The sequence below is a fragment of the Foetidibacter luteolus genome (genome assembly GCF_009650435.1).
Classification (GTDB): domain Bacteria; phylum Bacteroidota; class Bacteroidia; order Chitinophagales; family Chitinophagaceae; genus Foetidibacter; species Foetidibacter luteolus.
In genome coordinates, this window is the sequence record NZ_VVIP01000057.1 from 1 (window position 1) to 57,671 (window position 57,671).

General features: G+C 43.3%; 52 protein-coding genes and 1 pseudogene. 31 read left to right on the top strand and 22 right to left on the bottom strand.

Going from position 1 to position 57,671, the window contains the following annotated elements; translation table 11 throughout:
- Positions 1 to 657 precede the first annotated feature (657 nt).
- From F0364_RS17610 to F0364_RS17625, 4 genes are all read left to right on the top strand, one after another.
- On the top strand, positions 658 to 1,173 hold the full coding sequence (locus F0364_RS17610; protein ID WP_153799121.1) for a hypothetical protein: 516 nt from the start codon (positions 658 to 660) through the stop codon (positions 1,171 to 1,173).
- 102 nt (positions 1,174 to 1,275) lie between these two features.
- Complete coding sequence (locus F0364_RS17615; protein ID WP_153799122.1) at positions 1,276 to 2,253, top strand: D-alanine--D-alanine ligase; 978 nt, start codon at positions 1,276 to 1,278, stop codon at positions 2,251 to 2,253.
- Positions 2,254 to 2,570: 317 nt separating this feature from the next.
- Positions 2,571 to 3,416, top strand: a complete 846-nt coding sequence (locus tag F0364_RS17620; RefSeq protein WP_153799123.1) for a PASTA domain-containing protein — start codon at positions 2,571 to 2,573, stop codon at positions 3,414 to 3,416.
- Positions 3,417 to 3,430: 14 nt separating this feature from the next.
- Positions 3,431 to 3,739, top strand: a complete 309-nt coding sequence (locus tag F0364_RS17625; RefSeq protein ID WP_153799124.1) for a rhodanese-like domain-containing protein — start codon at positions 3,431 to 3,433, stop codon at positions 3,737 to 3,739.
- A 227-nt stretch (positions 3,740 to 3,966) separates the two neighbouring features.
- On the opposite strand, the gene F0364_RS17630 is transcribed toward F0364_RS17625, so the two are convergent.
- The 3 genes from F0364_RS17630 to F0364_RS17640 form a co-directional block, all read right to left on the bottom strand.
- Positions 3,967 to 4,530, bottom strand: coding sequence for an NUDIX domain-containing protein (locus tag F0364_RS17630; protein ID WP_153799125.1), 564 nt, complete (start codon positions 4,528 to 4,530; stop codon positions 3,967 to 3,969).
- Positions 4,531 to 4,780: 250 nt separating this feature from the next.
- Positions 4,781 to 4,996, bottom strand: a complete 216-nt coding sequence (locus tag F0364_RS17635) for a hypothetical protein (RefSeq protein WP_153799126.1) — start codon at positions 4,994 to 4,996, stop codon at positions 4,781 to 4,783.
- Positions 4,997 to 5,275: 279 nt separating this feature from the next.
- Positions 5,276 to 6,007, bottom strand: coding sequence for a ThuA domain-containing protein (locus F0364_RS17640; RefSeq protein WP_153799127.1), 732 nt, complete (start codon positions 6,005 to 6,007; stop codon positions 5,276 to 5,278).
- A gap of 210 nt (positions 6,008 to 6,217) precedes the next feature.
- Between F0364_RS17640 and F0364_RS17645 the strand changes: the two genes are divergently transcribed.
- Positions 6,218 to 7,534 (top strand): Gfo/Idh/MocA family protein, encoded by a 1,317-nt coding sequence (locus F0364_RS17645; RefSeq protein ID WP_153799128.1) that lies wholly within the window; start codon positions 6,218 to 6,220, stop codon positions 7,532 to 7,534.
- Between the two features lie 166 nt (positions 7,535 to 7,700).
- Positions 7,701 to 8,471, top strand: coding sequence for a 3-keto-disaccharide hydrolase (locus F0364_RS17650; protein ID WP_153799129.1), 771 nt, complete (start codon positions 7,701 to 7,703; stop codon positions 8,469 to 8,471).
- A 104-nt stretch (positions 8,472 to 8,575) separates the two neighbouring features.
- Here F0364_RS17650 and F0364_RS17655 read toward each other — a convergent pair whose 3' ends face one another.
- Both F0364_RS17655 and F0364_RS29000 read right to left on the bottom strand, forming a co-directional pair.
- Positions 8,576 to 9,637 carry a toll/interleukin-1 receptor domain-containing protein gene (locus F0364_RS17655; protein ID WP_153799130.1) on the bottom strand — a complete coding sequence of 354 codons (1,062 nt, stop codon included), beginning with the start codon at positions 9,635 to 9,637 and terminating at the stop codon, positions 8,576 to 8,578.
- 67 nt (positions 9,638 to 9,704) lie between these two features.
- Positions 9,705 to 10,481 (bottom strand): bacteriocin immunity protein, encoded by a 777-nt coding sequence (locus F0364_RS29000; protein WP_207632740.1) that lies wholly within the window; start codon positions 10,479 to 10,481, stop codon positions 9,705 to 9,707.
- 243 nt (positions 10,482 to 10,724) lie between these two features.
- Between F0364_RS29000 and F0364_RS17665 the strand changes: the two genes are divergently transcribed.
- The 13 genes from F0364_RS17665 to F0364_RS17725 all read left to right on the top strand — a co-directional run bounded on the left by F0364_RS17665 (position 10,725) and on the right by F0364_RS17725 (position 26,458).
- On the top strand, positions 10,725 to 13,985 hold the full coding sequence (locus tag F0364_RS17665; protein WP_207632741.1) for a S41 family peptidase: 3,261 nt from the start codon (positions 10,725 to 10,727) through the stop codon (positions 13,983 to 13,985).
- A gap of 311 nt (positions 13,986 to 14,296) precedes the next feature.
- Entirely contained in the window at positions 14,297 to 14,947 is a 651-nt protein-coding gene (locus F0364_RS17670; protein ID WP_153799131.1) for a hypothetical protein, read from the top strand.
- Between the two features lie 769 nt (positions 14,948 to 15,716).
- The gene (locus F0364_RS17675; RefSeq protein ID WP_153799132.1) at positions 15,717 to 16,454 is read left to right on the top strand and encodes a hypothetical protein; all 738 of its coding nucleotides are present in this window, start codon (positions 15,717 to 15,719) and stop codon (positions 16,452 to 16,454) included.
- A gap of 548 nt (positions 16,455 to 17,002) precedes the next feature.
- Positions 17,003 to 18,526, top strand: a complete 1,524-nt coding sequence (locus tag F0364_RS17680) for a serine hydrolase domain-containing protein (protein WP_153799133.1) — start codon at positions 17,003 to 17,005, stop codon at positions 18,524 to 18,526.
- Between the two features lie 242 nt (positions 18,527 to 18,768).
- Positions 18,769 to 19,470 carry a BatD family protein gene (locus F0364_RS17685; RefSeq protein WP_153799134.1) on the top strand — a complete coding sequence of 234 codons (702 nt, stop codon included), beginning with the start codon at positions 18,769 to 18,771 and terminating at the stop codon, positions 19,468 to 19,470.
- Between the two features lie 367 nt (positions 19,471 to 19,837).
- On the top strand, positions 19,838 to 20,389 hold the full coding sequence (locus tag F0364_RS17690; protein ID WP_153799135.1) for a hypothetical protein: 552 nt from the start codon (positions 19,838 to 19,840) through the stop codon (positions 20,387 to 20,389).
- 258 nt (positions 20,390 to 20,647) lie between these two features.
- Positions 20,648 to 21,535 (top strand): restriction endonuclease, encoded by an 888-nt coding sequence (locus F0364_RS17695; RefSeq protein WP_153799136.1) that lies wholly within the window; start codon positions 20,648 to 20,650, stop codon positions 21,533 to 21,535.
- 224 nt (positions 21,536 to 21,759) lie between these two features.
- Entirely contained in the window at positions 21,760 to 22,275 is a 516-nt protein-coding gene (locus tag F0364_RS17700) for a hypothetical protein (protein ID WP_153799137.1), read from the top strand.
- 235 nt (positions 22,276 to 22,510) lie between these two features.
- On the top strand, positions 22,511 to 23,089 hold the full coding sequence (locus F0364_RS17705; RefSeq protein WP_153799138.1) for a Crp/Fnr family transcriptional regulator: 579 nt from the start codon (positions 22,511 to 22,513) through the stop codon (positions 23,087 to 23,089).
- An 83-nt stretch (positions 23,090 to 23,172) separates the two neighbouring features.
- Positions 23,173 to 23,793, top strand: a complete 621-nt coding sequence (locus F0364_RS17710; protein ID WP_153799139.1) for a hypothetical protein — start codon at positions 23,173 to 23,175, stop codon at positions 23,791 to 23,793.
- 703 nt (positions 23,794 to 24,496) lie between these two features.
- Positions 24,497 to 25,126 (top strand): hypothetical protein, encoded by a 630-nt coding sequence (locus F0364_RS17715; protein ID WP_153799140.1) that lies wholly within the window; start codon positions 24,497 to 24,499, stop codon positions 25,124 to 25,126.
- A gap of 123 nt (positions 25,127 to 25,249) precedes the next feature.
- Positions 25,250 to 25,534: a hypothetical protein gene (locus F0364_RS17720; protein ID WP_153799141.1), complete on the top strand. Its 285-nt coding sequence runs from the start codon at positions 25,250 to 25,252 to the stop codon at positions 25,532 to 25,534.
- Between the two features lie 486 nt (positions 25,535 to 26,020).
- Positions 26,021 to 26,458: a lysozyme inhibitor LprI family protein gene (locus tag F0364_RS17725; protein WP_207632742.1), complete on the top strand. Its 438-nt coding sequence runs from the start codon at positions 26,021 to 26,023 to the stop codon at positions 26,456 to 26,458.
- A 114-nt stretch (positions 26,459 to 26,572) separates the two neighbouring features.
- On the opposite strand, the gene F0364_RS17730 is transcribed toward F0364_RS17725, so the two are convergent.
- From F0364_RS17730 to F0364_RS17740, 3 genes are all read right to left on the bottom strand, one after another.
- A complete protein-coding gene (locus tag F0364_RS17730) occupies positions 26,573 to 27,544 on the bottom strand; it encodes an SRPBCC family protein (protein WP_153799143.1) in 972 nt (323 codons plus the stop codon).
- A 204-nt stretch (positions 27,545 to 27,748) separates the two neighbouring features.
- On the bottom strand, positions 27,749 to 28,279 hold the full coding sequence (locus tag F0364_RS17735; protein WP_153799144.1) for a hypothetical protein: 531 nt from the start codon (positions 28,277 to 28,279) through the stop codon (positions 27,749 to 27,751).
- On the bottom strand, positions 28,279 to 28,788 hold the full coding sequence (locus F0364_RS17740) for a hypothetical protein (protein WP_153799145.1): 510 nt from the start codon (positions 28,786 to 28,788) through the stop codon (positions 28,279 to 28,281). Before F0364_RS17740 ends, F0364_RS17735 begins: the two co-directional genes overlap by 1 nt.
- Positions 28,789 to 28,978: 190 nt before the next feature.
- On the opposite strand from F0364_RS17740, the gene F0364_RS17745 reads away from it, so the two are divergent.
- Both F0364_RS17745 and F0364_RS17750 read left to right on the top strand, forming a co-directional pair.
- Positions 28,979 to 29,380, top strand: a complete 402-nt coding sequence (locus F0364_RS17745) for a hypothetical protein (RefSeq protein ID WP_153799146.1) — start codon at positions 28,979 to 28,981, stop codon at positions 29,378 to 29,380.
- Positions 29,381 to 29,720: 340 nt separating this feature from the next.
- Positions 29,721 to 30,194 carry a nuclear transport factor 2 family protein gene (locus tag F0364_RS17750; protein ID WP_153799147.1) on the top strand — a complete coding sequence of 158 codons (474 nt, stop codon included), beginning with the start codon at positions 29,721 to 29,723 and terminating at the stop codon, positions 30,192 to 30,194.
- 42 nt (positions 30,195 to 30,236) lie between these two features.
- Here F0364_RS17750 and F0364_RS17755 read toward each other — a convergent pair whose 3' ends face one another.
- Positions 30,237 to 30,647, bottom strand: coding sequence for a VOC family protein (locus F0364_RS17755; RefSeq protein WP_153799148.1), 411 nt, complete (start codon positions 30,645 to 30,647; stop codon positions 30,237 to 30,239).
- Positions 30,648 to 31,385: 738 nt separating this feature from the next.
- Between F0364_RS17755 and F0364_RS17760 the strand changes: the two genes are divergently transcribed.
- Positions 31,386 to 32,516, top strand: a complete 1,131-nt coding sequence (locus F0364_RS17760) for a glycoside hydrolase family 43 protein (protein WP_153799149.1) — start codon at positions 31,386 to 31,388, stop codon at positions 32,514 to 32,516.
- Positions 32,517 to 32,564: 48 nt separating this feature from the next.
- The gene (locus F0364_RS17765) at positions 32,565 to 33,404 is read left to right on the top strand and encodes a metallophosphoesterase family protein (protein ID WP_153799150.1); all 840 of its coding nucleotides are present in this window, start codon (positions 32,565 to 32,567) and stop codon (positions 33,402 to 33,404) included.
- Between the two features lie 12 nt (positions 33,405 to 33,416).
- Here F0364_RS17765 and F0364_RS17770 read toward each other — a convergent pair whose 3' ends face one another.
- A complete protein-coding gene (locus tag F0364_RS17770) occupies positions 33,417 to 34,511 on the bottom strand; it encodes a BamA/TamA family outer membrane protein (protein ID WP_207632743.1) in 1,095 nt (364 codons plus the stop codon).
- A gap of 115 nt (positions 34,512 to 34,626) precedes the next feature.
- On the opposite strand from F0364_RS17770, the gene F0364_RS17775 reads away from it, so the two are divergent.
- The gene (locus tag F0364_RS17775; RefSeq protein WP_153799151.1) at positions 34,627 to 35,187 is read left to right on the top strand and encodes a sugar O-acetyltransferase; all 561 of its coding nucleotides are present in this window, start codon (positions 34,627 to 34,629) and stop codon (positions 35,185 to 35,187) included.
- Positions 35,188 to 35,207: 20 nt separating this feature from the next.
- Here F0364_RS17775 and F0364_RS17780 read toward each other — a convergent pair whose 3' ends face one another.
- The 5 genes from F0364_RS17780 to dtd form a co-directional block, all read right to left on the bottom strand.
- Positions 35,208 to 37,823, bottom strand: coding sequence for an MGH1-like glycoside hydrolase domain-containing protein (locus tag F0364_RS17780; protein ID WP_153799152.1), 2,616 nt, complete (start codon positions 37,821 to 37,823; stop codon positions 35,208 to 35,210).
- Between the two features lie 236 nt (positions 37,824 to 38,059).
- Entirely contained in the window at positions 38,060 to 38,869 is an 810-nt protein-coding gene (locus F0364_RS17785) for an SDR family oxidoreductase (protein ID WP_153799153.1), read from the bottom strand.
- A gap of 213 nt (positions 38,870 to 39,082) precedes the next feature.
- Positions 39,083 to 39,574, bottom strand: coding sequence for a hypothetical protein (locus tag F0364_RS17790; protein ID WP_153799154.1), 492 nt, complete (start codon positions 39,572 to 39,574; stop codon positions 39,083 to 39,085).
- A gap of 172 nt (positions 39,575 to 39,746) precedes the next feature.
- Entirely contained in the window at positions 39,747 to 40,073 is a 327-nt protein-coding gene (locus F0364_RS17795; protein WP_153799155.1) for a nucleotide pyrophosphohydrolase, read from the bottom strand.
- A 334-nt stretch (positions 40,074 to 40,407) separates the two neighbouring features.
- Entirely contained in the window at positions 40,408 to 40,860 is a 453-nt protein-coding gene (gene dtd / locus F0364_RS17800; protein WP_153799156.1) for a D-aminoacyl-tRNA deacylase, read from the bottom strand.
- A gap of 43 nt (positions 40,861 to 40,903) precedes the next feature.
- Here dtd and arfB point away from each other — a divergent pair.
- Positions 40,904 to 41,290: pseudogene (gene arfB / locus F0364_RS17805) on the top strand (alternative ribosome rescue aminoacyl-tRNA hydrolase ArfB); the annotation flags it as partial.
- A gap of 70 nt (positions 41,291 to 41,360) precedes the next feature.
- Here the strand turns inward: arfB and F0364_RS17810 are convergent.
- Entirely contained in the window at positions 41,361 to 41,981 is a 621-nt protein-coding gene (locus F0364_RS17810) for a hypothetical protein (protein WP_153799158.1), read from the bottom strand.
- Between the two features lie 144 nt (positions 41,982 to 42,125).
- On the opposite strand from F0364_RS17810, the gene F0364_RS17815 reads away from it, so the two are divergent.
- The 4 genes from F0364_RS17815 to F0364_RS17830 all read left to right on the top strand — a co-directional run bounded on the left by F0364_RS17815 (position 42,126) and on the right by F0364_RS17830 (position 48,373).
- Positions 42,126 to 43,631, top strand: a complete 1,506-nt coding sequence (locus F0364_RS17815; protein ID WP_235921138.1) for a lipopolysaccharide biosynthesis protein — start codon at positions 42,126 to 42,128, stop codon at positions 43,629 to 43,631.
- Between the two features lie 524 nt (positions 43,632 to 44,155).
- Positions 44,156 to 44,845, top strand: a complete 690-nt coding sequence (gene trmD / locus F0364_RS17820; RefSeq protein ID WP_153799159.1) for a tRNA (guanosine(37)-N1)-methyltransferase TrmD — start codon at positions 44,156 to 44,158, stop codon at positions 44,843 to 44,845.
- 502 nt (positions 44,846 to 45,347) lie between these two features.
- Complete coding sequence (gene ade, locus F0364_RS17825) at positions 45,348 to 46,997, top strand: adenine deaminase (protein ID WP_153799160.1); 1,650 nt, start codon at positions 45,348 to 45,350, stop codon at positions 46,995 to 46,997.
- Positions 46,998 to 47,179: 182 nt separating this feature from the next.
- Complete coding sequence (locus F0364_RS17830) at positions 47,180 to 48,373, top strand: PAS domain-containing protein (RefSeq protein WP_153799161.1); 1,194 nt, start codon at positions 47,180 to 47,182, stop codon at positions 48,371 to 48,373.
- A gap of 3 nt (positions 48,374 to 48,376) precedes the next feature.
- Here F0364_RS17830 and F0364_RS17835 read toward each other — a convergent pair whose 3' ends face one another.
- Positions 48,377 to 48,796, bottom strand: coding sequence for an FxLYD domain-containing protein (locus F0364_RS17835; protein WP_153799162.1), 420 nt, complete (start codon positions 48,794 to 48,796; stop codon positions 48,377 to 48,379).
- Between the two features lie 413 nt (positions 48,797 to 49,209).
- On the opposite strand from F0364_RS17835, the gene F0364_RS17840 reads away from it, so the two are divergent.
- The gene (locus F0364_RS17840) at positions 49,210 to 49,875 is read left to right on the top strand and encodes an O-methyltransferase (protein ID WP_153799163.1); all 666 of its coding nucleotides are present in this window, start codon (positions 49,210 to 49,212) and stop codon (positions 49,873 to 49,875) included.
- Positions 49,876 to 49,925: 50 nt separating this feature from the next.
- On the opposite strand, the gene F0364_RS17845 is transcribed toward F0364_RS17840, so the two are convergent.
- The gene (locus tag F0364_RS17845) at positions 49,926 to 50,636 is read right to left on the bottom strand and encodes a LytR/AlgR family response regulator transcription factor (RefSeq protein WP_153799164.1); all 711 of its coding nucleotides are present in this window, start codon (positions 50,634 to 50,636) and stop codon (positions 49,926 to 49,928) included.
- A complete protein-coding gene (locus tag F0364_RS17850; RefSeq protein WP_153799165.1) occupies positions 50,633 to 51,685 on the bottom strand; it encodes a sensor histidine kinase in 1,053 nt (350 codons plus the stop codon). The genes F0364_RS17845 and F0364_RS17850 overlap by 4 nt, the downstream gene beginning before the upstream one ends.
- Positions 51,686 to 51,901: 216 nt before the next feature.
- On the opposite strand from F0364_RS17850, the gene F0364_RS17855 reads away from it, so the two are divergent.
- Entirely contained in the window at positions 51,902 to 52,432 is a 531-nt protein-coding gene (locus F0364_RS17855; RefSeq protein ID WP_153799166.1) for a hypothetical protein, read from the top strand.
- A gap of 9 nt (positions 52,433 to 52,441) precedes the next feature.
- On the opposite strand, the gene F0364_RS17860 is transcribed toward F0364_RS17855, so the two are convergent.
- The 3 genes from F0364_RS17860 to F0364_RS17870 all read right to left on the bottom strand — a co-directional run bounded on the left by F0364_RS17860 (position 52,442) and on the right by F0364_RS17870 (position 57,590).
- Entirely contained in the window at positions 52,442 to 53,542 is a 1,101-nt protein-coding gene (locus F0364_RS17860) for an aminotransferase class I/II-fold pyridoxal phosphate-dependent enzyme (RefSeq protein WP_153799167.1), read from the bottom strand.
- 325 nt (positions 53,543 to 53,867) lie between these two features.
- Positions 53,868 to 56,447, bottom strand: a complete 2,580-nt coding sequence (locus tag F0364_RS17865) for a phosphoenolpyruvate carboxylase (protein ID WP_153799168.1) — start codon at positions 56,445 to 56,447, stop codon at positions 53,868 to 53,870.
- Positions 56,448 to 57,083: 636 nt separating this feature from the next.
- Entirely contained in the window at positions 57,084 to 57,590 is a 507-nt protein-coding gene (locus tag F0364_RS17870) for a hypothetical protein (RefSeq protein WP_153799169.1), read from the bottom strand.
- Between the last annotated feature and the right edge of the window lie 81 nt (positions 57,591 to 57,671).

The window sequence follows — 57,671 nt, forward strand, 5'->3', positions numbered from 1 at the left end:
ATTGATGATGTTCAAAAGCAGGTATTAAAACTCAATGTCCGAAGGACAGTTGCCGGTTACCGGATGCCGGTCTGTTGATGGGTAAAATGCAGGCATTGGTTGGTAATTGATGATGTTCAAAAGCAGGTATTAAAACTCAATGTCCGAAGGACAGTTGCCGGTTACCGGTTACAGGATGCCGGTCTGTCGATGGGTAAAATGCAGGCATTGGTCGGTAATTGATGATGTTCAATAGCAAGTATTAAAACCAAATGCCCGAGAGCCGGTTGCCGGTTACCGGTTGCAGGATGCCGGTCTGTTGATGGGTAAGATGCAGGCATTGTTTGGGAATTGATGATGTTCAAAAGCAGGTATTAAAACTTAATGCCCGAGAGACAGTTGCCGGTTACCGGTTGCCGGTCTGGTTATTTTTGCATACTTGATGGGCCGGGCAGAAGCAGATGCCGCGCTGTGGGAAAAGCCGCATAGCGAATCCAACCGCCGAACTGTGCGACGCAAGTAAAGCCTCATATTTGCATTGTCGCTGGGCCCATAAGAATAAAAAAATGGCGAAGCCATTTACACACTACGCAAGCTTTAACAACTCCGGCAGCCGATTTACACCGCTGCTGCATAATAAACCGGCCGCCAATCCGTTATCCAGCAAACTTACTATCCATGCGCCTGACCATTTTACTTGCCGCCGTGCTCATTAGCAGTATTTCTTTTGGCCAGAAAAAATTTTCGTTCCAGGTAACAGGCCTGCCTGTAAGGCAGGGTATTATTTATAAACCTGTTACCAAACTGGACGGCAATATTGTTGCACCGGTAAACGGAGCCCAGATTGAAACCGGGCAGGACTCCTGCTTTTCCTTAACTGACGGTGAAGTAACAGCGGTGTTTGACCTGGGCGATGAATATGCCTGTGTGGTGCGCTACGCTAACAATATGCGCATGACTTATGCTGGCCTTAAGGATGTGGATGGGGAAATAAGCCGGGGGCAACTGATACGCAAAGGCACCTTTATTGGTCTGCTGAACAAGCAGGAAAAAGTGGGATCGCTTACGTTTATGCTTACCAACCAAAAAGGCGCTAACCTGGCCTTTGACAAAATAATCGCGTTTATTAAAAAGAACATGAAAGGCAGTTACCAGTACCGGGCAACGCCGGTTTTAACGGCAGCAGTACGTTGACTACTCTAAGAGTTTATTAAATATCTCCCGTCGGCATTTTGCCCCGTTCTTTAGTTGCAATCCTCTTTATCTTTGGCGGCAACAAACAATTTTATATATCTGATGAAAAAAAAGATAGCCCTTGTTACCGGCGGGTATAGCGGCGAAGCTGAGATTAGTTATTTAAGCGCCATTACAGTTGGCAATAATATTGACACTGAAAAGTTTGACTACTACAAAATTGACATACACCCGGATGGATGGAATTATGTTGATGCGGCAGGCAATAAAACCGCTGTTGACAAAAGTGATTTTACCATTAACCTTGCCGGCGAAAAAATAAAGTTTGACGCGGCACTGATGTGCATTCACGGAACGCCGGGCGAAGATGGAAAACTACAGGGCTATTTCGATATGCTTAACCTGCCCTATACAAGTTGCGACGCAGCTACATCCGCACTTACCTTCAATAAAAGATATACAGTGGCCGTGGCCGCTTTTGGCGGTATCAATGTGGCAAAATCATTGCATATTTTTAAGTATGCACCGGTTTCTGCAGAGGCCATTTTGCAACAATTGACGTTGCCGGTGTTTGTTAAGCCCAATAACGGCGGCAGCAGCATTGGTATGAGCAAGGTTACCGAAGCCACCGCCCTGGAAGCGGCACTGGAAAAAGCCTTTAAGGAAGACAACCAGGTGCTGGTGGAGGAGTTTATTGCCGGACGGGAGTTTACCATTGGCGTATTTAAAACCAAAGGCGAAATAATTCCGCTGCCAATTACCGAAATAATTACAAAAAAGGATTTCTTTGACTATGAAGCCAAATACCTGGGCGCCAGTGAAGAAATAACACCCGCCAAAGTAGAGGAAGCCATAGCCGAAAAAGTAAGGGCCGCCGCCAGGAAAGTATATGAATTACTAAACTGCAGGGGTATTGTGCGCATTGATTTTATTTACAACGAGGCCAAAGGCGAACCCTTTATGCTGGAAGTGAACACGGTACCGGGCCAAAGTGAAGCCAGCATTGTGCCGCAACAGGTAAAGGCCAAAGGATGGGCATTGAAGGAGTTTTATACCGCCGTTATTGAAGAAGCGGTGTAAAAAATAGTCATAAAGACAGGGAAGTCATAGAAGGCAGGAAGTCATGGAAGGCAGGAAGTCATGGAGTCATAAAGCCAGGAAAAGTCATAGACGTCCGCAGAACAACATAAGGATTAAGAAAAGCCGTATAGTAAATGGCTTCACACTTATTGACTTTTTTGACTTATCGGCTTAAACTTATTGACTTTATGACCTATTGACTTTTTGACTTCATGACCTGTTGACTTTAGTGACTTTATTAAAATATTTAACAACCAACGTGTATCTTTCATTCTGCATATTATTCTGAAACTGGTACTCGTTTAAAAAATCAGCTCTTGTTTAAATTCATTACGCAAAAATCTTTTTTGATAAACCTTTTGGTGGTACTTGTGCTTGCCGTTGTTGCTGTATTGCTGTTTTTTGGCTCGCTGGGCTGGCTTACCAACCATAATTCCATTGAAAAAGTACCGTCTGTTATCGGCAAAAATGTGGAAGAAGCGAAGAAGATACTGGAAGCCCGTGGGTTTGATGTAGAAGTGCAGGATTCAGTTTACATAGATACAACCGCCAAGCTGGCCGTTGTTAAGCAATCCCCCGAGCCTGATGCTTCTGTTAAAGAGCACCGCACCATTTACCTTACCATTAACAGGGATGTAGCGCCTGAAGTGGAGATGCCCGATCTTCGCGGTTTTTCTTTTAAAAGCGCCCAATTGTACCTGCAGAGCCTGGGCTTAAAAATGGGCGACACTACCTATAAGCCGGATATTGCTAAAAATTCTGTTCTGGACCAGCAGTACAATGGCAAATCCATAGCGCCGGGCACTAAAATAAGTATGGGCAGTCCCATCGGGTTGGTGATAGGCAGCGGTGTAGGCAGCACTTTCATTAACGTACCTGATTTAACGGGTATGACGGTTAAAGATGCTCGTAACTTTTTAAGCGCCATGAGCATTGGCATCAGCACCATTAACCCCGAAAGCGGCGAGAATATTGAAAGCCAGGAAAATGCCTATATTGTGCGCCAAAGCCCGGAGCCATATAATATGCTGGATGAGGGGCAGATGGTGACCAACAAAATTAGGGCCGGGCAGTTAATTGACATCTGGATAAGCAATACAAAACCTGTGGTTGATTCAGCCGGCATTATTAGTCAGCCGCCCGCAGAACCGCAGGAAAACTAATAAAGAACGTAATTATGCAAAACATAACCGTAGAAGAATTAAAAGCCAGGCTTGATGCAGGGGAAAAAGTGAACCTGCTGGATGTACGTGAAGAGTATGAAAGGGCAGAATTTAACATTGGTGGCACCCATGTGCCATTGGGCAAAGTGCAAAGCATGCAGCTTGACGAGGTTGAACCCTGGAAAGATGAAGAAGTAGTGCTTTATTGCCGCAGCGGCAACCGCAGCGGTATTGCAGCGCTGTTTTTAGAACAACTGGGTTATAAAAACACCAAAAACCTGGTAGGCGGTATGCTTGCCTGGAAAGATAAGTTTGGCGGGTAATATATTCGTCTGATTGAATTTTTTTGGGGCTTTGAGCAGCAGGAATACAATGCAGCTTTTGTCCCGGCTGTCCGTTGCAACTCCGCCACAGGGCCGGAGCACAGCGCCTTCAGCGGGGTTTTCACTTCCATCCGGCAGCCCGTCATCAACATATCGTTGACCCGGGCCTGTAGATACACCAAAAAGAATGATCAACATTTGAAAGCCCCTTTCCGGGCTTTTGTTTTTTAAACAACCAGCCCGCCTTCCTGCAGCAAAAGCCTGGTTTTAAGGATAGCGATAACCGATACTGAATCTGTAATTGTACCGTTGTTTACCATTTGGCAGGCATCCTCAAAAGGTAATTTTTTTACTGTTAATTGTTCTGTTTCTTCAGGCATCGCTTCATGCTGAGAAAGACCGGTTGCCACATATACGTGGCCAAATTCATCGCTTACAGAATTGGAGAGGTGCATATCCGCAATCTTTACCCAGTTTTTTGCTTTAAGACCGGTTTCTTCCAACAACTCCCTTTTGGCAGTATCGAGCGGGTCCTCCCCCAGCGGGCAACCGCCTTCCGGTATTTCCCAACTGTATTGGCCAAGCGCAAAACGAAACTGCCCCACCAGGTAGGTATTCATCTCCGCATCCAGGGGCACAACCCCTATGGCAAGCGTTTTAAAATGCACTTTTCCATATATCCCTTTTCCGCCGGATGGGTTGATAACATCATACTCTGTTACACTAATCCAGTTGTTGTCGTACACCGGTTTTTCATTAAGAACAGTCCAGGGGTTGTGTTGCTCATTCATAGAAAGTAGTTAAGTCATAAAGTCATTTAGCCAGAAAAGTCGGTAAGTAACAAAGCCAGTAAGTTGTTGCCAGGGCTAAAGATAAGAGCAACACGCCAATGGATGATTTGAATGGTAAAGAAATCATCACAAGATAACAGCGGTGGGCATGAAAATACCATACTGCCTATAACTGCTTGCTTACAGCAGTTAACCGGCCAAGAACAAAGCAGGTCTTTTGCACCCCACAGTTTTCATCCTGTGCTTTGATTTAAATTTTATAATTACCCTTCTTCAAAAGATAACGCTGAATAAATGAACCTATAAAAGCAAAAAGCACCCCATTCAATATTGCGGCAATAACAACTATACCGGGCGCAAGCTCATCTGATGGTGGAATATTGGGAAGGAAAAATATTTTAAATACTAAAAGAAAACCAGTTAGCCCCAGGATAAAACCGCTGATTTTGCCTGTTTTGTTTTTCATAATTGATAAGTTTAAAGGTTTTGAAATATAGTCGTACAAATGTATCCAAAGCACTTTGAAAAACAAAGTATCTTTTAAAAAAATATTTCCCGGATTTTCGGTCATCCAGGCTGGGGCAAATAGCATTAGATAAAGAACCCGCAATGTTGTGGGATGCTGGCTCTTTTGCTGCGTAAAGCGTTGGAGTAAAAGAGTGCGACGCAAGCAAAGCCTCATAGCAGCTATACTGCCGGGCCCATAAAAATTTCCAACGTAATGATGAATACTGTCAATACCCGGTTATGGATTGGTATCGCCCATGGCATATTGTATTCCGCCCAGTAAATGCTGCAGGTACAGCGGGTCTTTATAAGATTCTTTGGTATGGCCAAGTTCTGTATAGAAAGCCCTGCCGCCATCAAAATCATGGTACCAGCTCATGGGGTGGTAGTTGCCGTTTTCACCGCCCTGGTAACTGCTTTCATCAATGGTTATCAAAACATGCACATCGTTATCCAGTTGCAGAGATTTGAAATTGTACCATTCATCCCAACGCTTCCAGGTGGCAGGTAAATGTTTGGTGGCAATAAAATTTTTATCTACCACGTTTAGTACAGCTTCCTGCTGCTTTGGGTGGCTTTTAAACTGAGCGCCCACCAGCTTATTGTACCAGGGCCAGTCGTACTCGGTATCTGTAGCGGAATGCACACCTGCAAAGCCCCCTCCATCCTGGATATACTTTTCAAAAGCTACCTGCTCAGCCTGGCCCAGTACATTCATGGTGGTATTCAGAAAAATAACCGCGTTGTATTGCTTAAGGTTATCGCTGTTAAATTTAGTGCTGTCTGTAGTAGTGTCAACAGCAAAACCGTGCAGGCTGCCCAGTTGCTGAATAGCGGCAATGCCTTCCGGTATAGCATCGTGGTGAAAGCCGGCTGTTTTACTAAACACCAAAACCTTTTTGGCAGGCTGGGCGGCAAGCATAGTAACAGATGATACCAGCAAAAGGCAAAGCAATAGTTGTTTGTTCATAAGTTGAATAATTTGAGTGGCGTAAACTTAGTAAAACTCCGTTAACAAAACTTACAGCCGGCAAATGAAACAGGCACGTCTGCCGAAATTTTAGGGATTGTGATTGCTGCACTTCATTTTGCCTTAAATTAGTGCGTTCATTAACGCTGCAGCTACAGTTAAACCTAAGAGAGTAATAACATTTCACGCTAACTAAAACAAACCTTGTCAATGAAACGAAGGGATTTTCTGCAATCATCCTCCACGCTGTTAGCTGGTGCGGGGCTTGCTTCTTTTTTACCAATCGATGTGTTGGCCAAAAAGGCCATATCTGCCAACGACAAAATTAACGTTGCCGCCATAGGCATTAAGGGTATGGGCTGGGCCGACTTAACAGCCCTGCTGAAACTGCCCGAAGTGCAGTGTATTGCCCTTTGCGATGTAGATAAGAATGTGCTGGACAGCCGCGTTGCCGAGCTGGCCAAACAAAACATTAAAGTAGCCGCCTACAGCGATTACCGCCAGGTACTGGCCAACAAAGATGTTGACGTAGTGGTAATAGGAACGCCCGACCACTGGCATTGCCTTATTATGAACGAAGCCTGCGAAGCCGGCAAAGATGTTTATGTGGAAAAACCTGCAGGTAATTCCATTATAGAATGCAGGGCCATGGTGGCGGCGCAAAAAAAATACAACCGCGCCGTACAGGTAGGCCAGTGGCAGCATAGCAACAAGCACTACCAGGATGCCATGGACTTTGTGCACTCCGGCCAACTGGGCCAGGTACGCCTTGTTAAAGCCTGGGCTTACCAGGGCTGGATGAAATCTGTACCTGTACAACCGGATAGCGCACCACCCGCAGGAGTAGATTATAAAATGTGGCTGGGCCCTGCCAAAACAAGGCCTTTTAACCCCAACCGCTTTCACTTTAATTTTCGCTGGTACTGGGATTATGCCGGCGGCCTGATGACAGACTGGGGCGTTCACATGATTGACTATGCACTGGCAGGTATGAAAGCAGAATTGCCCAACAGCATTATGGCAAGCGGCGGCAAATTTGCCTACCCCGACGATGCCGAGGAAACACCAGACACACTTACCACGGTTTATGAATTTAATGGCTTTAATATGCTATGGGAGCATGCTACCGGCATTAACGATGGCCCTTACCTTCGCGACCACGGCGTTGCATTTATAGGAAATAACGGAACGCTGGTGGTTGACCGTGGCGGATGGGAAGTAATACCCGAAAAAATAAACGGCGAACTTAAAATGCAGGCGGTGGAACGCCAGCAAAGGGTTGACAATGGCCTGGAACTGCATGCCAAAAACTTTATTGAAGTAGTTAAGAGCAGAAAGTTTGAAGACCTGCATGCCCCTATTCAGTTGGGCGCACATGTTGCTACGGTTTGCCAGATGGGTAATATTGCTTTCCGCTCGGGTAAAAAAGTGTATTGGGACAAAGCGAAGGGAGAATTTACTGACAGCGAAGCCAACAAGTACCTTGCAGCGGAGTATCATAACGGGTATAAAATTCCAAAACCATAAATTGGTTGCAGCAAGAAAAGAGCGGCAATTTTTATGTACCCGGCGGCATATTGCTATGGAATCGTTCCTTGCGTCGCACTCTTGTACTGCAAATCATTGGGCAGCAACACTCGTACTGTTGTTCAATTCGTAAGACTAAATCATCATTCTTCAAAAAAAGAGAAACATGCGTAAGAAAATTTTCTCATTGGGTGGCATTTTAATCACCGTACTCTCCCTATCGGCACAGAACAACAACATGAAACCGGAGTACACGGAATATTATGAACCTGTGCCACGTAAAGTAACACCCGGCGCCAATGCCGGCGAAGCACCGTCAGACGCTGTTGTGCTGTTTGACGGCAAAAGCCTTGACCAGTGGATTTCCGTTAGCGACACCACAAAACCCGCCGGCTGGAAAGTAGCCAACGGCATTGTAACCGTTGACAAAAAAATGGGCGACATAAGGACCAAACAGCGCTTCAACGATTTTCAGTTGCACATAGAGTTCCTGATACCCGATTATATTACCGGCAGTGGCCAGGCCCGTGGCAACAGCGGCGTATTTCTTGCCGCTAATGAAGGCGGCGCCGAATACGAATTGCAGGTATTGGACAACTACGAAAACAAAACTTACGTAAACGGACAGGCAGGCAGCATTTACAAACAAAAGCCGCCATTGGTTAACGCCAATAAAAAACCCGGCGAATGGCAGTACTATGATGTTGTTTGGACAGCGCCCCGTTTTAACGCAGACGGCATGCTGATTACGCCAGCCCGCATTACCGTTTTGTTTAATGGTGTACTGGTACAAAACAACTTTGAACTAAAGGGCAATACCCCTTATATCGGCCTGCCGGTGTATAAGGCACATGGCCCCTCTCCCATCAAGTTGCAATCTCATGGCGACCCCAGCGAGCCCATCAGCTACCGCAACATTTGGGTAAGACCTTTGTAATTCGGCTCTTTACTTACTAATCACAAACCCCGCTGCAAGGCGGGGTTTTGTATTTATAGTCCTTTACGGAGCACTTTGGCAATACCGGCAATTAAGTTATTGGGCTATTCACTTTTCACGAAGCTAAACACATAGGTAAAAGGCTCCAGTTCAACCCCCGAGTCCAATTTAATCTTAGCAGCAGACTGCACTTTAATAACTGCATTCTTGCTATCTGTAAACTGAAGGCTGCAAGAAGCCTTTATTGTTTCGTTATATCCCCTGTCAGCCACTGTATCTGCAGCATCCTGTTTGCCGGGTACCTTTACGATAGAATAATGCTGAGAACCTACTGAGGCATCTTCTGTAACCAGTTTCATTTCCTGCTGTAGCTTGCATGCGGCGCAACGGGCAAACCCATTGAATACATTGGTAAACAGGGTATCATTGCTTTTAGTATAATAAAACTGGAAGCTGCTCCTGATATCCACATTAACAGAGTCCGCTTTTTCAATAATCATAAAACCCTCCCCCAGCCTTGCCTGGGGCTGCACCGCAGTTAACTTCCACCTGCCCGCATAATTTTCTACAGGCATGGTATTTTCCTCAGCCGTTATAGTTACAGGTGCTGATGCCTTTCTGCTGGAAACATAATAGATGGCTGCACTGGCTACAATTAAAAATAGTATCGCTATAAGATAGCGGGTTGTTTTACCCCCGGAAAACGGCGGCTGTTTACTTATAGCAGCATTGTTTGGTTGACCGGGCGCCGTAAGATGTTCTTCCGCCAAAGCTTTTAACAGTTGCACAAAGCCCTTATCGTAATCCGTGGAAAAATCAATGTGCTGCAGGCGTTGCAAACGGTAAGGGGTTTTACTGTCCTTTACAATAAGCGGTATTACCTTTTTCTTTTGCTCCAGCGCATAATACACTTCATCCAGTACATGGGTAGAGGTAACGGATTTTTCAGACTCTAAAAACAGCAGGCTATCGCAGGTTTCCAGGGCCTTCTCAATTTCAAGGTCCCATTCAGAGCCGGCCCTGATGTCTTCCTGGTCAATCCACACATCAAAGTTTTGTTGCTTTAAATCAAGTGCAAGCCGTTGGGCAAACGCGGCGCCATCTATTCTTGAATAACTGAAAAAGATTTTCTTGTTAGCCATTACGGTTGATGATGTATTGTACATGGTAAACTACGAAAAATTTAATGTACTTATTAGCACACATCTAACATGCGCTTAAGGTTAATACTAATCAAGCCTGGTCTCTTTTATAGTTTAGGCATTTATCTACAATTTCTTCCACTGACGGATTATAACCAGTCAGATCATCACTGAACGCGTTAAAATTTTCCGGAAAGTAAAACAATGTACTACCATTAGGGTAAGGAACATGTTTATCAAATAGCTCCAATAACTGCTCTATGTCTTCACCGTCAGTATTTGAAGACATTATTTTATTGCCCAGTTCTATTAGCTCCTCTCTTGTCATTGCTATGCTACTGTCAAGCTCTGACATAGCAAGTTGAAAACCTACACTTTTAAATTGTTTGATTAAGCCTGCATATCTGTGGTCACGCTCTTTTCTTTTTAGTAAATTTTGAGCGACCCTGAGGTGTGTTTCGTACCTCATTGTTTTAAAATTTCTGTCTATCTCTTCTATGATTGTTAAAGGAGCTTTGCCATCTACGTAAAATCTACAGATAGCTGTCAATGCTGAGGCCTGAGGCCAATCATATTCACCAAAAGCCACTAAGCGAAGCGTGCCCATAGCTTTAACACCCTGCAAATAGATAAGCTCAAAAATTACAACCTGGCATACATATAGCCATTCTCCAAGTCCTAACAAATTCTCATCAATATCGGGATGAACGGGCGGGGGATTATGAAGCTTATCTATCAAATAATTTAAACTATCAGGTTCGTGAGGTACAAATTGTTCTTTTGCCAGGTTTTCAAATTCATCCTCCCTGGTTATCAAAGTTTTTGCCAGACCGGCTATCAGTTGATCAATATCCGTTTTTGTTTTCATACAACAACATTAAACAAAATCCTTTCGCAGAAAGTGCTCACATAGATGATTATATTCATATGCCTAAATAAAATTCTCACTTATCTACGCTTCAATAAAAGCCCCATAGCATTACAGAACGATGAACGTAATGCGACGCAACAGGCGATGCCACAGGGAACACCTGCCCGCCACCAAAAAAAGCCGCTTATCAATGCCCCAACACAATGTTTTGTTTTTACGCCTACCTTTAAAAAAAAGGAAATGAAATATATGAAAGGCTATTCAGTACTCATCTTTTTGGCCGTGTTAATTGCGGCTGCACCTGCAACAGCGCAGGAAGCAAGGCTGATGCGTTTTCCGGCCATTTACAACAACCAGGTTGTGTTTAGCTATGCGGGGGATTTGTTTACCGTTGATAAGAACGGTGGTATGGCACGCAAACTAACATCGGATATTGGCTACGAAATGTTCTCACGCTTTTCACCTGATGGTAAAAACTTAGCTTTTACCGGCCAGTACGATGGCAATACGGAAGTATTTGTAATGCCTGCAGGCGGCGGCGCCCCTAAACGTGTTACCTATACGGCCACGCTTGGCCGCGACAATATTGCTGACCGTATGGGGCCTAACAATATCGTGATGACCTGGCAGGACAATGAGCATATTATTTACCGCAGCCGTAAAAAAACATTTGATGATTTTGTGGGCTCTTTGTTTGTAGCTAATGTAAACGGCGGGCTTAGCGAAGAACTTCCACTGCCCAATGGTGGCTTCTGTTCTTTTTCGCCCGATAAAAAGAAAATGGCCTATAACCGCATTTTCCGCGAGTTCCGCACATGGAAATATTATCGTGGCGGCATGGCCGATGACATCTGGATATACGATTTTAACAGCAAACAAACCATCAACATTACCAATAACCCTGCACAGGATATACAGCCCATGTGGTTTGGCGACAAAATTTATTTTCTTTCTGACAGGGACAGGACCATGAACCTTTTTTGCTACGATGTTACCACCCGGCAAACAAAGAAGGTTACCAACTACACAGATTACGATATTAAGTTTCCCTCACTGGGTAACAACGCCATTGTTTTTGAAAGGGCCGGTTACCTGTATACGGTTGACCTTCCTTCAGAACAAATAAAACAGGTGAACATCAGCATCGCGTCAGACAATATCTATGGCCGTACAGAATGGATTGATGCTTCCAAATTCATACAGGGTGCATCTATTGGCCCTGATGGCAAAAGACTTGTGATGACAGGCCGCGGCGACATATTTACGCTACCTGCGGAGAACGGAATAACCCGCAACCTTTCGCAAACAAATGGCGTACATGAAAGAGATGCCGCATGGAGCCCTGATGGCAAATACATCGCTTTTATAAGCGATTCCACCGGTGAGGATGAAATTTATATACAGTCGCCAGATGGTGCCAGTAAGCCCATACAAATTACCAGCACCGGCGATGTATACAAATATGCGCTTACATGGAGCCCCGACAGTAAAAAGATTCTATGGAGCGACCGCAGGCCAAGGCTTAGGTATGTGGATATTGACTCTAAAAAAATAACAGAGGTTGACACCTCTAACATTAATGAACTACGCGATTTTAGCTGGAGCCCGGACAGCAAATGGATAACCTACAGCAAACAGGAAAGAGGCACCAAAGGCAAGATATATTTATACAGCCTTGCCTCAGCCCGCAAAACCCCGGTAACAGATGGCTGGTATGATGTGTTTAACCCCGTATTCAGCAACGATGGCAAATACCTTTACCTGGCATCCAACCGTAATTTCAACCCCACTTTCAGCAATACAGATTTCCAGATTGCTTACCTCAACATGGCCAAATTGTACCTTATTACGCTGGCCAAAGAAACAACCAACCCCTTTGCCCCCGAGAACGATGAAGTTGCCGTAAAAAAAGCCGACACAGCAAAAGATGATGACAAAAAAGAAACGGGTAAACCTGGCGGCAATGCGGTAAAAGATATTAAGGTTGACCTGGAGGGCATTACCCAGCGCATAGTAGCCATACCTGTAGAAGCCTCCAATTATTTTGCACTGTCACCCGGTGAAAATAACAGGCTGTATTACCTGAAGGTAAAAGATGGCGAAGACCAGCCCCAACTGAGTGTTTACGACCTGGAGAAGAAAAAAGAAACCAACCTGGGAGCATCGGATGGCTTTGAGCTAAGCGCCGATTTTAAAAAGATGGTGATAAAAGTGAAAAGCAATTATTATGTAATTGACGCCCCCACCGCTAAGCCCGAACTGGAAAAAGAAGTAGACCTTGGAGACATGAAACTATGGGTTGATAAGAAGGCCGAATGGAAACAGATATTTGATGAAAGCTGGCGGCAGATGCGTGACTTTTTCTATGCACCCAATATGCATGGTGTTAACTGGAAAGCCATGCATGATAAATACGCCGTACTGGTGCCTTATGTAAACCAGCGGGCTGACCTTACGTATTTAATCGGCGAAATGATCGGCGAACTAAGTGTTGGCCATTCCTATACCGGCGGGGGCGACCAGCCTAAACCAGAGCGCATACCACTTGGTTTGCTGGGCGCTAAATTATCACGGGATGCCAGCGGTTATTACCGCATAGATAACATATTGGAAGGCGCCAACTATAATGAAGAACTCCGCTCACCTTTAACGGAAGTGGGTGTAAACGTAAACAAAGGCGACTACATTATTAGTGTAAATGGTAAACCCGCCAATACACTTACAGATGTTTATGCGGCCTTGGTAAACACCGCGGGTAAAGAAGTGGAACTGGTGGTAAACAGCAAGCCATCCCCCACCGGCGCCCGCAAAACAATTGTGGTGCCTGTTGCAGATGAAAGCAAACTGTACTACTACAACTGGGTGCAGCACAACATACGCTACGTTGACTCCGTTAGCGGCGGCAAAATTGGCTACCTGCACATACCTGATATGGGGCTTGAAGGCCTTAACGAGTTCATGAAATACTTTTACCCGCAGCTAAACAAAAAAGCGCTCATTATAGATGACCGCGGCAATGGCGGCGGCTTTGTTTCGCCGCTGGTTACAGAGCGCCTTAACAGGCAGTTGGTGTATTACGAGTTTGCCAGGAATGCGCTGGGCACCCCAGACCCCGAAGGCCACTATGGCCCCAAAGTGCTGTTGGTAAACGAATATTCAGCCAGCGACGGCGATATTTTCCCTTACCGGTTTAGAACATACAAGCTCGGTAAAATCATCGGCAAACGTAGCTGGGGCGGCGTTGTGGGCATACGTAACAGCCTGCCCTTTGTGGATGGTGGCTTTTTAAACCGTCCGGAATTTGCGCCCTACCTGGCCAACGGCTTTGTAATAGAAGGCCATGGCGTTGACCCGGATATAGTGGTGGATAATGACCCCGCCAAAGAATACGCCGGCGTTGACGAGCAATTGAACAGGGCCATCAGCGAGTTGCTGGAAGAGTTAAAAACAAAAGAACAAAACATACCTGCCGTACCGCCCTACCCTGATAAAAGTAAATAAAGGCACGGTTTGCAGCTACACATTTTAGCCATTGCAGCTTAAACCTGCAATGGCTTTTTTATGGGCCCGGCAGACGGATAAGCATGAGGCTTCCGTTGCGTCGCACTCTTGTACGTTTGGTTCGCTATGCGGCTTTTCCCGCAGGGTAGCAACTACTGCAACCATAATTTATGACCAGCAAAACATTAACACGCACCTGCATAATATAATTAGGAACGCCGGTTTACTAAGGTTATCTTCACTGTAATTCACGGCGATACAATTTGTCCTCAACATTCTCCCGCTTACCATCACAGTTAGTTAACACTGAAATGAAAAAACAATATATGCTGGTTATCCTGCTTGTTACAGGTATGATAACAGCCCGAGCGCAATCCTCGTACACAACTATTCAATTTAAAGATAACATGAAGTCCGCTCTTGCACTTGAGCTACCTTACACAACAGATGAGGTGGAAGGTACTATACTCGAAAAACTAAAACAAAGCGGCTTTAAACCCGATACACGTGGCAGTTTTTTCTGGAAGAGAAACAAGACCGATGGTTTTTATGTTTTCAATGAAGTGATGTTACCTTCCGCAGGCACCCAAAAACTTGACTTGTATTTTAAAGTGGTGCAAAAGAACAACGAAGAAAAAAACAACAGCATCCTATACTTAATGGCAAGCAACGGCAATGAAAATTTTCTTTCGCCCGATGGGGATACCATCCTTTGGAACAGCACTATGGCATTCCTGAACAGTTTTAAAGACAAAACCACCGCTTTTAGCCTGGAGCAGTCCATCATCAACCAGGAAAGCGGCATTAAAGATTCTCAGGAAAAATTGGCCTCTTTACAAAAAGAAGGAAAAGATCTGGACGAGAAACTCAGGAAAAACCAGGACGAACAAAAGAACCGTCAACTGGAGTTAGACAATCAAATCAAAATGCTGGAAAACTTAAAACTCAAGAGGAAAACTTAATTATTGCTAACAAGTAATAATGCTTCAACAATGCCGTTGGCTTAACTGCCGGCGGCATTTTTGTACATAGTCATTTTTAAGGGTTACCACGAAAACACAGAAAGGTTTTACCACGTCCCCTTTCCATCCCGACGAAGGAGGTACCAGGCCTGGGTAAGACCGCCTGCGGCGTACGGAAGATGATTTGAGGCATGCGGAAGATCATTTGAGGGATACGGAAGACCATTTGAGCCATGCGGAAGATGATTTGAGGGATAGGGAAGACCGTTTGAGCCATGCGGAAGATGATTTGCCGCCTGCCGAAGACCGTTTGAGGGCTCGGGAAGATGTTTTGAGGGCTACATTTGGTCTTCGGGAGGGCTCTGACAATGTTCCGCAGTTTTCGGGCCATGTTCCCGGGCAGCAGTTGATTTTCCGGGTGCGGAGGGGCAGATTTCTCCTGTTCCATTCCGGCCGCCGTTCAATCCCGGTTAATTTTTACCGGCGAAAGCTTGTGAAACCCCGTCCGCCAGGCAACTTTCTTCTGAGTAAAAGCCCCGTTTCTGACGCCTCTGGCGCCAGAAACATGGAACGGAACCGGCTACCCCTTAAAGTAAATGCCGCCGCCTGTACGAATGTTTTTTGAGGATTTGCGCAACAGTACTTCCACTATCCGGCAAGCAGTTAAAGTATTGAAAACCAGAAAAGAGAATGCCGTATTTTTGGAGTATCCAGACAGGAAAAGGTTCGGATATAAATTGTTAGCTGTAATTAAAATGAGCATCTCAAAATGTTGAAAAATCTTCCATATTTAAACCCTGACGAAATCAATTTTTACTATGACCAATTAAATCTAGAAGAGCTTGAACAAGTTCAAACAAAAAAGACATTTGAGATTTCTTTCGCAGGACCCAAGTTTTCTAAAACCTTCGAAACAGACAAAAAGAATATTTCAGTTTATAAAAAATTGGACTCAATAATAGAAGGGCTTTCTTACCATAATCAAATAGCTACAAGCAGACCGATTAGTGATATAAATTGGGACTCACCTGGATTTGTTTTCGAAAACGTTAAAGCAACTAAGGTGTTTTTTCCTAAATCGGTAATTGGTGAAATCTATGGACTAAATCATTTAGTTGTTTGGGTTGCAAATCCAGATTATTCAACCTTATCAACAGAACGTTGGCAGTTTACAGGGACTTTTCTGTATTTGATTGAAACTGCTTATGACAAAGGAGCCTATCAAACGACCTTATCTGGTTGTTCTGCATTACAGGCAGTTTCAAATATTGTTAAAGGTGAAAATATCTTAAAAAAGAATTGGGATGAACCTTTAGGAAGAAACAACAATAAACATCCTCTTCAGAAACTCGAATCAATTGGAGGAATTGTTATTGGTGATAGACAAATCGAGACAATATATCGTAAGCGATATTCAACAGATGAACAGTGCTTTACTTATGAAGGAGTAGAATATCGTTGTAATGATTTACTCGGATACCCGTTATTTATCGATGCCAAATATTAATTACAGCTAACGTATAGGGCTTAAACACAGCGGAGCGCAGCGGAGGTTCGGTTTAAACCTATGTTGACTAAACCTTGGGTAGCCGTGCAAAGGAGTTATGGATTTTGAATAGAGGTAATCTTTGGTCTAGGCGGATGCCGCTTTTATCTTTACCCTCCGCAGGCAAAAAAGCAGCTTTCCCAGGTTTTCCGAAGTTTTGCCGCAGCCTCAAGTTATTTTCACAGGCCGGCAACTACCTACCGTGGCCCGGCCGCCACCTTTACCGAATAAACCAGGTGAACCTCTCCATCCCAGCTTCCCAACGTAAAAGCGCCGTTTCTGCCGCCTTTGGCGCCAGAAACATGGAACGGAAACGGCTACCCCTTAAAGTAAATGCCGCCGCCTGTACGAATGTTTTTTGAGGATTTGCGCACCAGTACTCCACTATCCGGCAAGCAGTTAAAGTATTGAAAACCAGAAAAGAGAATGCCGTATTTTTGGAGTATCGGGCAGGAAAAGGTGCGGATATAAATTGCTGTGCGTAATGCTTCTGCAATACACTTACGAATATGAAACAGAAAACGCTATTTATTTTTTTACTCCTTGTAACTAGCCTTCATTTGGCTGGACAGAATAAGAAAGCCTACATTAAACACTATTTTTCTACATTGGCAAAGAACAAACAGTTTAATGGCGGGGTGATTGTAGCTGAAAAAGGAAAGATTATTTATAAAAGCGGATTTGGGTTTGCTGACTTTTCCAATAAAACACCCAATAGTGAAAACATAGCATTTCCGATAGCATCGTTAACAAAAACACTTACTGCTACAGCCATACTTCAGTTGGCTCAAGCTAAAAAAATAAACATCACCGATGCAGTAATAAAATACCTTCCACAGTTCCCATATCCAAATATTACACTACAACATTTACTATCACATACTTCGGGACTACCTGCATATAATGCATATTTCGACAGTACAAGAAAACTACATCCTGATACTGTTTTTACCAATGCGGATTTTTTGCACGGTGTCTCAACTAACACCAGGCCGTTAATCTATCAACCTGGTGAAAAAGGAAATTATGACAATATTAACTTTATTGTACTGGCATTGGTAATTGAGAAAGTATCTGGAATATCGCATAACGACTACATTAAACAACATATTTTGCTTCCTGCTGGTATGACAAATACTTTATTAGTAGCTTATAAAACACAATATAATCTGCCAATCAACTTTCCTTTTGCTTATCCTTATTTGTTCCCACACAAATATTCTGATAGTGTAGTAAAAGCTAAAGATGTACCTTATATTGCTAATTACTGGTCGACCTATAATTTTTCAGGTTTTGGTGATTATGTAAGTACTTTAAATGATTTACTTAATTACGACAAAGCCTATTACAATGGCAAATTAGTGCAACAAAACACAATTGACGATGCTTTTCAGCCGGTAAAACTCAACAATGGAAAAAACAACTTTGCTAATTTCGGTTTAGGCTGGCAGATAGATAAGGACAGCAGTTTTGGAAAAGTGGTCTATCATAATGGAAATGCTACCGGACTTAGTTGCATATTGGTAAGGAATATTTCAAAGCATCAAACCATTATTATATTTGACAACATACATAATAATAATTCGCAGGAACTAGCTTTTAAAACATTGAAGATGCTTAACGGCATAAAAGTTCCATTGCCAAAGAAAAGTCTTGCAGCAGAATATGCAAGAGTATTGGTGAATGAAGGAGCTGTAGTTGCAAGAAACAGACTGTTTAACTTAAAGTCTGATACATTACACTATCAACTAAGTGAAGATGAAATGAATCTTATTGGTTATGATTTTATGGGCGGAAGCAACAATCCAAACCCCTACAAGTTTCCTGAAGAACATAAGTATCAGGAGTCACTGGAAACTCTGAAAATAAATACTGAACTTTTCCCTGATAGTTGGAATGCTTTTGATAGCTACGGAGAAATACTGTTAATAGTAGGACAAAAAGAAACAGCTATTAAAATGTATAAAAAGTCTGTAGAATTAAATCCCGGAAACACCGCTGGACAGAAAATACTGGAACAACTTTTAAAATAGTTTTTAGGTGTCAGTACAATGGCACTAACACACAACAAAAGGTTTTGTGCAATCGGGGCTGGACGTTGAAGCAATCATCGGCAGTGCATGTCCAGGCTTTATATCCTGCGGACGGAATTCTGCCGGGCAGTAGTTCTAAACTTCTGCTTTTAGTTATAAATTTAGCTTTGGTTCCGGGAGGACAGTTGGTCAATTCCCCAACTGCACAAAGCCTCGGAAGTTGGCGGTAATAAAGCACCTCTGTGACTTCAAAATCAATCTCTTTTATTATTTCCCTTTTCTCGTTCTTATTTTCCCTTGCGCAAAAAGCTGAACTATGGGTGAACAATCCAGAACCAAGAGTCGGAGATATAATTACAATTAAATTCAATTTCCTAGATGATTCTTTAAAACATATTGGATCGGACACTACAAAAGACACCCTTTGGGAATATACTGGGGAAGGCAATATCGATCTAAAAAGGATAATGACCAAAACCGGCTTATGTTCAATTGGGCCTTTTACTTTCGTAATAAATAACAAAACCTATTCATCGAATAAAATAGAATTAAACGTTGTAGATAAATTGCCAGATGCCAAGGAAGGCTTTTGGCTCAGACAGGTTAGATGGAATAATACTGATTATCTAATTTTCGAACAACGAATTGATCTTAAAAAATGGGTTAACAAAAAGGTTGACCCATACAATTCCTTTGCTGATTTGGCAGATAATGTATGGGATCACACTGATGAAGTTGTATTTGGCTCTTCAAGTTCAATTTCGCCAATTCAACCAACAGTAGAAAAAGCCGAGAATGTTGTCGGTAAGATGGAAGTGCTATACAAAATATCAATCTATAAGTTCAAAAAGAAAAAAGGTTATAATGGAAGTTTTACATTGGAAAAGAAAAATTTTGACAACTTCCCATCTGGCATAGAATTTAAAGGTTTTACAATTCAATGATTTTACTTCCGCTAACATATAGGGCTTAAACGAAGCGGAGGTTTGGTTTAAGCCTATGTTGACTGAAGCTTCGATAGCCGGGTAAATTAGTTATGGATTCATCACCAGCTTTACAACGTAAAAGCCCCATTCTGCCGCCTTTGGCGCCAGAAACATGCAACGGAAACAGCTACCCCTTAAAGTAAATGCCGCCGCCTGTACGAATGTTTTTTGCGGATTTGGCTACAGCACCCCTCTACCCGGTAAGCGGTCAAAGTATTGAAAACAAAAAAGGGAAATACCGTATTTTTGGAGTATCCGGATGCGGAAAGAGGTGAGGATGTGGATGTTGTGCGTCAGGCAAAAGTAACATGATACCAAATTGAAAATGGACAAACCCAAACGAAGTAAGAGTTTTCTACAATACTTAATTCAACTTATAGTTTTAATAATACTGGACTATGTAGTAATTCGATTTTGGGTTATACGAATTGACCCAGACCCAAGTGTTTCAATTGGACTACTGTTTTTAATTCCAGCAGTATTTGTTACCAATATTATTATCGGAGTGGTTTTAGCATTTATTAAAAATCAATACTCTGGATTATTTTCTGTCAATTCAATTATTGCATCAATTCTTTTCTACTTTCTTTTTATTGACGGTATAAACAGGCACCAAAGCAAGCGATACGAGCGTTGGAAATTTAATTTAAACGACACGACGTTTGAAATTACACTTTCCAAACTTGACACAAATTTCAATATTGCTTATAGGAAAAATCCTAGCTATTCAACTGGTTTTATGAACGGGCAATATCTTACAAATCAAAGTGAATACTTGTTAACTTCCGACAAAACAATACTTGCAATAAGCAATGAGTTTCTGTTCGGATTTAGAAATACAAATGACAGCATAAAATTGACAAAGGTTGAAAGATAACGCATACAATAGCCCGAATGCACGATAGGCAGTTTGGCAATATAGCGGGGCGACAAATATATTTTCAGCCTTTGCTCAATATTTGGCCTCACCTATAGCCAACTGATTACACCAAGCAACAGAATAAAAAATGAACTTTTATTAATAAATTTAGGCGCGGTTACGGGCTGACGATTTTCAAATACTGGCATATGGCCAAGCCGTGTTCGTGGCCTGCAACCCTTTTTAACACATCAAAATATTCATAGCAAAACTTCAATGGCAAGAAAAAAAATAAACTCCAGCCTTCCGACTTTTGACGATTTACTTATTCCGACTATTCAAGCTTTGCAAAAGCTTGGCGGTTCTGGTTCAATTGAAGAAATAAATGGAAAAGTTTACGAGATAGCTCAAATTCACGACGACATTTTACAAATTCCTCATGGCGAAGACGGAACAATAAACGAAGTTGATTATAGGTTGGCGTGGAGTAGAACTTATCTTAAAAAATTTGGACTGCTTGAAAATTCGTCACGAGGAATTTGGGCTTTATCAAAACCAGATATTAATATTTCAACTATTGACCCGGACGAAATTAAGCGAACAGTTAGAGAACAGGCGAGACTAACGACAACAAAGACGGAAAGCAAGGAAGAACAAGAAAAGCAAACAGAAAAAGAAGTAGAGTTTGAAGTTGAAGCATCTGAAAATTGGAAACAACAATTATTAAATACACTTTACAACATTCCGCCTTCTGCTTTTGAACGACTTGCACAAAGAATCTTAAGAGAGAGTGGTTTCTTCCAGGTAGAAGTAACAGGCAAAACAGGCGACGGAGGAATAGACGGAAAAGGGATTGTAAGAATAAGTGGTTTTCTAAGCTTCCATGTTATTTTTCAATGTAAGAGATATAGAAGTTCCGTGACACCCGATAAAATAAGAGATTTTAGAGGTGCTATGCAAGGTCGTGCTGACAAAGGACTTTTTATTACGACAGGGACATTCACAAGAGAGGCAACCAAAGAAGCCACAAGGGACGGCGCACCACCTATTGACCTTATTGACGGAGAACTTTTGTGTGACAAGCTCAAAGAATTAAAACTCGGGGTTGAGACAAAGCTAACCGAAACCGTAGAAGTCAAAACTGATTGGTTTAGCAATCTATAATGCTAACAGATTCGGGCAGCAGGCCGTTTTGCTTTAGCAGGCGTAGATGAATAAATGATGATCTTAACGCTACTATCGGCTAATATCAGGCTTAACCCAGTTCTGTTTTGCTTTTAGTTGTCCACTTCAACATCAGTATTTCAATCGGCTTCACTTGCCGGGCAGACACAGCAAAAATTCCAGCCCTGCGGTAAGCCCCGAACGTTTGAACCAATTAAATGACGATGCCTTTAGACGCAGATAGTTACCTGACAATTCAACTTTTAAGTTATGACAGACCAACCGCAATGACGGAACGTTTTTATTTTCTAGAAATGTCAACCTTACAAGCAACAATACTGTTATCTCAAGACAAAAAAATCGTTTCCGCTAAAATTGTTGCCTACACAAACGAAAAAAAATATTTAGATGAGATTGTAACAGTGAGTTTTGAAACGATTGGTGATTTCAATGATTTTTTCATAAACAATCCTGACTATTATATTCACAACTGCGACATTAAGTTGGAGAACGGGATAAACATAGGCAGTCACGATGACGGAGAAGTTTTAATCGAATTTCCAATTGACAACTCAAACTCAATTATTATAGAAAACATTTTCGACAGGTATAGTCTCGACAAAAAAATAATTCACACACTAAAAAGCAAACCTGGACACTATATTGCTATTGATAGGCAAAACATGATAACTGGAGACTTTAAGAATTTTGACGACTACATTAAAAAAGGAAGGAAATGAAAATAAATAGTGTAACATACAGTTTGGTACCAGGAATGGCAACCGTAAATCCTCATCTTAGTGCCTATCAGCCACATATCCGGCTGACCAAACACGGATGTGTAACAGAATATAATTTCAACTTCTGTATCTTTAATCGAAAGCAGTTCCGGGGTGGACGTTTTTCGAATGCCCTTCCTGTTCAAATATTCGAACGTTAGTGGTATGTGTAACAGATGATAGCAACAATAAAACAATGAAAAATATACTTTTTGACTTTATATCAAAATACGTTTCTCTGACAGATGATGAAAAGAGCGCATTACTTTCGTTAGACCTATTTCACTCGGTAAAGAAAGGTACTACTTTACTCAAAGAAGGACAAAACTCTAAAGAAAGTTACTTTGTTTTAAAAGGTTGTATCCGTACTTATTACATGATAGACGGAGAAGAAAAAACAACAGCTTTCTACACAGAAATGGACGTCTTAACACCCCACTGTGTTATCAATAAAACTCCTTCTGACTATTTTATAAGTTGTGTAGAAGACAGTATCCTTACAGTTTCAAATTCTGATATGGAAGCAGAAATAAACTGTAAGTTTCCAAAGTTTGAACTAATGTGCAGAAAATTGTCGGAAGAATTGCTAGCAAAACAGCGAATAGACTTTGACGAGTTTAAGACTTCTTCCCCTGAAGAAAGATACCTGAACCTACTGCAAAAAAGACCGGATCTTATTCAGCGTGTTCCACAACACCAACTAGCAAGCTATTTAGGTATCAAACCTCAATCATTAAGCAGACTAAGAGCAAGAATTCTTGAAAAAAAGAGCTAACACCTATTTCTTAACTTAAGTGAACGCATTATCGCATCTCACTAATCCACTTTTGCAGCATCATTTAACAATAAAGAGAAGATATGCAAAAGAAAATTGTATGGATTGGACTTGCCTTAGTGCTGACAAACAGTTTACAGGTGAATGCACAAGATGCCAAACAAGACAGTAATTATAAAAAGTGGTTTGTAGGTAGTACATTCTTGCTGCTTGGAAATTTTTCTAAAGTAAATAACCCGGAGTTTATACAATTGAATTTCGGATATAGGATAACACCTAAAAATGTTGTTTCCTTTGAGTTTAAAAGATCCATTTATTCCTGGCCAATAGGTATCCCCTGGGGGCCATCATTTGATGCACCGGGACTAAACTATCCCGGACATGCACGCATACTTGCACCTACATTAGCATACCAGCGTTTTTGGTGGAAAGGAGTATATACATCCGTTCATGCATTGAATGCTTTTGAAAAATATATGGATGAGAATAATAAAAAGATTGGAAATGGATACACGTTATATATGACCTACCGTTTGGGTTACCAACTTAAATTTTTTAAAAACCGTTTCTTTTTTGAACCATCTATTGGTTTGACTCATTGGCCTGTAAGAATTAATACACCGGAATCTTTTAAATTAGTAGAAAATAAATGGCCTAACTATTTTCCTTACGAACCCGGGCTTCATTTCGGGTATAATTTTTAATACCCTATGAGTGGGTTAACAAGAAAAAATTATATCAAAAGCACTATAGATTTTTTTTCAAGAAAACCAAGAACCTTTTTTTACTTGGCGATTTGGGTGCACCATGGACAATATTTTCCTTGTTTTTTATTTTAAGGCATTACTCCGATTGCTTTGGCATGCCAGTATACATTTTAGCTTACTTATCAGTAATTGGATTGATTTATTGTGCTCATTCTACGTCTTGTTACTTTTTTTATTAAAGAATGCTGGACGCCATATTTAAGAACAATAGGTATTAGTAATTTTTTGTATTGTATTTTAACAATAACGTTATTATATATCTATTGCAACGGGTTGACACAGATAGGATTGACATATTTTTTAGCTGAAATTCTTACTATAGCGTTGTTAGTGTACATACAGTTAAGAGTCGCAAAAATCAAACAATACTTTTATCTAAACAACAAATAGACTCTGGCAAGTTTAAGACTTCACCTGAACAACAATATTTGAATTTATTGCAATCACAGCCAGACCTTACTAAGCATGTGCCACAACATCAATTAGCAAGCTGTTCAGGCATCAAACTTCAATCATTCAGCAGACTAAGGGCAAGAATCCTGAAAAAAAGAGCCAAAACGTATTTCTTAACTTAAGTGAACGAGTTATTGCATCCCGCCAATCCACTTTTGCAATACAAATTATTATAAAAAGGAAAGAAATGCAAAAAAAAATTTTATTCATTGGTTTTATCTTAATGATGACAGGTACGCTCCAACTAAAAGCACAATATGCTAAGACAGACAGCACTTATAAACGGTGGTTCGTTGGCAGCTCTTTATTTGTATTAGTAGGAAATTTAGTTTCTACAAACAGCCCCGACTTTGTTCAACTCAATTTCGGCTATCGTATTACAGGAAAAGATGTAATTACATTAGAACCAAAAACCTGGAAATATGCCTGGCCGAATGGTATTCACCCATTTTTAAACAACTCATACGGAAAGCCGGAAGAAGAATTTCCGGGATATGTTCGTGAATATGGCTTATCAGTGGCTTATCAACGATTTTTGTGGAAAGGTTTATATGCCGAACTTAATATAATGCCTACCTGGCAAACTTTTGTAAACGACAAAGGCAAAAAAATTGATAATGGATTTCAGGTTTTTAATACCTACCGTGTTGGTTATCACATCAAACTTTTTAAAGACCGTTTTTTTATTCAACCATCCATTGCAATTACCCACCGTGCTTATCACACAACAATGCCTGATGGATTTAAACAGTTAGACGACAAATGGTCAAAATTTGTCTTCGGAGAACCGGGATTTCATTTTGGGTTTACGTTTTAACAACTTCATTTCCCCAAAGCGTCCAGCCGAAGTACCTCTCCGCAGTTAGTCTCCGGTACCGGGCTTTGCGGCAGGCTAGAAACAATTGACAATTAACACACAATACCCGCTATTCTCCTAAGAATGCCAGACAAAAAATCTCAGCGCCAACTCAAGATTAATCGCAGCTTTGAGTTTGGTATCTTGAAAACAGGACAGTTTGAAATATCAACACTTTCTTTAATCTACTTTGCTTCACGGAAGCCTCCTGAATTCAACAAACATCCCCCGCTGCACCACAACCGTCTGGAGCCTGGCGCAGCCTGTTACACCCCGTGGCGTCTCTACGTCTCACAGTTGCTTGTCATTCCGTTGCGCATGTCTCCACGCATCACAGTTACTTGCCATTCTTTTCAGGATGATGTCTAACACGGAACATCATTTTCGGTATACTTAAGATGATTTGAAGCATGCAAAAGACCATATGCGGCCTGCGGTAAATCATTATTCCGGCCAGCTTTCCTGTTTTTTTTACCCTCCGCAGGCAGAAAAGCAGCTTTCCCAGGTTTTCCGAAGTTTTGCCGCTGCCCTAAGCTATTTTCCCAGGCCGGCAACTACCCGCCGTAGCCCGGCCGGGTAGCTTTACCGAATAAACCAGGTGAACCCTTCCATCCCAGCTTCCCAACGTAAAACCTCCGTTTCTGCCGCCTTTGGCGCCAGAAACATGCAACGGAAACGGCTACCCCTTAAAGTAAATGCCGCTGCCTGTGCGAATGTTTTTTGCGGATTTGCGCTACAGTACCCCACCATCCGGCAAGCAGTTAAAGTATTGAAAACAAAAAAAGGGAATACCGTATTTTTGGAGTATCCGGCTGGAAAGAGGTGCGGATATAAATTGTTATGCGGCACATAGCCATGAGACAGCGTCTATTATTTCTCGTTTTATTCTTTCCTTCTTTCTTACTTGCACAGGGCCGGATTGATCAAATTAAAGAGCAAGGTTACGTGAAAATGGCAGCTAAAGTAAACTGTGACCATCCTGATGGAGACGGTTTGTCCAGCCGCATCTGTGCAAATTTGGCTTTTCAAAGAAGTGACTCACTGCTGGTTATTACTTATAATTCTATACTAAAAATAGCCGATGAACGAAGCGACAAGACATTGCATAAAAAAGTCGTTGCCCTTCAACAGTCATGGCGTAAGCTTCGTGACCAACACTGTTCGATTGTGCATGACCAATTTAAGAATTGTGGCAGTTGTCACGAACAGGCTGCGGCCTACTTAAACTGTCTTAGAGAAATGACTGTCAATCGCATTGGCGAACTTGAAAAGCTAAAAGAAGAATTGAACTAATTACTCAGGCGCATAACAGAACTTTTGCAAGATGGCTGCTTCATAATTACCTTTCATCTATAAATTATTAATCAACAACGGCAAGGAAATAGGTGTATTGAATAGGAGGGCTTACTACTTTTGACTGCGAAGTTTAATCAAATCCAGCTCGCCTTCCAGCAAATCGGCTATTATATATTTGGCCCACATTGCTGCGTACCAGTTAAACGGGGTATTAATTACAAACCTGCTTGACAAAGTAACCCTGGTACCCGCACCAGGTATAGATTCAAGCTTATATACATCTTCAAGTATATCAAGGTGTTTACCCCCAATTACAATATGCTCATCCATAACATCTGCCGGTATTTTGCCAGCATCCGTTTTGATATCCAGGGTTAAAGCTTTGTTCTCTTCATATCTTGAGATAACTTCATCAAAAATCAATCCTTTTTCATAAACGGCGGTTCGCTTACCGCCTGCTGCTGCCGTGTCAAGACTTGTATAAATATGCTTCGGAAAACCCAGGAAAGATGAAAGACGGGTAGCATGTTTTTCAGGATTATCCAGCCTTGGGGCCACAATACTTTTCCACACTTCAGCGGCATTCGCTTTTACTACAATATGCCTGCTAACAATTATTTCTTCATTACTCAGGCTCCGGTCATTTTCTAATGTCCCGCCTAAAACAGGAATAACAAGCAACACAAGAGAGATTTTTAGTTTATCGGAATTTTCATCGCCAATTTCATAATCATCATCCAAATCATCCTTTTTTCTCCATTTGTACGCAAGCAACCCGCCAAGGCCAGCCAGGATTGCGAAGAAAGGAAACATCATCATCCAGCATATATCGCCTTCAATTCCTGAAGCAATAGTTATTACAAGTATTACCACACATGTTAAAACAGGATAACCGAATGCAGCGCCGGAACTCTTTATTCTATGCCTGGGGATTAAACGAACAGTAAGAAACCCGATTAGAACAGGTACGATTACTAAAAAAGAAAGGCTCATGATACCCATAAACTGGTCGAGAAAGCCGAAGAAAAGCCTTATAGATAACCCGTAAATAGTAGCAGCAGTAATAGCCAGGATAGTTTTCATTTTTGGTTTTTTAAGGTTGTGAAACTTATGGCGCTGAAGGGCCAACAGTAACAAATATCATATCTTTTGTACAATTAACCGTACAGGCAGCGTATCCCCCGGGCCTTTGCTTACGTAAATTCTAAAATGCAGGTCAAAAATATATTATATGCAAAATCCTGTATGTTGGCAGAATAATGCGCAGTTCTTATTTTGTAAACACTGTTATGCCCTATTTCTAACTTCATTTTTATACCAGATTAAAATAGCAATGCTGCCTGCATGCCAGTTTTTAAAAGCAGTATTAATGTTAAATAACCCAGCAATCATATATAAGCTTATAGGAATAACTCTACTTAATGCATTCAACAAGCCAATTTTATACGTATGCCGTATGCTCTTCCAGACAGGATTAGTTGTATTATCAATCAACAGGGGGAACAGAAATAACAAATGCACTTCGCATAGGTAAAACACAAAAAATGCCGCGGGAACAAGAAAAATACTCTCCCTGTACAAAAAGCAACATGCAATCACAGAAGCCACGATGCACAGACCATACTTCAAAAGCCCGTAAAAAGTAAAGTTTGTCCCTGGGTTAACATGCACCTTTCTGCTATTATCAAGTTGTTGCAGTTTTGTAGCCATCCAGGCAGCGCCAACATTAAATAACTGCAGGGTAAAAGTTTGCCGCACATATTCCGGGTTGTCTTTTAAAAATGCTTCGGCTTCTGCAAGCAGTTTTTTGTAATGCATTATTTGCAGTATATAAAATGAAACCACGCAAGCCAGGCTATTCCATTACCAAATACAAGCATGCGGTGATACATATTTTCCCTTCTTTTGCAACGTTTGATATGGAATACAAACTCATCGTAACTAATAGCTACAACAGTATAAATAAGTACAATCAAAATGGGGATCAAAAAATTTTGTGGCTTTGCACTAATCATGGCACACCACATTAACAAAAACATCGGTATTCCGCCAAACCCCAGCGCCTGCGCTTCAGCATCCCTTTCTTTTTTGGGTATCTTCATATTCAAGGGATCCCGGTGAAATCTCCAATCCAATACACCGCCTGCAGTAGCAACAATACCAAAAACGCCAACGACCAAAAACTGCCAGGGTAAAAAGGGAAAAGTATTGTGCAGGCCAAGACTCGCATTGGCTTTAAATAGAATAAACAAAACGCCAAACAACAATGCTGGAACGAATAACAATACCAAAGAAAGGTATTGCCTGAAGACGGTATTCTTTTGCATATCGGGTAAATCTCAAAAAAATTACAGGTCAAAACTAATTCAAAGGTAACATTGCTCCTCTTCCATGTTACCAACCAGCTTGCATAAAAACTGCCAAACATCCGCAATTTGGCTCAGTTTGTCAAGTTAGCCAGCTATCCGGTTTAATAAAGCGGATATTAGCGGTACCACAAAAAACAAGGAGGATATTATGAAAATGCAACCTGTAGCAGTAGCGTTAACAGCTATAAACCTGGTTATTATGATTGTTCTTTTGGCGCAAATGCGGCCGGCCATGGCCCAACAACAGCCAGGCATTGCACCGGTAGTAAAAACCCATGCCCTTCATATATTAGACAACCAGGGTAAAATACGGGCCAGTATAACCGTAGAGCCGGCAGTGGAAGTAGATGGCAAACAATACCCCCAAACTACGTTGCTGCGCCTGATTGATAACCAGGGAAAACCATTGGTAAAACTTACCGCCGCAGAAAACGGCTCTGCTTTAGGGCTTTCTGATGAATTGGATGGCGGAGTGCTTATCCGTGCAAGGGATACGGGCACTTTTGTTAAGCTAAACAACAGGTACAAAGAAAGGGTTATAAGGCCCTGAAACAGGGTAACAGCCGCTGTTGTGCCAACCATTCCCGGCACGTATTCCACGGCTGGCCCTTGGCATATCATCAAGATTTTTTATGTACCCGGCAGCAGGAACATCTATTGAGCGTTCCTTGCGTCGCACTCTTGTACTGCACCGCTATATGCAGCAGCCCTACCCGCAACCCTGTTTATCCGTTTACATTTTTGAGCTGTACAGCAAAACCAATTACCGGTATTTTCCGTTTTTCAACCGCTTTATCCATTGGTCAATTTTCCATCATTGTTTTCTATTGCGCAGGATAACTTTAAGGGGCATACTCATCTGCAATTCCTTATTTCTAAAACACAAATGCATGGCTAAAATTACCTGTGCTGGGTTGTTGCTTATTGCTGTATTCAACATGGCACATGCACAAAAGGTTACGCAAAGCCTTATACCCAAAGATTTTGTGCGGCAATACTACCAGGCGTACAGCGGTGTACCAAAAGCGGCAAGGTTGTCGCCATTCTACGCTGACTCAACCACAATAGACGACCCCACTTATGACTGGGTGGGTAATACAAAAACAGCGATATTCAAAAACTTTGACCAGAATAACCTGAACAACCATTATACCTGGCGAATTGACCAGCAGATAAGCCAGGACAATAAGCTGGTAACAGAAGGGCTTTTATCCGCCGTGTATGGAGATATTCCTTACGAAATGAGGTTTGTGAACATCTTCTGGTTTGAAAATGGAAAGATTGTAAAACAGTACGACTACTACGATAACAAAGACTGGTACAAAGCAGTGGAAGAATGGAAAAAACGGCAACAGGAAAAATAAACCCCGGCTTTTTTAACCAGCCTGCTTTTAGAACAACCTGGGCTATTCATCATCCAGTGGCCGGCCTATTTCCCAGGTATGTCCAAACGGGTCTGTAAGCTTCCCTATTCTCCATGACTCTTCTGTGGTTACAGGGCAAACCTGCGTTGCGCCGGCAGCCACTGCCCGGGTATAAAAAGCATCCGGGTCGGCAACGGTAAGTATAATGCGTACGGGGCTGCCGCCAAGGGTTGCAGGGCTGTAATTACCAAACTCCGGTTCCTCATCCCCTACCCAAAATTCGGCGCCTTCAACAGCCAGTTTTGCCACCAGCCTGTCACCAGGCAGTTCGTAACTTGCCAATACCTGCGCACCAAGACCTGCGGTATAAAATTCCACAGCCGCGGCCGCCCCTTTTACGGTTAAAAAAGGATAAATAGTGGTAGCAATGCGGGATACTTTATCTATAGCCATAACAAGTGGTTTATCGCCGCACCGTATGAATGTCAGTGCTGCTTAACTAAGGATGTCAGCCTGAGCCTGTCGAAGGCGGGTTCATCAACACATGGCTGCAAAACCGGTTTCGACAGGCTCAACCTGACATTCATCTCTTATCTAAATGACATTGTGCATAAATGTACAACAACGGCAACAATCATTTTGGGTTTTATAACGTCCTGTGCGTATGTTGCCCTTATCAACCGGGATGACGAAATGAAAACGTATGCCGCGTTAGGGATTGGAGCGGAAATCCTTTTTGCGAGGCACGAGCAAAAAGATTGCAGCGTAAAGCCCGACGGCTTCGCCGGAACGCCCTGACTATTCTTACTTAACTTAGGTTTTAGATGTCGCACATACCTGTATTTAACAACCTTATTTTACTTTTTTGTTTTGACACAAAAAAGTAACAAAAAAAGTCAAGGAAGAAACGATATACAACACGTTTCTTCCGTTCGCCCTGATTAAGCTTTTGTACTACTGTGATTTCATCAGCAGAACTTTCTTATACAAAGCATACCAAACTTAATGATGCAGTTAAAATGAATGATCCTATCTGATTTTTATTTGTTTATATCTGAATTTCAGTATACAAGATCCAAAACTCACGTTACCTAATTCAATAAGCAGTTCTTTGGCCAGGTTGTTAGTACAAAACTATCCGCCGCTACGTCTGTTAAACAGGATACATTTGTTACCATTAAACACCGCCAAATGCTGTACAACAAAATACTGTTTGCCACATTGCTGCTTGCTGTTACAATTACCACCACATCTACCGCACAGGAAAACCAGGCTCCGGAAGGCACTTACGCTAACCCAATGCCGGTAAAACTGGGCGACCCTTATGTTTTATACGACAATGGCGCCTACTACATGTATGGCACAGGTGCAAGGGATGGTTTCCCCGCCTACCGGTCAACAGACCTGGTAAACTGGAAACCGCTGGGCCAGGTATATACCCGCGACACGCTGAAATCTTTTGGCATTGGCGCTTTTTGGGCGCCGGAAGTGTACAAAGTGAAAGGAAAGTATTACATGTTTTACAGCGCACAATGGAAAAACAATCCAACCAACGAACTGGAGAATTTTAAAATAGGCATAGCAGTGGCTGATAAACCGGAAGGCCCGTTTGTGGATTTTTCCGACAAGCCTATTTTTGACCCCGGCTATCCCATTATTGACGCGAATGTGTTTTTTGATACCGATGGCAAAATGTACCTGTATTATTCAAGATGCTGCTACAAACATGCTGTAAAAAGTGAAGCAGCCGATATGGCAAAGAAAAACGGCTGGTTTAACGAGGTGGAAGAAAGCTGGGTGTATGGCGTGGAGCTAAAGCCCGATTTTTCCGGTGTGGTGGGAGAACCTGTTTTACTGCTTCGGCCACCTGTAAGCATGAAAGATAAACAGGCGGAATGGGAAAGCCGTTCTGTTACCGCACGTGAAGTAAACAGGCGCTGGACGGAGGGCTCTGTTACTTTTAAAAAAGAAGGCCTTTACTACATGATGTACTCTGCCAACAATTTTGCAGGCCAGCATTACGCGGTGGGCTATGCCACGGCAAAATCGCCACTTGGGCCTTATACAAAAGCACCCAACAACCCTGTGCTGCAAAAAAATACAGCAGAGGGCGGTACGGTATCCGGCACTGGCCACAACTCAATTACCTGGTCGCCGGATGGAAAGGAAATGTTCTGCGTGTACCATGCCCGTACAAGCGCTACCGGCGATGAGCGTGTGGTTTTTATTGACCGCATGACGGTTAAAGATGGCAGCATAACCGTAGATGGGCCTACCACTTCGCCACAGCCTTTACCGGCTGGCTCGGTAAAAGAAAAATAATACTGCGTTGCGTAACCGGCAGGCAGCGATATATTTAACTTACAGGCTATGATGTACTCCAGGAGAAAATTTATAGGCGATGTGGCAAAGGGCATTTGTTTTATCGGGGCCGGTAATGCGCTGCAGTCCTTTAGTGCCAAAGGTTTTGTATTGCCGCCGGCGGCTGATGTGCAACTGCGTTTTGCCATAGCTTCAGACGGGCATTATGGCGAACCCAACACCAGCTACAACCGGTACTTTGATGATATGATTGGCTGGCTTAACCAGGAAAAAAAGCAGCGTGGCGTAGATTTTACGGTTATCAACGGAGACCTTTTTCATGATAACCCTGTATTTCTTCCGCAGGTAAAACAAAAGCTGGATGGCCTGCAAATGAAATACTATGTATCCCACGGCAACCACGATAAAGTAGATGACAATACCTGGCAACAAACCTGGGGCATACAGCAGCACCATTCCTTTACAGAAGGCAACAACGCCTTTTTGATACTTAACACGGCCGACATACAGGGCAAATATATTTGCCCGGATATGGCCTGGACAAAGAAGCAGCTAACCGCTTTACAAGATGCTGAAAACCTTTTTGTGTTTATGCACATAACGCCTGTTAAGTGGACGGACAATGCCATTGACTGCCCGGAACTGGTGGAGCTGTTTTCCAGGCAGCAGAACCTGAAAGCGGTATTTCATGGCCACGACCATGACCAGGATGCCATTAAAGAAAATGGAGGGAAACATTATTTTTTTGATGCGCATATTGGCGGCAGTTGGGGAACGGCCTATCACGGTTACCGCATCGTGGAAGTTTTAAACAGTGGTAATATCCTCACCTATCAAATGAACCCCGTTACCGGGCAAAAGGTAAACCATGATAAGCTAACTGGTTAGTAAACCTGCTAATTAAAATGCCTCGCCCAATTGAAAATAAAAGCCATGATTGCCGGTGGAAGTAACGCCATAATCAAGGCGCAGGTTAAGCCTTTCCTTCTTGTTGAGCGCAAAGCGCAGGCCGCCACCATAAGCAAACTTAAAACCACGCAGGCTGTAATCCATTACACGGCGGGTAACATCTCCTGCGGCGCCAAACAATACCGCCCCCAGGCAACCATATACGGGCAACCGGTATTCAGACTGTATCACCATCATTTGCTTATCCCTGAAACGGCCGTTGTAAAAACCCCGCATACTGCTGGATCCGCCCAACTGGGCCAGGCTACGCACAGGCACTTCAGGACCCGCATTAATAACGTTGTAGAACTGTAGTGCCAGCACCTGCTTTTTAAACAGCGGTATGTACTTTCTTATGTCCTGCACTATGTTGGTATAGGTAAAATCAGAGCCTATATAAGGCGCAAAATGATTAAAGTATAACTGGGCAAAGGCGCCGCTGTTGGGTGCAAAAGCATTGTTACGGCTGTCGTAGGTTAGGCTTAGCCCCAGGCCTGATACAAAGTAGCCTTTGCGGCCAGCTATTTTCTGTTTGTCAAACAGCCCGCCGGGTTCATACTCCATAGCCAGCACATTTTGCTGCTCATACAGCACACCTGCAAAAAGGCCTCGCCCTATTTTTTTCATAGGGTGCAGGTACACGTAGTATTGCCTGAATTTGTATGGCTCTTCTGCTGAGTCTGGCGTATTGCTGCCAAGGCCCCAGCATTTATCAGGAAAGTAACTGTAAGAAAACTGGTGGTTGATAATATACTTTTCCTTAGGAAAATAAATGGAGCCATTGATGGCGGCAATCAACTGGTGTTTAAGTGAATACAATGCCAGCGCCTGTATGTTAGACGTACGGGAAACAGTATCTTTTCCGGCAATGCGGAAGGTGCTGGCAGCTACTGCCCCAAAAGACCACCCGGTTTCCACGGAACGGGCCATTACAGGCAGTACCATCAGCTTTTTGGTGCGACGGTTAACAACACTGTCTTTTTGAGCGCCGGATGTTATGGAAAGCAGGTTTAAGGCAATAAATACGCTGAAAAAGGCAAGCCTCAAATCTCTTATAGTTTACAGTTGGTTAATGCCGCAATATATTAATATTCTTATTGCGGCGTGTAAATAAATTAACGGCTTAACGTTATTAAAAATGGGATAATTTGTAAAAAAAAGCATGGCCGGTAAAACACAACTGAAACGAATGTTGAATGGGGAAATGTATAATTCCTCAGATGAATTGCTTGCAGCAATGCGGGCTAATGCAAGAAGGCTTGCCGAAGAACTTAACAGCACGCTTTACGATAAAGAAAAACGAACCGCCATACTGCAAAAGCTGCTGGGCAAATGCGGCGAAAATATTGATATACAATCGCCGTTTCTTTGCGATTATGGCTGCCATATTGAAGTGGGCGATAACTTCTATGCCAACTTTAACTGCATATTTCTTGATTGTAATTACATACGCATAGGCAACAATGTTTTTATAGCGCCCAACGTACAGATATATGCGGCCCAGCACCCGGTAATAGCGGCTGAACGTATAAAGGGCCCCGAGATGTCGGCGCCGGTTACCATTGGCGACAATGTTTGGATTGGCGGCGGCAGTATTATTTGCCCGGGAGTAACCATTGGCAGCAATACTACTATTGGAGCGGGTAGCGTGGTGGTAAAGAATATTCCCGCAAACGTGGTAGCGGCAGGCAACCCATGCAGGGTGATAAGGGAATTGCAATAAGCTCCTCCATGGGCGGGGTGCTAATCATTTCTTGCCGGTTCAATCAGTTTGGCGATCAATCCCGTCCACCCGGTTTGATGTGCGGCACCCATGCCATGGCCGGTATCAGCATGGAAGTATTCGTAAAAAAGAATATAGTCTTTAAAGTGGGGGTCCTGCTGCATTAGTTCATAGTTGTTAAACACAGCCCGCCTGCCATTTTTATCCTTCAGAAAAATGTTGGTAAGCCGTTTAGAGATAAAGTCCGCCACCTGGCGCAGGGTAAGGTAATTGCCGCTGCCTGTGGGGCATTCTACCTTAAAATCGTTGCCATAGTAGTGGTGAAAGCGTTGCAGGCTTTCCACTATCAAAAAGTTAACCGGCAGCCATACCGGCCCTCGCCAGTTGCTGTTACCGCCAAACAAACCTGTTGTTGATTCGCCTGGGGTATAGTTAACGCTAAAGTGGTTGCCATCAATGTCAATAGCATAAGGGTGTTGCTCATGGTACCTGGATAAAGACCGTACACCATACTCGCTTAGGAACTCGTTTTCGTCCAGCATGCGCCGGAGTATTTTCTTAATGCGGTGGCCGCGCAGCAGGCTGAGCAGGTGCTTTTCGGCAATACCTTTTTCGTACCAGCGGGATACCAGCGACGCAAGCTGCGGCCGATGCTCTAAGAACCAGTTGAGCCTTTGTGCAAACTCAGGCACTTTCTGTAAAAATTCATGCTCAATTACTTCCACTGCAAAAAGCGGTATCAGCCCTACCATACTGCGCACTTTTAATTTAGTGCCTGTTGTTGGCGAGCACTTCAAGACATCGTAAAAAAACTCATCTTCTTCATCCCACAGCCCCGAATTCTTTGAACCCATACTGGCCATGGCATCGGCTATGTATAAAAAGTGCTCAAAGAATTTGGTAGCCATATCCTCGTACACTTTATTATGCCTTGCCAGCTCCAGCGATATCCGCATAAGGTTAAGGGAATACATGGCCATCCAGCTTGTACCATCCGCCTGCTCCATATAACCGCCGGAAGTCAATACGGTGTTCCTGTCGAAAACGCCAATATTATCCAGCCCCAAAAAGCCACCCTGGAAAATGTTGTTGCCCTGCGCATCTTTCCTGTTTACCCACCAGGTAAAGTTCAGGAGCAGTTTATGAAATACCGATTCAAGAAAAGCTATGTCGGATTTTCCGTTGTTGTTCTTCTGGTCAATTTTATATACCCGCCAGGTGGCCCAAGCATGTACAGGCGGGTTAACATCGCTAAACTCCCATTCATAAGCAGGCAGTTGCCCGTTGGGGTGCATATACCATTCTTTGGTAAGCAACTGTAGTTGTTGTTTGGCAAAGCGTGCATCAATAACCGCGAATGGCAGGCAGTGAAAAGCGAGGTCCCACGCCGCGTACCAGGGGTATTCCCATTTATCCGGCATGGAAATAATGTCGGCATTGTTCAGGTGCCGCCAGTCCCGGTTTTTACCCTTCATCCTTTGCGGTGGCGGTGCAGGCTGTTCCGGGTCTCCATCCAGCCATTGCTGCACATCGTAGTAGTAAAACTGCTTGTTCCACAACATGCCCGCAAATGCCTGGCGCTGTACAGATTTCTCATCATCACTTTCTATCTGCTGCTGTATGCCGCCATAAAATTCATCTGCCTCATTTATACGTGCTGCAAACACTTCTTCAAAATCACTAAACGGGTTGCCTGATGCGCCTTTACTTAACCTTAACCTTATGCATTTGCTGCCACCGGCCTGTATGTTAACAGCATAGTTAAACGCCGCTTTTGTGCCATAGGCGTTTTTATTAACGGCATTCCTGTTGCCAAGCACTATGTAATCGTTAATGCCATCCTTGGTAAAAGCTTCTGTATTGGCAACAGCATACAGCTTTTGCAGGTTGGTTTCGTTGTTGCAAAACAATGCTTCGGTATCCTCCTCCGCATACAGGCTATAGTCGCCGGCCCGCTTATGCTGAATTAATATATGCCCATTATTGGCCGATGCAAGTTGCGGTTTATAATCATCGTAGCCCCAGCTCCAGGTATTACGCAGCCAAACGGTAGGTATTACATGCAACGGCGCATCTTCTGGGCCACGGTTATACGCGGTTATTTTAATGAGTATGTCTGCATCACCCGCTTTGGCATATTCTACAAAAACATCAAAATACCTCCCTTCGTTAAAAATGCCGGTGTCTGCCAGCTCAAATTCAGGTTCAAAACGGCTGCGCTTTCTGTTTTCTTCAACCAGCCAACGGTAAGGGTACTCCTGCTGCGGATATTTGTACAGCATCTTCATGTAGCTGTGCGTGGGGGTGGAATCTAAATAGTAATACAATTCCTTCACGTCTTCACCATGGTTGCCTTCAGGGCCTGTAAGACCAAAGTACCGTTCTTTTAAAATAGGGTCTTTACCATTCCACAGGGCAAGTGCAAAGCAAACAAGCTGCTCTTTGTCACTAATGCCCGCAATACCTTCTTCGCCCCAGCGGTATGCCTTGCTGCGAGCCATATCGTGTGTAATGCTGTTCCATGCCTGGCCGTCGGCACTATAATCTTCACGCACTGTACCCCATTGCCTGTCTGTTAAATAAGGCCCCCAGCTTTTCCAGTTATAGTCTTCCAGTCTCAGTTGTTCAGCATTCATGATTCTTTTTTTATGGGCCCGGCAGCAGTAACATCCATTAAACATCGTTGCGTCGCACTCTTGTACGTTCTGTTCGTTATGCAGCTTTTCAGCCCAGGTAGAGAATATCGAACAAGGAACAAGAGAATATCGAACAAGGAACAAGGAATTTTGAATGGAGAAGTAGAATGCCACCCCACTCACCACTCACCACTCACCATTCACCATTCACCATTCACCACTCACCCCCCTCCCCCTCATCCGTTATCTTCAAATCCCGGGTACAAGGTCATGCCTCCGTCAACAAATATGGTAGTGCCGTTAATATAATCTGAGTCATCACTTGCCAGAAAAACGGCCACTTTGCCGATATCTTCCACCTGGCCAATGCGTTTTTGCGGAACCAGCTTCAAAAGCTTTTGCAGGTCTTCCGGTGTATCCCAGGCTTCGTGATTGATGGGTGTGGCAATAGCCCCGGGAGCTATGCTGTTAACCCGTATTTTATGTGGGGCGTATTCCTGTGCAATGGTTTTCATCATCATCATAACACCGCCCTTGCTGGCCGCGTAGTTTACATGCCCCGCCCAGGGTATCACTTCATGTACGCTGCTCATACAGATAATTTTTCCGGCAGCCTTGCTCTTAGTTTCATCCACGCCACGCCTTAAAAACTCTTTAATGGCTTCCCTGGCACACAAAAACTGGCCGGTAAGGTTTATGCCGATTACTTCATTCCATTGATCAATTGTCATATCAACCAGTTTGGCATCCCGCTGAAGGCCGGCATTGTTTACCAGTATGTCAACGGTGCCAAATTGTGCCGTTACATCAGTAAACATTTTAACCACTTCATCTTCCTTGCTTACATCTGCCTGGTAAATAATGGCTTTGCCGCCTTCGGCTACTATTCCATCGGCCACTTTGCTTACTTTTTCCTTCGATCTTGCTGCCGGGTAATTAATTACAACAGTGGCGCCTGCACCTGCAAGCGCACGGGCACAGCCCGCGCCAATGCCACTGCTGGCGCCTGTCACAATTGCTATTTGATCCTGTAATTTTTTCTCCATGTATTGTTTTTAATAGGTTGCTGAAAAATGGCAGGCAGAAAAAAAATAAATATACAAATTACAGCCAAAGCATATCAAGGGCAGGTAAAAACTTAACTGCTTTGTAGTTAACCCTAGAAAGTTTCGCAATGCGTAGGATGTACTGCACTACATGCACAAAGCCCCGCAACACAATCTTGCAGGGCTTTGCTATTTATGATATTTGAATAAATATTACGCGGCTTCTATATCTGCTTGGAAAGCCAAATCGAAATTGCGGTGAAACCGCCCATTTGTATTATTGGTAGAGGCTGTCCATTCTTCACCATCCGGGTAAGGGTCTTTTTCTTTCCAATGATTTTCTCCTATTGCCATCAGGCTGCTGTGGTTGCAATCTACTTTAAAAGCATATTGCTTGGCCGCATCCAGCATAATATCACCCATGTCAAAATTCATCCAGCTACCCTGTTGTTTTTTACTGATGGAAAGATGTTTTTCGGCCAGCTTTTGCTTCCAGGAATGTGTGGATTCTTCAAACTCGTAGAGGCTTACGGAAGCATCCCCTTCTCCCAATACCATTTCCGGGTAAATGCGGATGTTCCTGAGCTTTCCTTTTGTTTTAGTTTTGAATGTTTGGCCTGCGGAGTAAATGGTTCCATTCGGGCAATGGCCAACCCAGTAGTAATGGCCGATATTTTCGTTTCCAATGGTGAAGATCTTTTTCATACAAAAACTTTGTAGGTGTTTAGCAATCTCTTGAACAAACGAAAAAAACAGGCCACAGGTATTCCGTAAATGTTAAAGTTTTAAACATTTTCATGTGCTCTAAAAAAATAGAGAACATTGGTGTTTGCAAGGCGCTTCAACACCAAAGCTAACCTCCTCTCTTTCAGGGTAACTACTTAAGCTTTTCATTATTCTTATGCCTGTCTTTATCACGGATGTTCTTTTTGTCAAAATTTTTTTCCAGTGCGGCTGTAAGGTCAATACCGGTTTGGTTGGCCAGGCAAAGAAGCACCCATAACACATCGGCCATCTCATCTTGCAGGTTTTTGTGTTTATCACTTTCTTTAAAAGACTGCTCGCCATAAGTGCGTACCATCAGGCGGGATAGTTCGCCAACTTCCTCCATCAGTATACCCAGGTTGGTAAGCTCGTTAAAGTAACGTACACCTGTGGTTTTAATCCATTCATCTACCTGCTGCTGCGCTTGCTGTATTGTCATAATCAATCTTTGAAATTTATAAGCTGTAATACTTACTTGAATAAGCGGTTACTGCTGATTATTGAAAACGGATGTGAGTGAGGGATTGCAGCGGATACCCCGCTGAAGGCTCTGTGCGTTGGCTTATGCGGCGGAGTATGAGCGGAAAGCCCGACCCCTTGCGATAGCTTGGGGGCACGCCCTGAATTAAGTACGAGTTACGAAGTATGAAGTACTTTGAATTGGCAACTTAACAATGCAATGCCAGCTTGAACAACCAGAACATCTTCAAGGTTTCGTTTAACAACATCAGCATTTTCTTCAACCGGGGTACTTCGTACTTCGTAACTTGTACTTACTCTTTATTTTTCGTATCCACCACTATCGTTACCGGCCCGTCGTTTAGCAGTTCCACTTTCATATCGGCGCCAAAAATACCGGTGGCAATGGGCTGGCCGTGGTCTGTTGCAAGCTGAATAATCATTTTTTCGTAAAGCGGAATGGCAACATCCGGCTTTGAGGCACGTAGGTATGAAGGCCGGTTACCTTTTTTGGTGGAAGCATGCAGCGTAAACTGGCTTACCAGTAAAATGCTGCCACCTGTTTCCTTTACACTTCTGTTCATTACGCCCTGTTCGTCGTTAAAAATGCGCAGGTTTACAATTTTGGCACTTAGCCAGGCAATGTCCTCGTGTGTATCCGCATCTTCTATGCCCAGCAGTACCAGCAGGCCGCTTTGTATGGCGCCTGTAATTTTTTCATCAACCTTTACGCTGGCCTTGCTAACGCGTTGAATAACCGCTCTCATAACCGTTTATTAATTTTACCGGATGAAGATAGACATAAGCAAAGAAATAGAATTTAAAACAGCACGCAGCGGCGGCAAGGGTGGCCAAAATGTGAACAAGGTAGAAACCATGGTGGAGGGCCGGTGGAATGTAGCAGCATCTGTATTGGTTACGGAACAACAGAAACTGCTGCTGCTGCAAAAACTATCCGCAAGAATTACCGCCGATGGATGGCTGCTGGTAAAGTCTCAGACAGAAAGAACGCAAATGGGCAATAAGGAACAGGTGGTAAAAAAGATGAACCAGCTTGTTGATAAAGCGTTGGAAAAGAAAAAGCCACGTATTGCCACCAAGGCGTCGACAGCATCCAAAGAACGACGGATAGAAAACAAAAAACTAAAAGCCGTAACCAAACAAAACCGACGGCAGGTAAGACCGGGCGAATATTAGCCGGCCTTACAAACAAACAGCCCCATAGTTTAGTAACTACGGGGCGCTGTTCTTGTTTCCCCTGTACAAATTATTTGTTAGCCAGCGCTGGCTTTAGCTTTTGCAACTGTGTTTGCAGGCCTGCAATCTGGCTGGTTTTGTCCGCTATTGTTCTTTCAAGCTTTTCTTTTTCCATCTCCAGGTCTCTCAGCCTTTCGCTGGCGCGGTTTAATTCTTTGGTAAGCCCTTCAATGTTTTTGCCAATGCGGTGCTGCTCAAAATAATTACCACGCAGGTATTCGGCAAACTTCTTTAAATCGCCCCAGGCCTGGGATTGAGGGCCGAGAAAATTATTATATCCATTTCCTGCCACCATGTGCAGGGTGGTAACATCCGGTCCTTTCTGTTTGCGGGTATCCAGCTTAAAATAATAATCCAACGCCTGTCCATTCATGCTATCTGCCACGGCTCTTTTAAATGTAATGAAGGGCAGCTTTTTACGGATAATAAACCCCTTGCCTTTCTCCCTTTCAACATGTAATGTTTTAAAATAATTTTCCAGTGCCTGTTCAATATCATCCTCGGGAATATCCAGCTCCATATACAATGCGGAACGGTTGAGGCTGTCCACTACAATTCCTGATTCGGTAACCTGGCTAAATGAAGTTTTAGAGAAGAGCAGTATGGCTGCATACGCAATCAGTTTTTTCATTGGTTTTCATTTTGAGTACAGAATAAAATTTGTTTTCAGGTAAGAAAGGTAACTAAAATTTATAATCCGAAAATCATGCCAAACCGTTTGTATTAGCTGTATGCGGTGCATGGCAGTTACCTTACTTTTGCTAAAAAATTTTACTTGAGCAGTATAAAGAAACTGGCAGGACAAACACTGTGGTATGGCTTAAGCACAATAGCATCAAGGTTTATCAACCTGCTGCTTACACCTTATCTTACTTACAATGCCCTGGTATCAACCGCTGACTACGGCAAAATGGGCGCCGTGTATGCGGCCATACCCATTGTAAACGTAATCTTTACTTATGGCATGGAAACGGCCTATTTCCGGTTTATACACCGTAAAGACAACCGGGACGATGTTAACGCTACCACTGCTATTTCACTCATCATAAGCACCCTTCTTTTCTCTGTTATACTTTGGCTTAACCAGCAATGGCTGGCTAAAATGACAAGCCTGGAGGAACTGCCTTTGCTGATACAGCTCAGCATCATCATTATTGCACTGGATGCATTAACCACTATACCTTTTGCCAAGCTTAGAAACGAAGGGCGGCCCAAACAGTTCGCGTTTATAAAAGTGAGCAGCATAGTAGTAAATGTGGCAGCCACCGTTTTCTTTTTAAGTTATTGCCCGGCCCGTATAAAAGAAAATCCTAACACATGGCTTATATTGATTTACAAGCCTGATGTAAACCCCATTACCTATGTATTGCTGGGCAACGTTATCCAGAACATTTATACCCTGTTGTTGCTGAGTAAAAAACTTTTCCCCGCTAAATGGAAGTTTGATATTGCACTCTGGAAAGAAATGATGGTATATGCCCTGCCCATACTGGTAGCGGGTTTAGGCGGCATGATTAACGAAACATTCGACAGGCTGATGCTGGGATGGTGGCTGCCGGGTTCTGCCCAAAACGCCGATGAACAACGCGGCATATACAACGCCTGCTACAAGCTTTCAATTCTTATAACACTTTTTATACAGGCTTTCAGGATGGGCGCCGAACCCTTCTTTTTCAAACAGGCGGAAGGCGATAACCCCCAGCGTACCTACGCTAGGGTGATGAAGTTTTTTGTGATAACGCTTGCCGTTATGTTCCTGGTGGTAAGCCTGTATATCCCGTTATGGAAATATATCATCGGCGAAAAATACTGGGTTGGTTTACCTATAGTACCCATATTGCTTCTCGCCAATGTATGCCTGGGCATTTACATAAACCTGGGCGTATGGTATAAGGTAAGCGGTTATACAATGGCAGGCGCCTGGATAACACTAATTGGCGCGGCCATCACCATCACCATCAACTGGCTGTTCATTCCGCGGTTTGGTTATATGGCCTGCGCATGGGCTACGCTTACCTGTTACGCCAGCATGATGGTTATCAGCTTTACGTGGGGACAAAAAAAATATTACATCCCCTACGCCTGGAAGAAGCTGCTGGCATACATCGTTATTGCCATTCTCATTTTCTGTATTCACCAGGTTGTAACAAGTTTTATTGACAATACAATAGCCGGCTTTGTTATTGCCGCCCTGTTTATATTGGCATTTCTGTACCTGCTGGTAAGGGTTGAACGTAAAGAGTTTCAGCGCCTGCCTGTAATAGGAAGGTTCATACATTAACTGGCAGCATTTACATTTTGCATTCTACATTATTATGGCAAGTGGTGAGTGGTAAATGGCGAGAGGGGCAATGCCGTTAGCTTAAGAACCCAATGTCAGGTTGAGCTTGTCGAAACCGGGTTATGCAAGCTGCTTTTTCACCAATCCGCCTTCGACAGGCTCAGGCTGACATCTTAACTAAACCACATTGAATGGTGAATCGTGAATTTTTTACATCGTACATCCCACATCCAATATCTTACATATTAAGTACTTCGTACTTCTAACTTCGTACTTGGGGTGCCCCCAAGCTACGCAAGGGGTCGGGCTTTCCGCTATTACTCCGCCACAGGGCCTGGCTGCGAAGGCTTCAGCGGGGTAACCGCTTCAATCCCTCACCCGAAGGTGCAGCACGCTCATTTGTTTGCAGGCAGGCCTCCTTTTAAATGCCTTTACGAAGAACTAAGTACCTGTATGCGGTACACATCTTCCATAGCATAGCATGCCATCAACAACTTGCTGCACCTAAGGCTATCTTTGCACCCATGAGAATAGACATCATCACTGTTTTACCTGAGTTACTGGAAAGCCCGCTGAACCATAGTATTATGAAACGTGCACAAGACAAAGGCTTGCTGGAAGTGCATACACATCACTTGCGTGACTGGGCTGTAAATAAATATGGCCAGGTGGACGACTATCAATATGGCGGTGGCGCGGGAATGGTAATGATGTGCGAGCCGCTGGCTAACGCCATTGAAGCCCTGGGAAAGCAAAGAAAATATGATGAAATCATATATATGGCGCCCGATGGCAAAACATTTAACCAGCAAACAGCAAATATCCTGTCGCTAAAAGACAACCTGATGATTATCTGTGGCCATTACAAAGGCATTGATGAACGGATAAGGGAACACTTTATAACGATGGAAATTTCCGTAGGAGATTATGTACTCAGTGGCGGAGAAATGGCTGCTGCAATTGTTGTAGATGCTGTAGGCCGGTTATTACCAGGGGTTTTGAATGATGAAACTTCGGCACTTTTCGACTCTTTCCAGGATAACCTGCTGGCGCCGCCGGTATATACCAGGCCCGCAGAATTCAGGGGATGGAAGGTTCCAGAAATATTGCTGGGGGGCGATCCAAAAAAAGTTGACCAGTGGAGACATGACCAGTCCGTTAAAAAAACACAGGAAAAACGCCCTGACTTATTAAAAGGCAATGAGTTAGCATAAAATTTGCATAGAATATTTAACACCACACATATCGCCGGAATATCCAAAAATGTCATTTTGTGTCCGATTCGGATATTCGAAAGTCTTTTATCGGCATAGTAATGTTTATCCGACAATTATTTTTGTTCTGTCAAATAACAATATCCTAAAGAGAATTTCCCGTTTTAAAATCCAATGCGAAAATCCAATATCGCGGGAATCCAATATCCAAACAGATCCAATATTCCTGGAAAAGAACCTGATTTTCTGAACAACAAGAAGCAATGTTTAGGAAATTAAATTGTGAACTTTAAGCAATAGGAAACCATTAGAAGGTCCCGCGTCTGCGGGACCTTCTGCATTTTAAACCATCCCTGTTTTCCCTGATTATGTTTATTGCATCGTTTTACAAATTTGTCTTTTACAAAAGAGTTTCCGGATAATAATTTATCTATAGTTTTAACAACAGATGTTTTGAAGTATGTGTTATACTCCGGGGCATCTGAATTAACCAATCTATTTAATGCTGAACAATTCATTTAGTACAAAAGCTAACCTGGCCGATGTATGGACAGAGCAGGTTTACCCTGCTGAGATTACAGTAGAAAACGGCACTATAACCGCTATACAAACAATTACGGATGAGGGCGTTACCGGTTATATATTACCGGGGTTTACCGATAGCCATGTACATATTGAGAGCAGTATGCTGGTACCAGCGGAATTTGCCAAACTGGCCGTTGTTCACGGAACAGTAGCCACTGTAAGCGACCCACATGAAATTGCCAACGTATGCGGCATGCAAGGCGTTGAATTTATGATAGCCAATGGCCAACAGGTGCCCTTTAAATTCAACTTTGGGGCGCCAAGCTGTGTGCCTGCCACCAGCTTTGAAACCGCCGGTGCAACGCTTGACAGTAACGATGTAAAGAAACTGCTTGAAAAAGACGAAATAAAGTACCTGAGTGAGATGATGAATTTTCCCGGTGTACTGTTTGAAGATGAAGAGGTGATGAAGAAAATAGCGGCGGCGCACCGGCTAAACAAACCCGTAGATGGCCATGCACCAGGATTGAGGGGTGACGATGCCCGCAAGTACATAGCTGCCGGCATTTCTACTGACCATGAGTGTTTTACCAAAGAAGAGGCGCTGGATAAATTAGGCTATGGCATGAAAATAATTATAAGAGAAGGCAGTGCCGCTAAAAATTTTGAAGCGCTGGTTGGGCTGCTAGACGATTATCCGGATAAACTGATGTTTTGCAGTGATGACAAGCACCCGGACAGTCTTGCCGATGGCCATATTAACCAGCTTTGCCAAAGAGCTATAGCCAAAGGTATTGATGTGTTTAAAGTGCTTAAAGCAGCTTGCATAAACCCTGTTCTGCATTACAAACTGGATGTTGGCCTGCTGCGCATTGGCGACCCTGCCGACTTTATTATTACCGAAGACCTTGTTTCCTTTAAAGTACTCAAAACTTATATTAATGGCGAGCTGGTGGCAGAAAACGGCAAATCACTCATTAGTACAACCACCGCTGCCGCTGTTAACAATTTTAACTGCAGCGAAATAAATGAAAGCGACCTGAAGATTACAGAAAACCAATACCCATCCGTTAACGGCCTTATTCCTGTAATAGAAGCCCTGGATGGGCAGCTTATCACTAACCGCTTGCTGTTAAAAGGCAACCTTGTTAATGGCGAGTGGATAAGCGATACCGGCACGGATATACTCAAAATGGTTGTGATCAACCGTTATAACCAGGCGCCGGTGGCAAAATGTTTTATCAGGAATTTTGGGTTTACAAAGGGTGCTATTGCGTCTTCCGTAGCGCATGACAGCCATAACATTATTGCAGTTGGAGCAGATGATGAAAGCATTGTTGCCGCGGTAAACCTCGTAATTAAAGAAAAGGGTGGCGTAAGTTGTGTTGCCGGCAGCAGGAACCTAGTATTGCCCTTGCCGGTAGCAGGTTTAATGAGCATTGAAGATGGTTACCAGGTAGCTGCCCTTTATACAGCCATTGACGCAATGGCCAAAAGCCTGGGCGCAAACCTGGCGGCTCCGTTTATGACTTTGAGCTTTATGGGCTTGCTGGTTATTCCGCATCTGAAGCTGAGCGACAAGGGGCTGTTTGACGGAGACAAATTCTCATTCGTGAGCGGCGTGTAAAAGCTGAGGAAAGATATGTGGCTGAATGGCTGCCGGATGGAAGTGGAAACCCCGCTGAGGGCTTGTGCGTCTGGTCTTGCGGCGGAGTTGCAACGAACAGCCGGAACCGCTGCCAATAAAAGCGCCAAAGCAGAAAGCCCCTGCCCTTTTTTTAAAACATAACGCAAAAAATCCTGCATGTTATGAGCCTGTTGCAAAAACCTGAAATACGCGTAACCTTAATATTCCTGCTCACCAGCAGTTGCTGGATTATATTTTCTGACATGCTGCTGGCCAGCATCAGCAAAACCGTTGGCCTTGATGAGCAAACGGGTCAAACCATCAAAGGCCTGCTTTATATATTGGTCATCTCACTAATTATCTACTTCGGCGTAAAAAAAGCATCACAAAAACTTCAAAACAGTTTTGAGGAATACAAGGCGTTATTTGACAGCCACCCGGCGCCTATGTGGATTTTTGATACGGACCTGAAATTTGTGCGGGTTAATAATGCGGCAGTATTGAAATATGGCTACACAGCCGATGAATTTTTGAACATGCACATTAAAGACATAAGGCCGAAAGAAGAAATTGAAAAACTGTACCGCCACATTGAGAATGTGGAGCCCGGCTATACAGAATCAGGCATATGGACACATAAAAAAAAGAACGGCGAAATTATTAAAGCCAGCGTAGCTACCCACGATGTTACCTACAACAACAAGAAATGTTTGCTGGTAATGGCGGCGGACATAACCGACGTGGTACAGGCCCGCGAACAATTGCAGGCCAGCGAACGAAGCCTTTCTGTAATAATAAACAACACCAAAGATTTGATATGGTCTTTTGATACCAACATGAAACTGACAGCTTTTAATGAACCTTTTGCAAAAGCTGTTAAAGAAAATATTGGAATAAAGGCTACGAAAGGGCAGGATATATGCGCCGATTATGAGAGTGCCGATACCACCCGCGAGTGGATACCTTATTACAAAAAAGCGCTGGGAGGCGAGTCATTCAGCACCATGCATACTGGCATTGCCCCCAACGGCCAGGCATATTATATGGAAGCAACTTTTAATGCCATAACCAACGAGGAAGGAGAGGTTACCGGGGTTGTATGTTTTTCGAGGGATGTTACCGACAAGCAAACGCAGGAAGAGAAAATAAAACAGCAAAACACAGCACTGAAAGAAATAGCCTTTACCAATTCTCATATTGTAAGGCGCCCGTTAAGCAACCTGCTGGGCTTAACCGATATGCTTAGCGAGGACAGCGTTACAGATACGCTGCACAGGCAGGTAATTGAAAACATAAAAATTTCAGCGCTGGAGCTGGATGAAGTTATCAGGGAGATAGCCCGTAAAGCCTACGCTTTTAAAGAACAAAACGGTTAGCCTTTACTCCGCTACCGCAGCGGCGCTCATAATACTTAATGCCACACTATCAGTACCACGCGGTGTGCCGTAGCGGGCCTTAAACTTCATGCTGCCGCCGGGTGCAATGGTTTCGGTGTAAACATCCTCATGGTTGGTTACAAGCTTGCCGTCTTTATTGTAAAAAAGCATTTTAACGCGTATATCACGGTAAGAAACAATAGTCGCTTTGTTGTGTATGGTGCCCTTAACAACAGTTTGGCCAAGCCAGTTTCTTTTATCGTTACCACCCACTTCCAAAAAAGTCACAGGACTTTTTCTTTCTTTATCTGCCAGGCTTTCTTTTGCGGTCTGGTAATTATTCTCATCAAACCCCTTGTCGCTGCTTTCGCCGCAGGAAACAAGCATTAAAACCGTTACAATAAGCGCAATAAACTGCTTCATTAGTTTAGAATTGTTTATGAAAAGCTATGCATACGAAGTAAATAAAAATACATATACGATGGCCGGCAATAGGCATAAGAAGAACTTAAAAATAGCAATACAGGGTTTAACTACCGTCAACATAATTTCCCGGGTTATTATTTATTGTATTGTTGCATTCGCTGAACGCCAAAATTTTCTTTGGATACCGGCTGCAGTATTTCATGGTGGTCTTCGTTGCGTCGCAATCCGTTCATCGTTTGGTTCATTGGGCGGCTTTTCAGACCCGGATAGATAGCCCGCCCCCAACCACCAACCAATATTAACGTTACTGTTCTAAAAAAATTGCTGAAAACAACGGCCATGGCAGCCAACTGCAACATGCAAGCTTTATCTTCATGGCCCTATTTATTAACGCTAACATATTGCCAAATATGAACCAACAAACTTTTGAAGCCGTAGATAAATACATTGCCGATTTGTTTTTACCACCTGATGACAGCCTGGATGCCGCGGAACAATCGCTGGAAAAAGCCGGTATGCCTGCTATAAGTGTATCGCCCAACCAGGGTAAATTTCTGCACCTGCTGGCTTTAACCTGCAACGCTAACAAAATACTGGAGCTTGGTACACTCGCGGGCTACAGCACCATCTGGATGGCAAGGGCCCTAAAAGAAGGCGGGAAACTGATAAGCCTGGAAGTAGACGAAAAACATGCCGCCGTAGCCCGTGAAAACCTGCAAAGGGCAGGTGTTGGTAACAAGGCAGAAGTACGGGTTGGGAAGGCGATTGAAATTTTGCCCCAACTGGTGCAAAACAATGAAGGCCCTTTTGACATGATTTTTATTGACGCTGATAAACCACCTTATACAGAATACTTTGAATGGGCATTGAAACTTTCCCGGCCCGGCACACTTATAATAGCCGACAATGTAATCCGCGATGGTAAAGTGCTGAATGAAGACAGCGACGATGAAATGGTAAAAGGCGTTCAACGGTTTAACAAAGCACTGGCGGCAAGCACAGCCGTTACCGCCAGCATTATACAAACTGTGGGCGTAAAGGAATACGATGGTATGGCGCTGGCAATTGTAAAATAACTGTCGTTTGATGCAACATAATAGAATGCCGGGCATTTCCCGGCATTTATTTATTGTATAGCTTTCAAAAAGCCCTGTTTATAGTTTCTGCCAATAGGTATTTCTATTTTTTCCAGCCTAACAATATCACCACTGTAGCCTGAAATTTTGTCTTTGGCTATGATGAAAGATTTATGCACCCGTATAAACCTGCTCTCCGGCAGTTTTTCCTCCATGTAACCAATACGCTGGTAAGTAACCACGGCTTTTTCTTTGGTAAAAATCTTAATATAGTCTTTGATGCTTTCGATGTAAAAAATGTCTTTCAAAAAAATCTTCACTAATTCTTTATTCACCTTAAAGTACATATAGGCTTTACTGAAAGCTGTTTCAGCCTCATCGCCTGCGGATGTAATTTTTTCCTGCAAAAAATACTGGTTATACCGGGCGATGGACTTAAGGAACCTGTCGAAAGAAACCGGTTTTACCAGGTAATCCAGCACATCCAGTTCAAAGCCTTCCACCGCATAATCGCGGTATGCCGTAGTTATAATGATCTTGGGTTTTACCTGCAGGGCACGTATCAGTTCCATGCCATTCATCCTCGGCATATTGATATCAAGGAAAACCAATTGAGGATTGCTGGTTTGCAGGTAGTTAAAAGTTTCCAAAGCATTGCTGAATACAGCTTTAAGCTCTAATGTATCCACCCGTTCTATATAGCTTACCAGCAATTCCCTGGCAGGGGGTTCATCCTCCGCTACGATGCATTGAATTTTCATGCCTCAATATTTTTTATGCGCAATACGGTAAGGTAAGTCTGCTCATCATGGATGCATTTGTATTCATGATTGCCATTGTACAAAAGGTGCAGTCTTTGTTTTACATTCTCTATGCCGATGCCATTGCCGGTAGTGTTATGTTTATGGCCATTTACTTGAGATTTATTGTGCTGGCTATTCTCAATTTTTACCGTAAGCCAATCGTCTTTTATGGAAAGGTCCATACGTATCCAGCTACTTTCAAGGCAATCAGAAACGCCATGCTTAAAACTGTTTTCAACGAGTGGCAGCAAAAGCAGTGGGGCAATGCAAAAGTTTGTTAATTCGTCATATACATTAATAGAAACATCCAGCTTGTTGCTATAGCGTATTTTCTCAAGCTCTATATAGTTGTAAATGTATTGGAGCTCTTTACTTGCGGGTATAAGAGCTTGCTTGCTGTCGTACAGCATATAGCTTAGCAAAGCCGAAAGCCGGTAAATAAGGTCTGGCGTTTGCGGGTTGCTCTTGATAGCCATTGAGTAAATGTTATTAAGGGTATTGAAGATAAAATGCGGCTGCACCTGGGATTGCAGCAACTGCAACTGCGCTTCTACATTGTCCTTTTGCAAAGCCTGGGATACCCGCTGTTCCTCGTACCAGGCCTGCTTAAAATAAAACATGCTGTACAACGCTACTATAAGGTAGATGTTTACCGCTTCAATAACCACTTTTGGAAAAAACAGGAAGGGCATGGTGCGGGCATACTCAGGATTATAAACAGGATAAACATAAAAATAATTATACGCCCGCCTGGTAACACCAAAAAATATGATGCTTAGTATTAGCACTAACCAAAACTGCCACACTTTATCTTTACGCAACAACCTCTTGATAAGCACTTCCGTTGTAAACAGCGTGGCGGTAAATGTAATAGGCACTATTATCAGTGCATTGAAAAAATAACGCTCATACTCACTCATCCAGTAAGCATTCGTAAGCCATTCATAAAGAAAATAGGCCAGCCAGAATATAACCGGCAGCAGCATCCTTCTGTATCCTGTTCTCATATCTAATTCAAGAGATACTAAATCTACACGATTAGCAGCAGATAATTATACGGCAATTCGACAAACGACCACATTATAAGACAAACGGCTATCCCGTTGTTTACAGCCATATTACCGGCAAAAAATCCTGTTGGTCTAAAATGAAAAAACCTGCCGTGGTTATTTATTCTTTTTGTACTGAGCAAACACCACATCCACCACTAAAAATTAAACTGTATGAAGCCTCTTCTAATCAACCTGCTGCTGATAATATTTATCCTTATGCAGCACAACGGGCGGGCTAACGTTATGGCCAGCACTTTTCGCACAGATTTCAATACCGATAACAAAGATGCCATGGCCAGGCGGGAAGTGCCCCTTAAAACCATGCGTGATTTTTTGAAACGTTATGATACGAATGAAAAAGAAAGCTGGACAAAAATAAGCGATGGCTATGTGGCCAGGTTTACCAGTAACGACATACCCCACTCCACCTACTATGACAAAAACGGCGAGTACATTTGTACTGTAAAAAACTATGACGAGAAAAAAATGCCGAAGGATGTACGCGTACCCATACGGGTGAGCTACTACGACTACCGTATCGTTCACGTTACAGAAGTTGCCTACAATACCAAAACAGCCTACCTGGTACAAATAAAAAATGACGAAGGCCTATATAAGATTATACGCTCTGTTAATGGAGAGATAGATGTGTATAAAGAATATGAAAGCATGCCCGGCACAGCAACCGGGGAGCAGAGATAAGGCATGCTTTTACTTTACCCCCAATATTTCTATAAGTAAATCCAGTTCCCCGAAACTGTTAAAGGCATGGAGCACTATACGTAACCGCTCCATGCCTTTTGGCACTGTGGGGTATAGTATGGGCCGCACATCCAGGTTGGCCGACTGCAACCTGTTTGCAAGCTGCTTTACCTCATCGTTACCAGGTACCATTACTACCTGTATGGGTGTAAAGGAGGTAAACTTATCAAAAGCTATGTGTGCGTGCTGAAACTTTTCCACCAACTGCCGCAGGTGCAAACGTTGCGCATGCAGACCTGGAAATATTGCATACGCTTTGGCTATATGCGCCACACTTACAGGCGGCAAAGAAGTTGAATATACCAGGCTGCGGGAAAAATTGATAAGATACTCTCTCAGCTTGCAAGAACCAAGCACTACGGCGCCGTGGCAACCTACAGCTTTACCAAAAGTATGTATGCGGCAAAACACCTGCTGCTGCAGGTGTAGCTGCTGAACAAGCCCCTCCCCCCTTTCGCCCACCACACCGGTTGCATGGGCTTCATCAATAATAAGGTGCGCATGGTATTGCCTGCACAGTTTAACTATCTCTATAAGCGGGCATACATCCCCATCCATGCTGAAAACAGATTCTGTTACAACAAATACATTTCCGGCTGCCTGTTTTAATTGCGTTTCCAACTCAGCCAGGTTGTTATGTGCAAAAGAAAAAGAACGGGCGAAAGAAAGCCTTATGCCATCGCGGATGGAAGCGTGTGCAAGTGCATCATACAGCACAGTATCGCCACGCTGGGGAACACAGGAAAGAACACCCACATTAGCATCATAGCCGGAATTATAAATAAGCGCCGCATCAGCCTTATGAAAACCAGCGATAAGCTGTTCCGTTTCTTCGAGCAAAGGGTAATTACCGGCCAGCAGCCTGGAACCCGTACTGCCACCGGGCAGTTGCAATTCTTCCCCGGTAAGGGCAACCAGTTTGTTTTTTACTATACCCAAATAATCGTTGCTGCAAAAATCAACTTTGCCTTCCGGCAGGCGCAGCCTGCGGAGGGCATTTTGCTGCCGGCGTTCATTAAGTTTGGTATCCAGGAAATTATCGCTGTACATGCCCCAAAACTAAAGGATATGGGGCATTCAATTCCGTTTCCCTACTATTGAAGCCTTATCAATAAGCGGGAATAACATCCGTTGCATAACACGGTTTCGACAGGCTCAACCTGATATTGATTTTATTTATGCCCAACATTGATAAAGAATTGAAGTTTTTACTATCGGAACAGCCATCTACGCTTAGATAAAAGCCGCCATGAAAAACAAACCGTACAAGTGAGTGACACAACAGGCGATGCCACAGGGCTATATCGCTGGTAACCAAAAAATAAGACCCGTACAACCCCTGGTTGTACGGGCCATGAATTTTATACTGCCTGCTTTATGCAGAGTTTCTTCCTGCATTGATGATGCCGAAAGAACAACGCATAATAAGCTTTTCGTATGTTGATTTTACCTTGGCGGAAACAAGCTGCTCATCCAGCTCACGCAACCTGGTTAAGGCAAACTGCTGCACTGTTAACAGCGGCAGTACAATTCTTTCACGCATCTGGATGGAAAGTTGCTCCACCGGGTAATCAGACATCAGCTCACGCTTGCCGGAGAGCTTAAGAACATATTTTTGGGTAAGCTCATACTCCTCGTACATCATGTTCCATATTTCGCCGTATTTGGGGTGCGCTGCCAGAAACTGTGTTAGCGGGAAGAAACTTTTCTTCATGGCCATCTCACAATTATCTATCAGCGTTTTAAAGAACAGCGATTGCTTGTACAAAGTTTTCAGCTCTTTCCAGTGGCCTTTTTCTTCCATTTTTTTCAGGGCCGTGCCCACACCGTAATAACCGGTAACGTTTTGCTTTAGCTGGCTCCAGGCGCCTACATAAGGTATGGCCCTTAAATCGTTGAGCGTAAGCTTGGCGCCACCGCCGCGTTTGGCAGGCCGGCTGCCGATGTTGGTTTCCGCATAAAACCGCAAAGGACTTGCCACTGCGAGATACTCGATAAAGTAGGGATGGTTCTTTAACGTTGAATAAGACAGGAAGCTTTCTTCTGACAGTTCGTTCAGCAAAGTATCCTCCGCTTCTGTAAGCGTTCTTTTTTGCTCCACCAATATATCGTTGCTTATGCCGGCGTTAACCAGTTGCTCTATGTTAAACTGTGCCGACTCGATAGTGCCGAAGTTAGAGCTAACCGTTTGGCCCTGTATGGTAAGCTGTATTTCTTTACTGGAAATATTGCTGCCCATAGAAGCGTAGAACTTATGCGTTTTACCACCGCCACGTGCAGGGGGGCCGCCGCGGCCATCAAAGAACACCACATCTATATCGTACTTTTTTGAAATAGCAGAAAGCTCTTCCTTAGCCTTGTAAATACACCAGTTGGCCATCAGGTAGCCGCCGTCTTTGGTGCCGTCTGAAAAGCCCAGCATAATGGTTTGTGTATCGCCACGTTGCTTTAAATGCTTGCGGTAAATTTTGTTCTCATACAATGCCTGCATTACTTCAGCGGCAAACTTTAAGTCTTCAATGGTTTCAAACAGGGGAACAATGTCTATGGTTAAGTGTTGTTTATCCCAGCCACTCATCAAAAACAGGCCATACACTTCCAGTACATTTAACGCACTGGTGCTGTGGCTTATAATATAACGGTGGCAGCCTTCTTCTCCATTTTGTTTTTGTATGGCTTTAATGGCTTCAATAGTTTTAACGGTGTCTATGGCAATATCGCTGTCCAGTTCATCTACAGGTAAACGGCCTTTTACCTGTAGCAAGGCATTGATTTTTTCTTCGTCGGAAAGTTGCTTGTAATTTTTGGGCAGCGCATTGGTTTTGTCGGCTATTTCCAGCAATACTTTTTCGTGTATGGAGCTGTCCTGCCGCACATCCAGCGATGCGAAGTACAAGCCGAATATCTCTACTTTGCTTATAAAGCTGTCAATCAGGTGCAGGAACAAAGAGTTGTGTACTTCTATCAACGTTTTGCGCACATCGTACAACGTGTTCAGCATATCCTCCTTGTTAATGCTTGCTTTTTTAGAAGGCACATACAAAATGGCATACAGCGTGTCTTCCATTTCCTGCAACACATTTTCAACGCCTTTAAAGGTAAGCCTGCGCTTAAGGTTGCGCACATCAAAGTAATAGCACTTAAGAATGCTGCTGCGCAATGCTTCCGCCACTTTAAGCGTAGTATCGTATTTTACAAACGGGTTTCCGTCCCTGTCGCCGCCGGGCCAAAAGCCCATTTGTATAACCGGGTTGGCAGGTGTGGCCACTTCTTCAAACTGTGTTTTAATAAACGACAATATGCGGCCCGATGCCTGGTAAAAAACATTTTCCAGGTACCATATCAAACTAACCGCCTCATCGTAAGGCGTGGGTTTTTGTTTCTTTAAAAAAGGCGTTTTACCCAACTGCTGCAGGTACATATTTACCATGGCGGTATTGCCGCTTTCCAATGCTTCAGAAAGATCGTTGATGATACCCAGCACCTCGCCCGGGTAAAACTGCGTGGGGTGCGCTGTAAGCACCAGCCGTACGGAGAAGTCCTTCAGCTTTTCCGTAAGCGCCTCTTCTTTTTGCGTTTGCTGCACCACGCTCTGCAATTGCTTAAGCGTGCCGGCGCCGTTCATGTCGTTAACCGTGGTAAACGCGGCATCCTCCAAGGCATCAAACAACACAACCTGCCGTTCGGCATACTGCACAAAACGAAAGAGAAGGTCAAGCTGTTCCTGCTCCCTTGTGTAGCTGGTATATTGTTTAAGAAAAGATTCTATTAGTTCTTTGGGGCTCTCCTTTTTGCGAAACCCCTCTTCGCAGTGGATTAAAAACAGAGACAGCAGTACACCTGTTTTCTCAATACGGTGAAAAGGCAAAGCGGTAAAAAGGCTGTTATACAATTGAAACTTGATGCCAACAAGGTTCTTAAATTGCTGCAGCGCATTGGTGGTTGATATGTCCATAATGATATACGTTTGTACATGTGGCAGGCAACCTTTTTAGTACGGGTTGAAGATAAGATAAATGTTCAATTGTTAAAAGAGTTTTCAGGCAGGAGGCGCCTGACTGTAAACTAACAAGTGTTACGTTACATACATTTACATCGTACATCCCACACCGTACATCTTACATAAAAAAGATACTTCGTACTTCAAACTTCGTACTTGTTTCAGGGGGTGTCCCCAAGCTATCGCAAGGGGCCGGGCTTTCCGCTGCTACTCCGCCACAAGCCCCAGGCTGCGAAGGCCTCAGCGGGGTATCCGCTGCAATCCCTCACCCAGGGTGTAACACGCTGCGTTATTTGCAGGCAGGCTGATTTGTGGGCTGCCGTAAAACACATGGCAATGTTCCACCCCCTACATTCAACCCGAACCACTACACTATACAGGCTGGCTCATTTACCCATGTAAACAAATCTGTAACCCTTACCAACGGCATACAAACGGATGGCGCCGGCCATGTATGGATCATCAGTAACAGCAACGCCAATGAATGTAGGCTAAGCATGCAAAACAGACAACAGAAAACAGTTTGCATTAATGGAATATTATAACAGAAGAAACAAAAAATAAAGGTACCCCTGCCTGTAATGTTTATTATCAAAAATCAATCTTGCAACGTTCGCAATGTTTTGAAGGGTTACACCAAATATCTGGTGAACATCCCCCCATGTAGTATTCATTCCTATCTTTTCCTTTTACAACCCAATTACCATTTACATCAACAGAAGGAAGCCCCCAAAGAATTGGCTTAACCTTGTCTTTCTTATTACAATTTGGGCAACAATCCATATGCTTTGTTTTCTCATAAGGGCAGGTTACCATCAGATAAAAAACGGTATGATAATTTTTCCCGGCAAGAACATTAATATTACTGTCAATTTCATTACGCCCCAGTCCGTCTGCAATATGCACCGGCAAATATGTTGTGCCGGATTTCATTTTGTAAAAGGCTGAGACAGCATATTGGCGTGGATACAGGTTTTGAAACATAAAACTTCCGGTTGTATCTGTTAATACCGACGCAACCACTTCGAAACCGGCGGCTCCCCTTACAAGCAAATCAACTTTGGTAATTGCGAGAGGCTTATGGGTTGCCTTATCCAAAACCGACCCGGATATGGAAGATGACTGGCAAAGGCACTTGGCTGGCATAACATAGAAGAACGCTGCCAATACTAAATAAAG

What these genes read in the sequence shown, in the direction of transcription:
- F0364_RS17790 (WP_153799154.1), bottom strand. Translation starts at nt 39,574, where the DNA reads ATGAAAAAGATCTTCACCATTGGAAACGAAAATATCGGCCATTACTAC.
- F0364_RS17695 (WP_153799136.1), top strand. Translation starts at nt 20,648, where the DNA reads ATGGCAAGAAAAAAAATAAACTCCAGCCTTCCGACTTTTGACGATTTA.
- F0364_RS17750 (WP_153799147.1), top strand. Translation starts at nt 29,721, where the DNA reads ATGGCTAAAATTACCTGTGCTGGGTTGTTGCTTATTGCTGTATTCAAC.
- F0364_RS17765 (WP_153799150.1), top strand. Translation starts at nt 32,565, where the DNA reads ATGATGTACTCCAGGAGAAAATTTATAGGCGATGTGGCAAAGGGCATT.
- F0364_RS17810 (WP_153799158.1), bottom strand. Translation starts at nt 41,981, where the DNA reads ATGAAAAAACTGATTGCGTATGCAGCCATACTGCTCTTCTCTAAAACT.
- F0364_RS17725 (WP_207632742.1), top strand. Translation starts at nt 26,021, where the DNA reads ATGAGACAGCGTCTATTATTTCTCGTTTTATTCTTTCCTTCTTTCTTA.
- F0364_RS17675 (WP_153799132.1), top strand. Translation starts at nt 15,717, where the DNA reads ATGTTGAAAAATCTTCCATATTTAAACCCTGACGAAATCAATTTTTAC.
- F0364_RS17760 (WP_153799149.1), top strand. Translation starts at nt 31,386, where the DNA reads ATGCTGTACAACAAAATACTGTTTGCCACATTGCTGCTTGCTGTTACA.
- F0364_RS17785 (WP_153799153.1), bottom strand. Translation starts at nt 38,869, where the DNA reads ATGGAGAAAAAATTACAGGATCAAATAGCAATTGTGACAGGCGCCAGC.
- F0364_RS17635 (WP_153799126.1), bottom strand. Translation starts at nt 4,996, where the DNA reads ATGAAAAACAAAACAGGCAAAATCAGCGGTTTTATCCTGGGGCTAACT.
- F0364_RS17780 (WP_153799152.1), bottom strand. Translation starts at nt 37,823, where the DNA reads ATGAATGCTGAACAACTGAGACTGGAAGACTATAACTGGAAAAGCTGG.
- F0364_RS17690 (WP_153799135.1), top strand. Translation starts at nt 19,838, where the DNA reads ATGGACAAACCCAAACGAAGTAAGAGTTTTCTACAATACTTAATTCAA.
- F0364_RS17650 (WP_153799129.1), top strand. Translation starts at nt 7,701, where the DNA reads ATGCGTAAGAAAATTTTCTCATTGGGTGGCATTTTAATCACCGTACTC.
- F0364_RS17700 (WP_153799137.1), top strand. Translation starts at nt 21,760, where the DNA reads ATGCCTTTAGACGCAGATAGTTACCTGACAATTCAACTTTTAAGTTAT.
- F0364_RS17860 (WP_153799167.1), bottom strand. Translation starts at nt 53,542, where the DNA reads ATGTACAGCGATAATTTCCTGGATACCAAACTTAATGAACGCCGGCAG.
- F0364_RS17865 (WP_153799168.1), bottom strand. Translation starts at nt 56,447, where the DNA reads ATGGACATATCAACCACCAATGCGCTGCAGCAATTTAAGAACCTTGTT.
- F0364_RS17835 (WP_153799162.1), bottom strand. Translation starts at nt 48,796, where the DNA reads ATGAAGCAGTTTATTGCGCTTATTGTAACGGTTTTAATGCTTGTTTCC.
- F0364_RS17855 (WP_153799166.1), top strand. Translation starts at nt 51,902, where the DNA reads ATGAAGCCTCTTCTAATCAACCTGCTGCTGATAATATTTATCCTTATG.
- F0364_RS17775 (WP_153799151.1), top strand. Translation starts at nt 34,627, where the DNA reads ATGGCCGGTAAAACACAACTGAAACGAATGTTGAATGGGGAAATGTAT.
- F0364_RS17830 (WP_153799161.1), top strand. Translation starts at nt 47,180, where the DNA reads ATGAGCCTGTTGCAAAAACCTGAAATACGCGTAACCTTAATATTCCTG.
- F0364_RS17615 (WP_153799122.1), top strand. Translation starts at nt 1,276, where the DNA reads ATGAAAAAAAAGATAGCCCTTGTTACCGGCGGGTATAGCGGCGAAGCT.
- F0364_RS17845 (WP_153799164.1), bottom strand. Translation starts at nt 50,636, where the DNA reads ATGAAAATTCAATGCATCGTAGCGGAGGATGAACCCCCTGCCAGGGAA.
- F0364_RS17655 (WP_153799130.1), bottom strand. Translation starts at nt 9,637, where the DNA reads ATGTACAATACATCATCAACCGTAATGGCTAACAAGAAAATCTTTTTC.
- F0364_RS17665 (WP_207632741.1), top strand. Translation starts at nt 10,725, where the DNA reads ATGAAATATATGAAAGGCTATTCAGTACTCATCTTTTTGGCCGTGTTA.
- F0364_RS17840 (WP_153799163.1), top strand. Translation starts at nt 49,210, where the DNA reads ATGAACCAACAAACTTTTGAAGCCGTAGATAAATACATTGCCGATTTG.
- F0364_RS17680 (WP_153799133.1), top strand. Translation starts at nt 17,003, where the DNA reads ATGAAACAGAAAACGCTATTTATTTTTTTACTCCTTGTAACTAGCCTT.
- F0364_RS17640 (WP_153799127.1), bottom strand. Translation starts at nt 6,007, where the DNA reads ATGAACAAACAACTATTGCTTTGCCTTTTGCTGGTATCATCTGTTACT.
- F0364_RS17610 (WP_153799121.1), top strand. Translation starts at nt 658, where the DNA reads ATGCGCCTGACCATTTTACTTGCCGCCGTGCTCATTAGCAGTATTTCT.
- F0364_RS17745 (WP_153799146.1), top strand. Translation starts at nt 28,979, where the DNA reads ATGAAAATGCAACCTGTAGCAGTAGCGTTAACAGCTATAAACCTGGTT.
- F0364_RS29000 (WP_207632740.1), bottom strand. Translation starts at nt 10,481, where the DNA reads ATGAAAACAAAAACGGATATTGATCAACTGATAGCCGGTCTGGCAAAA.
- F0364_RS17730 (WP_153799143.1), bottom strand. Translation starts at nt 27,544, where the DNA reads ATGAAAACTATCCTGGCTATTACTGCTGCTACTATTTACGGGTTATCT.
- trmD (WP_153799159.1), top strand. Translation starts at nt 44,156, where the DNA reads ATGAGAATAGACATCATCACTGTTTTACCTGAGTTACTGGAAAGCCCG.
- F0364_RS17630 (WP_153799125.1), bottom strand. Translation starts at nt 4,530, where the DNA reads ATGAATGAGCAACACAACCCCTGGACTGTTCTTAATGAAAAACCGGTG.
- F0364_RS17735 (WP_153799144.1), bottom strand. Translation starts at nt 28,279, where the DNA reads ATGCATTACAAAAAACTGCTTGCAGAAGCCGAAGCATTTTTAAAAGAC.
- F0364_RS17625 (WP_153799124.1), top strand. Translation starts at nt 3,431, where the DNA reads ATGCAAAACATAACCGTAGAAGAATTAAAAGCCAGGCTTGATGCAGGG.
- F0364_RS17705 (WP_153799138.1), top strand. Translation starts at nt 22,511, where the DNA reads ATGAAAAATATACTTTTTGACTTTATATCAAAATACGTTTCTCTGACA.
- F0364_RS17755 (WP_153799148.1), bottom strand. Translation starts at nt 30,647, where the DNA reads ATGGCTATAGATAAAGTATCCCGCATTGCTACCACTATTTATCCTTTT.
- F0364_RS17720 (WP_153799141.1), top strand. Translation starts at nt 25,250, where the DNA reads ATGCCAGACAAAAAATCTCAGCGCCAACTCAAGATTAATCGCAGCTTT.
- F0364_RS17740 (WP_153799145.1), bottom strand. Translation starts at nt 28,788, where the DNA reads ATGCAAAAGAATACCGTCTTCAGGCAATACCTTTCTTTGGTATTGTTA.
- ade (WP_153799160.1), top strand. Translation starts at nt 45,348, where the DNA reads ATGCTGAACAATTCATTTAGTACAAAAGCTAACCTGGCCGATGTATGG.
- dtd (WP_153799156.1), bottom strand. Translation starts at nt 40,860, where the DNA reads ATGAGAGCGGTTATTCAACGCGTTAGCAAGGCCAGCGTAAAGGTTGAT.
- F0364_RS17850 (WP_153799165.1), bottom strand. Translation starts at nt 51,685, where the DNA reads ATGAGAACAGGATACAGAAGGATGCTGCTGCCGGTTATATTCTGGCTG.
- F0364_RS17710 (WP_153799139.1), top strand. Translation starts at nt 23,173, where the DNA reads ATGCAAAAGAAAATTGTATGGATTGGACTTGCCTTAGTGCTGACAAAC.
- F0364_RS17795 (WP_153799155.1), bottom strand. Translation starts at nt 40,073, where the DNA reads ATGACAATACAGCAAGCGCAGCAGCAGGTAGATGAATGGATTAAAACC.
- F0364_RS17645 (WP_153799128.1), top strand. Translation starts at nt 6,218, where the DNA reads ATGAAACGAAGGGATTTTCTGCAATCATCCTCCACGCTGTTAGCTGGT.
- F0364_RS17715 (WP_153799140.1), top strand. Translation starts at nt 24,497, where the DNA reads ATGCAAAAAAAAATTTTATTCATTGGTTTTATCTTAATGATGACAGGT.
- F0364_RS17670 (WP_153799131.1), top strand. Translation starts at nt 14,297, where the DNA reads ATGAAAAAACAATATATGCTGGTTATCCTGCTTGTTACAGGTATGATA.